Here is a 55,507-nt window from a genome sequence, read left to right on the forward strand (position 1 = left end):
TGCGGCCGTGCTCGTCGAGATACCACGACGCGCAGCCGCCCTCGGACCAGACGGTGTTGTCCATCTTGCGCTGGAGATCGTCGTTCCAGGCGGAGGTGGCGTCCTCGGTGGGTTCGACGGTCGCGTAGGAGTTGGTGCGCATGGTGCGGATCGCGTCGCGGATGTACGCCACCTGCGACTCGATCATGTAGACCATCGAGGAGTGGCCCAGGCCGGTGTTGGGGCCGACCACGAAGAAGAGGTTGGGGAACTCCGGAACCGTGGTGCCCTTGTAGGCGCTCATCCCGGTCTCCACGAACCGCTCGGCCATGGTGCGGCCCTTGCTGCCGGTGATCGCGTGGGCGATCGGGAGGTCGGTGGTGTAGAAGCCGGTGGCCACGACGAGGACGTCGATGTCGCGGCTGGTGCCATCCTTGGCGACGATCGCGTTCTCGCTCACCCGGGCGATGCCGTCGGTGATCAGGTCGACGTTGTCGGCGGCCAGCGCCGGGTAGTAGGCGTTGGAGATCAGCGTGCGCTTGCAGCCGAGGGTGTAGTCGGGAGTGACCTTGCGGCGCAGCTCGGGGTCCTTGATGCCGCGGCGGATGTTGTTCTTCGCCATCAGCTCGTGGGCCAGGGTCAGCTTGGGCTGCACGGCGAGGCCGAGGACGCGGACCTCGAGGCCCCAGTAGACCGCCGCGCGGGCGAGCCGCTGGACGCCCGGGACGTGGCGGAAGGCGGCCTTCTCGAGCTTGGAGTAGCGGTGCTCGTTGCGGGGGAGGACCCACGGCGCGGTGCGCTGGTAGACGTCGAGGCGGGCGGCCTTCTTCTGGATCTCCGGGACGATCTGGATCGCGCTGGCGCCGGTGCCGATCACCGCGACGCGCTTGCCAGTGAGGTCGACGTCGTGGTTCCACTGCGCGGAGTGGAAGATCTCGCCCTGGAAGGTGTCGATGCCCGCGATGTCCGGGAGCTTCGGCTCGGAGAGCGCGCCGGGGCCGGCGATGACGGTGGTCGCTGCGTACGTCTTCTTCCCGGCCTTGCCCTCGGTCTCGACGAGCCAGCGCTGCCGGCTCTCGTCCCAGGTCGCGGCGGTCATCGCGGTGTCGAAGACGAAGCGGTCCAGCGTGCCGGACTGCTCGGCGACCTTCTTGATGTACGCCTCGATCTCCGGCTGGGGCGAGAAGCTCATCGACCAGTCGGGGTTGAGCGCGAAGGAGTAGCTGTAGAGCTGGCTGGGGACGTCGCAGGCGGCGCCGGGGTAGGTGTTGTCGCGCCAGGTGCCGCCGACGCCGGAGCCCTTCTCGATGACGACGAAGTCGCGCTCGCCGTCCTCCTCGAGCTTGATCGCCGCGCACAGGCCTCCGAAGCCGGCACCGACGATCAGGTGGTCGACATGGGTGAGGTCAGCAGTGGTCATACTTCGAGTATGGCTTGCCTATTGAACAGGTGTCAATAGAATGGTGGGCATGAGCCAACGGACGAGACTGACGCCCGAGCAACGCCGCGAGCAACTGCTCGACCTGGGCATTCGCCTCTTCGCGAACCACTCCCTCGACGAGATCTCCATCGACGTGGTCGCGCGTGAGGCCGGCATCTCGCGCGGGCTGCTCTACCACTACTTCGGCGACAAGATGGCCTTCCGTGAGGCGGTCGTGCGCCGCGCCGCCGACGCGCTCGTCGCCCAGACCGCCCCGCCCGAGACGGGGGAGCCGGTCGAGCGCCTGCTGGCGTCGATGACGGCCTACGTGGACTTCGTCGACGCCAACTACGAGGGGTACGTCTCGATGGTCCGCGGCGCCGCCAGCGACCCCGTCCTGCGCCAGATCTACGACGACGCCTTCGGTGCCCTCGGGGCCCGGATCTTCAAGGCCGACGTCGACTTCGTCGTCGACACTCCCGCCGCCCGCTTGGTCGTCCGGGGCTGGCAGGCGATGTCGGAGGAGCTGGTGCTCTCCTGGAAGGCCGATCCCGCCGGACTGTCGCGCGAGGATCTGCTGGGGATGCTGGCAGGGTCGTTGCCGGTGCTGCTGGAGATGCTGCCCGGGGCGGGTCCGGGCGAGCTGTAACACGTCGTTCGTAGCACTATCCGGTCGTTCCAATAGGGCGAGTAGTACTGCGAACAACGTGTTACATGGCGGATGGCAGCCCGCGAACAGCACGCCACTATCCTCGACGCTCTTCCCTGATTCGCTCAGGCTGCGAAGCCCGCGGTGGCCTTCGCGGCGGCGCGGAGAAGTCGGTCGGCCGTCGGTCGGCCGGAGGCCGAGGGTGCCATCCCGACGGCGAGTGCGGCGCCGAAGGCCGCGCCGACCATCGCGTGCGCTGTCTCCTCATCCAGGCTGTCGGCGTACGAGGTCGAGAGGGCGTCGGCCAGGGCATGCTGGGTGGTGAGCGCCCTCCCGACGAAGGTCGCCCGTAGGGAAGGGACTGTCGTCACGAGTGCGAGGCGGGTCGCCTCCAGCGAGGTGCCCGGCTCGCGGGTCGTGCCCGCGGCTGCGTCGATCATCGCTCGCAGTGCCCGGGAGAGGCATTCCGTGGGCGGCTCGCCGGGTGGCCGATCGCGTACGGCCCGCACGCCGACCTCGGCGATCGCCGGCCCGTCGGTGAAGACGAGCGAGTCCTTCGTCGGGAAGTAGTTGAAGAAGGTGGCCGGGGAGACTTCGGCCGCCGCCGCGATCTGGCTGGTGGTGGTCTCCTCGTAGCCCTGTTCGGTGAAGAGTTCGTAGGCGATCTCGACGAGTCGGCGTCGAGTCCGTTCCTTCTTGGTGCCGCGGAGTCCCATGGCGGCTCATTCTAGACTGACAATAATTTTAGAGTTACTCTAAAAATATGATCGACGCCTTCCTCGACCGACTCGGAGAAACGCGGCCAGTCCGGCCGGACCTGGCCTGCCTGCGGAACCTGCATCGTGCGTGGCGCGAGCGCGTGCCGTACGAGAACCTCGACGTCCAACTGGGCCGGCCGGTCAGTCTCGATCCGGAGGCGCTGATCGACAAGATCGTCGTGCGTGGCCGGGGTGGCTACTGCTACGAGCAGAATGGCGCCCTCGCCCTGTTGCTCGAAGCAGTCGGGTTCGAGGTGACGATGGTCGAGGCCGGCGTCATGCGCGAACAGCGCGGTGATGGGCAGTGGGGCAATCACAACGCGCTACTGGTGACGATCGGTGGTGAGACGTGGCTGGCCGACGTGGGGATCGGGGACGGGTTCCTCGAGCCGTTGCCGCTGCGCGAGCTGGCCTGCGACCAGGACGGTCTCGTCTACCGCATCGAGCGACTGGACCGGACGACCTGGCGAGTTCATCACCATCCAGGCGGCACGATCAGCAGCTACGACCTGCGAACCGAGGCGCGTGAGCTGGGCGACTTCGCCGCGCGGTCCCGGGAGCTCACGACCTCCCCGTCCTCGCCGTACGTGACCACCCTGATGGCCGCACGGCCCGCCGGCGGCGCGACCGCACTGCTGCTGTCACGGACCGTACGCCACCTCGGGGCCACCCGCGGCGAGCCACGAATCCTGGCCGGCCGCGATGAGTTCGCGGACGTCCTGGCGCGAGACTTCCTCGTACCCCTCGACGATCTCGGCGAGAGCGGGGTGGACGAGCTGTGGGAGGCAGCCGGTCGCCAAGACGATCTGTGGCGCACGAGGATCCGGGGTTGAGGGGCCCGGTGTCATTGCTCGCAATCCAGCCCATCACCTCGTTCAGGCCCCAACCGATCCGGTGCCGGCTACGTCAGTAGAGCGTCGGGGGTTGGAACCGGAGGAGGAGAGACGTTGAGCAGGGACGAGGAGTTCACCGCCTACGTCAGGGACAGACGCGCGCATCTGTACCGCGCGGCGTACCTGTTGTGCGGTGACGAGCATCGCGCCGAGGACATCGTGCAGCTGACGCTGTCGAAGGTGTACGCGGCATGGCGAAAGGTGCGGAAGGCCGACAGCGTCGATGCCTACGTACGCAGGGTGCTGGTCAACAGCCACCTGGACGAGGGCCGTCGTCCGTGGCGGCGTGAGCGGGCCGGCGAGATCGTCGACCGGCCGGCGCCGAGCGGCCCGGACACCGAGGACCTCGACGAGCTCTGGACCGCGCTGCGTGCGCTTCCCGCAGGTCAGCGGCGAGTCGTCGTGCTCCGTCACTACTGGGGTCTGTCGGTCGAGGAGACCGCCGCCGACCTCAGCATCAGCACCGGGACGGTCAAGAGCCAGACCTCGGCCGCTCTGGCCAGCCTGCGCCGCGCCCTCCGTCCCGGCCTCGCGGTCCCCGACGTTGCCCCCGATGCTGCCCCAGGAGGCCGGCGATGAACACCTTCGACGACGACACCCTGCTGCGCGAGCGCCTCTACCGCATCGGCGCCACGGTTCCGGTCCCCCTCCTGGACCCCTCCGAGGACGTACGCCGCGGCCGCCGCCGCGTGCGCTCGGCGCGACTGCTCACCGCCGCCGGGACCATCATGGCGGCCGGGATCATCGCCATCGCCGGGGTCGCACTGCGACCTCTCGTTGCGGATCGGGCCACCGACCCGGCCGTTTCCCCCACGTCGACATCTTCCTCGTCGGTGCGCCGGGCCGAGTCGGTCGCGCAGGCACTGCCCAGCACGTTCGGCCTGGCGATCAACCTGATCTTCGAGCGCGACGCCGTCCTCGCGGGCGCCCCTGACGTGGTGATGAAGCCGATGCAGGAGCAGACCGACGAGGCCGTCGTGACCTGGACCGCGAAGGCGGAGCAGATCGACGGCGGGGACCAGGAGCTCGCTGACCTCGTCTCCGAGATCCAGCAGTCGTTGGCCGCCCTACCGGAGACGCGATCCATGATGCGTACGGAGGAGACTCGGCTGCAGGGGGCGCTGGCCTTGTCGACGCTCTCCAACGGCCTCCTCGCGATCTCGACGCTCGTGCCGTATGTCGGTGACGCCGAGATCGACGACGAGATCGAGGCGCTCGGCCACCTGGGCCCGGCCTTCCAGTCCTTCGGTACGCAGAAGAGCCTCATGGCGAAGGCACTCGCCAAGCGCGAGGTCATGCGGGGTACGGGCACTGCGGGCGCGGATGCTCTCAGCAAGCAGGAGTTCGCCGAGCTTGCTCGGGCCGAGGCTGAGTGGCGCCTGTCGCTCTCGGCGCTCTACACGTCGAGCTCGGAACCTCAGCGCGACTCCCTCGACGAGATCACCAAGAACACTGCCAGCAACGGGGCCGTCGGTGTTCCCGCGCAACGGGCGGTCAACCAGGTCCTGACCACCGGCAGTCTGGACCGGGTCACGATGACGCCGGATCAGCACACGGCGTCCAGCACCGAGCTGATCCGCGGGCTACAGAACGTGGCTTTCGCTGCGGCGGACGAGCTCATCGACGACCTCGCCGAGGTCGACTGAGCCCGGCACGGCGAAACGGCCGAGATGGTAGTTGTGGGCGACGAAAGTAGAGTTTCGTCGCCCACAACTACAGATTCGGCCTGCCAGAACTGCAGGCTCGCTGGGGTCAGGCCGAGACAGCAGCCTCGAGCTGGTCGAGGGCCCAGTGGAGGTCCTCCTCGGCGATCACCAGAGGCGGCGCGAGGCGGATGGTGGAGCCGTGGGTGTCCTTGGCGAGTACGCCGCGGGCGAGCAGGCGCTCGCAGATCTCGCGACCGCTGGCGATCGCCGGGTCGATGTCGACGCCGGCCCACAGACCGCGGGAGCGGAAGCCGACGATGCCCTTGCCGACCATCGCCAGGAGGCGGTCGCGCAGGACCTGGCCGAGCGCCTCGGCGCGGGCCTGGAACTCGCCGGTCTCCAGCAGGTCGATGACGGCGGTGCCGACGGCGCAGGCGAGCGGGTTGCCACCGAAGGTGGAGCCGTGCTGGCCGGGGCCGATGACGCCGAGCACGTCGCGGTCGGCGACGACGGCCGAGACGGGGACGATGCCGCCGCCGAGGGCCTTGCCGAGGATGTACATGTCCGGCTTCACGCCGGCGTGGTCGCAGGCGAAGGTGTAACCGGTGCGGCCGAGCCCGGCCTGGATCTCGTCGGCGGCGAAGAGCACGTTCTCGCGGGTGCAGACCTCGCGCAGCCCGATCAGGAAGTCGTCGCCGGGGATGACGACGCCGGACTCGCCCTGGATCGGCTCGACCAGCACGGCCACCGTGTTGGGGGTGATGGCGGCCTCGATCGCGGCGAGGTCGGCGTAGGGGACCATCACGAAGCCGGGGGCGAACGGGCCGAAGCCGTCGCGTGCGTCCGCGTCGTCGGACAAGCCGACGATCGTGGTGGTGCGGCCGTGGAAGTTGCCCGCCATCACGATGATCTCGGCCTGGTCGGCCGGGACGCCCTTGACGTCGTAGCCCCACTTGCGGGCGACCTTGATCGCGGTCTCGACGGCCTCGGCGCCGGTGTTCATCGGCAGCACCATGTCCTTGCCGCACATCGCGGCCAGGCGGGCGGTGAACTCGGCGAACTGGTCGTGCACGAACGCACGGGAGGTCAGCGTGACCTTGTCGAGCTGCTCACGGGCCGCGGACAGCAGAGCGGGGTGGCCGTGACCGAAGTTCAGCGCGCTGTAGCCGGCCAGCATGTCGAGGCAGCGGCGGCCGTCGACGTCGGTCACCCAGGCGCCCTCGGCGTGGCTGATCACCACCTCGAGGGGGTGGTAGTTGTGCGCGGAGTGCGCCTCGGCGGCAGCGAAAGCGGCGGGGGTCAAGCTGGTCGCAGCGGTGGCCTGAGCCTCGTTGAGCAGGGTCATCGCACTCCTCCATCTGTGGGGCGTTCTCGGTGATCTGAACCAGGATCATCTGATTGTCAGACAATCCTACGATCAGGCTACGCCAGATGTCTCATCGCTGTCGCCCGGTCTTCTGCTCCGGCCGGAAATACGGATGCCGGCGTTGCGCCCGGGGGTATAGGTTCCCTCAGCCATCTCGGCCCGCCTCGCGTTCTCTGGCAGCGGAGCGACCCAAGACATCATCTCGGGCAAGAGACTCGGAGGAACCACAGATGCGCATCCGCGCCCTGGTGGCGGCTGCTGCCGCCGCCCTGATCGTGCCGGCGGTGCCGGCATTCGCGACGGAGACCCCGTCGCCCACGACGGACCCGTCGGAGACGGCCGCCGTCGAGCCGACGTCGGCCCCGGACGGGACCGAGGAGACGGACGAGCAGCCGCCCGCCGAGACCCAGCCCGAGAGTCAGCCCGAGACCCAGCCCGAGGCTCAGCCTGACACCGAGCAGCAGCTCGAGCCCCGCGCGGAGACCCTGGTGGAGGAGCCGACCGAGCCCGTACGGACCGGTCTGGTCATCACCGTCCCGACCCCGACGCCAGCCCCTGGCGCGACGTTCACGGTGACGTACGACGTCGAGGACCCGACCGTCCTCGGGACCACCATCAACGCCACCTGGTGGATCCTCGCCTCGGACAACACCGCGCCGGACGGGCCGCAGACCACGCCGATCACCCTCGACGCCGACGGCGTCGGGACGATCCAGGCCACGATGCCGGCCAAGATCGGGGCGTACCGCTTCTGGGGCTACATCGAGGGCGACGCCGGCGCGACCGAGTCCTACTCGGCCGATCTGGGCTCCAACGACGTCACCAAGCCGGGGGTCACCCTGAGCCGCAGCCTCTCGACGTTCTACCCCTACCCCGACGGCTACCGCGACACCATGTCGGTGAAGATGACGTTCAACGAGGTCGTCAGCTACACCGCCAAGGTGGTCACCGAGGGCGGCACGCTGGTGCGCACCCTCGGTTCCTCCTCGAGCTTCCAGGGCGCCAAGTCCTACACCTGGAACGGCTACAACAACGCCGGCAACCGGGTCTCCGGCATCTACTACATCCGGGTCGACGCCAAGGACCCGGCCGGCAACGCCACCACTGCCCGGATCTCTGTCGGCGCGTCGGCCAAGAAGCTGACCTGGAAGACCTACACCAAGACCGTCACCGCCAGGGACGCCCTCAACTACAAGTACGTCGGCTCCTGCTCGACCCTCAAGGCGCCCGCCCGCAGCGACTGGGCCGGATCGCGCGGCCTGCGCTCGAACGTGCGCTGCAAGGCCCCCGCCACCAGCGCCAGGGCGACCGTCCACACCGAGAACGTCAAGTGCCTGCCGAAGTCGGTCGACGGCAACTACCGCAACCTGTCCCTCAAGCACTACGGCGGCCGTCCGAAGGGCTACACGAAGGACGTCTACATGGTCTCCCACGTCCTGCGTCCGTCCGACTGGTCGTCGCGCCAGCGTCACCAGTTCGGCAACTCGATCAAGTGGAAGACGATGGCGTCGGTCGCCTCGCCCAACAGCCTGATCCAGAGCCGTTTCTCGACGCAGTACTGCCCCGCCGTGTGGTGGACCGCCGGGCTCAACTCGAGCTCGCGCTACGACGTCTGGAAGTACTCCGTCGGCATCCAGTACCGCGTGCTGGCGTGACCGTGTCGAGCAAGCTGATCCTGGCCGCCGCGGCGGTCCTGGTGGCCGGCGGCGCTGTCGGCGGCGCCGTCGCGCTCACCGGGGACGACGAGCCGAAGCGACCGGTGGTCGAGAAGAAGCAGTCCACCCCGCCCGGGCCCGAGAAGCACCCGGACCCGGAGGAGGTCACCGACCTGTACGCCCCCGAGGGTGAGGTCGGCGTCGACCACTAGCCGACAACCAGCAGCAGAAGACGTACGCCGCCGGGCACGGTCCCGGCGGCGTACGTCTGTGTTTTTCAGGAGAGCAGAAGGTCCGTCACAGCCTCGTCACAGGAACCCGACGGACACTGGAGCCGGGGTCGGCCGAGCCGACCCGCCCCAAGATCGCGTACGCCGCCCGGCTCCCCGACCGGCGGCGTACGTCTTGATTTGGCTCCGCCGTGCGGGGGCTCGTAACCTTGTGAGTCGTGACTCCTGCCGCGTCCTGATCCCTGGTTCGATAAGAACTGCGCACGGTCAGGGACGCAGATCCGGATGACTGCCGCTGGGACACCCAGAGGACAGGGCAAGCCGGGCCGTGTTCGTCAGAAGCCACGCAGCACCATCCCGGTGCGCATCCGTGCGCCGGGTCCAACGAACTAAGAAGGCACACGTGCGTACTTACGCTCCCAAGCCGGGCGACATCGAGCGCGCCTGGCTCGTGATCGACGCGACCGACGTCCGTCTCGGCCGCCTCGCGGTCCAGGCCGCTGAGCTCCTCCGCGGCAAGCACAAGGCGATCTTCGCGCCCAACGCGGACACCGGCGACTTCGTCATCGTCATCAACGCCGAGAAGGTCTCCCTCTCCGGCAACAAGGCCAAGACCAAGCTGGCTTACCGCCACTCCGGCTACCCGGGTGGTCTGACCGCGACCCCGATCGGCGAGATCCTCGAGAAGGACGCTCGCAAGGCGATCGAGACCGCTGTGTGGGGCATGCTGCCGAAGAACAAGCTCGGCCGCCAGATGCTCAAGAAGCTCAAGGTCTACTCCGGTCCGACGCACCCGCACGCCGCGCAGCAGGCCGTTCCGTTCGAGATCAAGCAGATCGCCCAGTGAGCCAGGACCAGGACATGACTGAGAACACCGTAGAGGTCGAGGAGACCTTCGAGACCGACGAGCAGGGCCTCGCGTACACCTCCGAGAGCGCCCCGTCCGCCGACACCCCCGAGCGCCCGGCGACCATCGCCCCGGCTGCCGCCACCGGCCGCCGCAAGGAGTCCGTCGCCCGCGTCCGGATCGTCCCGGGCACCGGCGAGTGGACCATCAACGGTCGCACCATCGAGGACTACTTCCCCAACAAGCTGCACCAGCAGATCGCGAACGAGCCGTTCGCCGCGCTGCAGCTCGAGGGTCGCTTCGACGTGATCGCCCGTATCGACGGCGGCGGCATCGCCGGTCAGGCCGGCGCGCTGCGTCTCGGCGTGGCCCGTGCGCTGAACGACGTCGACGTCGAGGCCAACCGCCCGACCCTGAAGAAGGCCGGTCTGCTGACCCGCGACGCCCGCGTCGTGGAGCGGAAGAAGGCCGGTCTCAAGAAGGCCCGCAAGGCCTCGCAGTTCAGCAAGCGCTGATCGCCCTCGCGATCGCCTAGCATTGTTGGGGTGCCTCGGCTCGCCGAGGCACCCCAACTCATTTTTCGGGCGGGGGCCGACGTACGAAAGAAGGTCACACGGACGTGGCACGCCTTTTCGGCACTGACGGAGTTCGCGGTCTCGCGAACGGCGAGATCCTCACCGCCTCGCTCGCCCAGAACCTGGCGACCTCGGCGGCACTGGTCCTGACCGAGGAGCTGCGTGGCTCCGGCAGCGGACGCAAGCCGCTGGCGGTGGTCGGCAACGACTCGCGCGTCTCCGGACAGTTCCTGCAGGCCACGGTGGCCGGCGGTCTGGCCTCGGCCGGCTGCGACGTGATCGACGTCGGCGTACTGCCGACGCCCGGGGTCGCCTATCTCACCGCGGCCCTCCAGGCCGACCTCGGTGTGGTCATCTCGGCCTCGCACAACCCGATGCCCGACAACGGCATCAAGTTCCTCCAGCGCGGCGGGCACAAGCTCGACGACGTGCTCGAGGACCGGATCGAGGCACACCTCGACGAGCCCTGGGACCGACCCACCGGCGCGTCGGTGGGTCGGATCTCCACCCATGAGAACCCCGTGGAGACGTACGCAGCCCACCTGATCTCCACGCTCGAGCGCCGCCTCGACGGGCTGACCGTCGTCGTCGACTGCGCCAACGGAGCGGCCGCGGCCGCGGGTCCGCTGGCTTTGGACCAGGCCGGGGCGAAGGTGATCGCGATCAACGACGTCAACGACGGCCTCTCGATCAACGACGGCGTCGGTTCGACCCACCCGGAGATGCTCCAGAAGGCGGTCGTCGAGCACGGCGCCGACGTCGGGTTCGCCTGGGACGGCGACGCCGACCGCTGCCTGGCCGTCGACGGTGAGGGCAACCTCGTCGACGGCGACCAGCTCATCGCGATCCTCGCCCTCGGGCTCCACGACGCCGGCCGGCTCCCGGACGACACCGTGGTCGTCACCGTGATGAGCAACCTCGGGTTCGTCAAGGCGATGGACGCTGCCGGCGTCCACGTGAAGCAGACCGCAGTGGGCGACCGCTACGTGCTCGAGGAGATGCGCCGGGGCGGCTACGCCATCGGTGGCGAGCAGTCCGGCCACATCATCATGAGCGAGCACGCCACCACCGGCGACGGCATCCTCACCGCGCTGCACGTCCTGCAGCGGATGACCCTCACCGGGCGTAGCCTCGCCGACCTCGCCTCCGTCGTCACCCGCCTCCCGCAGGTCCTGCTCAACGTCAAGGGCGTCGACAAGGCCCGCTGCAAGACCGACGACGGCCTTCTCGACGCCGTCGCCGCCGAGGAGAAGGCCCTCGCCGGCTCCGGGCGGATCCTGCTGCGCCCGTCGGGCACCGAGAACCTCGTACGCGTCATGGTCGAGGCCCCCACCCATCACGAGGCCGAGGCCTGTGCCGAGCGGCTCGCGGACGTCGTGCGGGCGCGGCTCGCTCTCTGATCAGCCCCCGTCGGTCGAGCCGGGAGGCCGCCTGCGGCCGAGCGTGTCGAGACCAACACGGTCCCATCGGGCGCTGACGGGACCGTGTTGGTCTCGACACGGATTCGTTCGTTCCTCACGAATCCGGCTCGACCAGCGATGTAGCTAGATCTTCCGCAACCTCACATACCGCACCGAGTGGTCGCGGTCCTTGCGGAGGACGAGGGTGGCGCGGGAGCGGGTGGGGAGGACGTTCTCACGGAGGTTGGGGCCGTTGATCTCGTTCCAGATCTCGGTGGCGCGGGTGATGGCCTCGTCGTGGCTCAGGGCCGCATATTTCGTGAAGTAGGACGACGGGTCGCGGAAGGCGGTCTCGCGCAGCCGGAGGAACCGCTCGACGTACCACTGCTTGATGTCGCGGGAGTCGGCGTCGACGAAGACGGAGAAGTCGAAGAAGTCCGAGAGGGCGAGGGAGATGGTGCCGTCGGCGCGGACCCGGGAGGGCTGCAGGACGTTGAGGCCCTCGAGGATGACGATGTCGGGCTTCTTGACCAGCACGGTCTGGTCGGTGACGTCGTAGGTCAGGTGCGAGTAGATCGGCGCACGCACCTCGTCCTCGCCCGACTTGAGGTCGACGAGGAAGCGGAGCAGGGCCTTGCGGTCGTACGACTCCGGGAAGCCCTTGCGCTCCATCAGGCCGCGACGCTCGAGCTCGGCGTTGGGGTAGAGGAACCCGTCGGTGGTGACCAGAGCGACGTTGGGGTGCTCGGGCCAGTGGGCGAGCATCTGCTGGAGGACACGAGCCGTGGTCGACTTGCCGACGGCGACGGACCCGGCGACCCCGATGACGAACGGCGTACGTTCCGGCATCGTCTTGCCGAGGAACAGCTCCTGCTGGTCATGGAGCTTGTCCGAGGCGCTCACGTAGAGGCTCAGCAGGCGGCTCAGCGGTAGGAAGACCTCCTCGACCTCGTTGAGGTCGATCTGGTCGCCCAGGCCCCGCAGCGACTCGATCTCGGCCTCGGTCAGCGGACTCTCGGTCTCGGTCGCGAGCTCGGCCCACGCGCTACGGTCGAGCTCGACGTAGGGCGAGGAGCCGCGGTCATCGCCGTGTGGCCCGGGGTGTGACATGGCAACGATTGTTACGCACATGCGCCGCCGCTTCCTGCTGGGGTCCACGAGAGCCGTAGGATCATCCGCCATGTGCGGCATCGTTGGGTACGTCGGAGACCGGTCGGCGCAGGACGTCGTGATCGATGGGCTGCGGCGGTTGGAGTACCGCGGCTATGACTCGGCGGGGATCGCTCTGATCACCGCCGACGGGCTGGCGGTGGACAAGAGGGCCGGCAAGCTCGCCAACCTGGAGAAGGCGATCGCGGACACGCCGCTGCCGGCGTCGACGACCGGGATCGGCCACACCCGCTGGGCGACCCACGGCGGCCCGACCGACGGCAACGCCCACCCGCACGTCGGCCGCACCGGCCGCGTCGCGGTCGTGCACAACGGCATCATCGAGAACTTCGCCGAGCTGCGCGCCTCGCTGGAGACCGACGGGCACGAGTTCACCTCGCAGACCGACACCGAGGTCGCCGCCCACCTGCTCGAGCGCGAGGTCATCGGCGGAGCCGACCTGACCATCGCGATGCAGAAGGTCTGCTCGATCCTCGAAGGTGCGTTCACCTTCGTCGCGATCGACGCCCAGGACCCGTCCCGGGTCGTCGCCGCCCGGCGCAACAGCCCGCTCGTGGTCGGTCTCGGCGAGGGCGAGTCGTTCCTCGGCTCCGACGTCGCCGCCTTCATCGAGCACACCCGCGAGGCGATGGAGCTCGACCAGGACCAGGTCGTCACCATCACCCGCGACGGCGCGACCGTCACCAACTTCGACGGCACTCCCGCCGAGGGGCGCCGCTTCCACGTCGACTGGGACCTCGCCGCCGCCGAGAAGGACGGCCACGACTGGTTCATGCGCAAGGAGATCCTCGAGCAGCCCCGTGCGGTCGCCGACTCGCTGCTGGGGCGGCGTACGCCTTCGGGGTCGCTGCACCTCGACGAGATGCGGCTCGACGACGACGAGCTGCGCGAGGTCACCAAGATCATCATCATCGCCGCGGGGACCTCGTTCTATGCCGGCATGGTCGCGAAGTACGCCATCGAGCACTGGTGCCGGATCTCGGTCGAGGTCGAGCTGGCCTCCGAGTTCCGCTACCGCGACCCGATCCTGGACAACTCCACCCTGGTCGTGGCGATCTCGCAGTCCGGCGAGACCGCCGACACGCTGCAGGCGATCCGGCACGCGCGCTCGCAGCGCTCCAAGGTGCTGGCGATCTGCAACACCAACGGCTCCACGATCCCGCGCGAGTCCGACGCGGTCATCTACACCCACGCCGGCCCGGAGATCGGCGTCGCCTCGACCAAGGGGTACGTCACCCAGCTGGTCGCCTGCTACCTGCTCGCGCTCTACCTGGCCCAGGTCAAGGGCACCATGTACGGCGACGAGATCGACGGCGTGATGACCCAGCTCGAGGAGATGCCCGCGGCGGTCGAGAAGGTGCTGGAGACGGCGCCGCAGGTCTACGACCTCGCGCGTGAGTACGCGGACCGCCGGGCCTTCCTGTTCCTGGGGCGCCACGCCGGCTACCCGGTGGCGCTGGAGGGCGCGCTCAAGCTCAAGGAGCTCGCCTATCTCCACGCCGAGGGGTTCGCCGCCGGCGAGCTCAAGCACGGTCCGATCGCGCTGGTCGAGGAGGGCCTGCCGATCTGGTGCATCGTGCCCCCGCGCGGCCGCGACTTCCTGCACGACAAGATGCGCTCCGGGATCATGGAGGTGCGTGCCCGAGGCGCCCGCACCATCGCCCTGGTCGAGGAGGGCGACGACTCGGTCGACTCGGTCTCCGACACGATCATCCGGCTGCCCAAGGTGCCGGTGCTCCTGCAGCCGCTCGTCGCGGTCGTACCGCTGCAGCTCTTCGCCTGCCAGCTCGCGACCGAGCTCGGCTACGACGTCGACCAGCCGCGCAACCTCGCCAAGTCCGTCACGGTCGAGTGATGGCGGTCCTCTGATGGCTGTCCTCGGAGTCGGGATCGACGTCTGCGACCTGGAGCGCTTCGAGGAGTCGCTGGAGCGTACGCCGCGGCTGCGCGAGCGCCTGTTCACGCCTGCCGAGGCGGCGAAGCCGATGGCCTCGCTGGCCGCCAGGTTCGCCGCCAAGGAGGCGCTCGCCAAGGCGCTCGGTGCGCCGCAGGGGATGGAGTGGCACGACGCCGAGGTGATCTCGGAGTCCTCCGGCCAGCCCCGGTTCGAGCTCCGCGGCACCGTGCTGGCGCAGGCCACCAAGCTCGGCGTCGCCACCGTCCACCTCTCGCTCTCCCACGACGCCGGCATCGCCTCGGCGATGGTCGTCCTGGAGGACTGACGGGCTTGTTCGAGCCCTTCGGCCCAGGCCCGCCAGTGCGTGGGCGCGTAGGCTGTGACCATGCGGCGTGCGCACTCGGTTGAGCAGGTCAGAGCGGCAGAGAGAGCCCTGATGGCGAGCCTGCCAGAAGGTGCCCTGATGCAGCGCGCGGCGGCCGGGCTGGCCTACGCGGTCATCGGTCACCTTCGCGGGCGGGGTCTCGGCGGGGCGTACGGGAAACGCATCGTCCTGCTCGTCGGGAGCGGGGACAACGGCGGAGACGCGTTGTACGCCGGGGCGCTGCTCGCGCGTCGAGGGGCGCGGGTCGAGGCGTGGCTGCTGTCGGACCGGGCGCACGCGGGTGGGGTCGCTGCCCTGAGGGCGGCCGGGGGGACGGTGTCCTCGGGCGTCTTCTCGCCGAGCTCGACCACCGGTGCCTTCGATGTAGTGATCGACGGGATCGTCGGGATCGGGGGCAAGCCCGGGCTGAGGCCGGACGCGGAGGCGGCACTGGCCCTGCTCCCCGGGATCCCGGTCGTCTCCGTCGACACGCCGAGCGGGGTCTGCGTCGACACCGGTGAGGTCGACGGCGCCCACGTGACCGCTGACCTGACGGTCACCTTCGGAACCCACAAGCCCTGTCACCTGCTCGACCCGGCCGCTTCGGCGTGCGGGACGGTGCAGCTGGTGGACATCGGCCTCCGGCTGCCGAGGCCGGCCATCGAGAGCCTCGAGGCCGCCGATGTGGCGGACCTGGTGCCGCGGCCCGCGCCGGACGGGCACAAGTACTCCCGCGGGGTGGTGGGGCTGAGGGTCGGCAGCGCCACCTACCCCGGGGCCGCGCTGCTGGCCGTCTCCGGCGCCAACACCGGACTGGCCGGGATGGTCCGCTACGTCGGCACCGCCTCGGAGTGGGTCAAGCGACACAACCCGGAGGTCGTCGGCGACGGCCAGGCACAGGCCTGGGTGGTCGGCTCCGGCAGTGCCGACGGCGCCAACAGCGCGCTCGCGTTCGCCCGGGCGAGCGGCGTACCTCTGGTCATCGACGCCGACAGCCTGCGCGCCCTGAACGGGCCGCTCGGGGTGCCCGCGATCCTGACTCCGCACGCCGGCGAGCTCGCGGCGCTGATCCGGGAGGACCGCGGCGAGATCGAGGCTCGTCCGCTGCACTACGCGCGGCTCGCGGCCAAGCGGTTCGATGCGGTGGTGCTGCTCAAGGGGCGGCGTACCACGATCGCCTCACCGGACCCCGGCACACCGGTACGGGTCAACACCACTGGCACCTCCTGGCTGGCCACCGCCGGTTCGGGGGACGTGCTCGGCGGACTGATCGGCTCGTTGCTGGCCGCCGGTCTCGCCCCCATCGACGCCGCCTCGGCGGGCGCCTGGCTGCACGGCGCGGCGGCGAGCCTCGCGAGCGCGGGTGGGCCGGTCACCGCGAGCGGGGTGGCCGCGGCGATACCCGCCGTTATCCGGTCCCTTCCTGCTGTCTCCCCCCTACGCAATTGAGCACTGCGCAGGAACTATCCTTGACACCATGTCACCGAGCCCAGCGCCTCGGGCTCCGCTTCGGCGAGCCGAGATCGTCATCGACCTCGCCGCGATCCGACACAACGTCTCGCGGCTGCGGGAGCACCTGCGTACGCCGATCATGACGGTGGTCAAGGCCGACGGCTACGGGCACGGCCTGGTCGAGGCCGGGCGGGCCGCTCGTGAGGGCGGTGCGGACTGGCTCGGCGTGGCCTCGGCCGACGAGGCGCTCGCGCTGCGCGCGGCGGGCGACGAGGGCCGGCTGCTGGCCTGGCTGATCATGCCCAGCGAGCCCGCCGAGGAGCTCGTGGCAGCGGACATCGACGTCACCGCCTACACGATCGCCGACCTGGAGAAGTTCGCCGCGGCCGGCGACACCCTGGGCATGACGCCGCGGGTGCAGCTCAAGGTCGACACCGGACTCAGCCGGGGCGGCGCGCCCTTCGGCGACTGGCCGAAGCTGGTCGGGCTGGCGCGCATCCTGGAGGCCGAGGGAGCGATCCGGGTCACCGGGATCTGGTCGCACTTCAGCGCCAGCGAGAACACCGCCGACCCGGCCAGCGCCCTCCAGGAGAAGGTCTTCGCCGAGGCGCTCGCGGTCGCCGAGGAGGCCGGCCTCCGGCCCGAGGTACGTCACCTGGCCAACTCCGCGGGGGCGCTGCTGCGCCCCAGCGCACGGCTCGACCTGGTGCGGGTCGGGATCGCGACGTACGGCATCGACCCGGCGCCCGGCGTCGAGGGATCGCCGTGGGCCGAGCTCGGACTCGTCCCGGCGATGACCGTGCGGGCCGAGCTGGCCCTGGTGAAGCCGATCGAGGCCGGTGCGGGCGTCTCCTACAACCACACCTGGGTGGCAGAGGAGCCGACGACGGTGGGGCTGATCCCGGTCGGCTACGCCGAGGGCATCCAGCGTCGTGCCGGGAATCGCGCCGAGGTGTGGATCGACGGAGCTCGATACCCCGTGCGTGGCACCATCTGCATGGACCAGATCGTCGTCGATCTCGGGGACGCTTCGGTCGAACGCGGTGCCGAGGTGCTCCTGTGGGGCACCGGTGCCGATGGCGAGCCGACCGCCCAGGACTGGGCCGAGGCGAGCGAGACCATCGCCTACGAGGTCGTCACCAGGATCGGAGGACGGATGAAGCGCCGTTATGTTGACACGGACGTCGACACCGAGCAGGGAGACGACACATGAGCAGCATCGCAGCACGGATCGGCCAGATCGCAGCGGGCACTCTGGGAGCGGCGGCGGTCGCTGCCGCGGCCCGCGGCGCAGTGGTGGTCAGGAAGCACCGCCGTGCGATCGAGGAACGCCCCGAGGACCGGACCCCGCTCGGTACGCTGCGGTCCTGCCCGGTCACGGTGGTGACCTCCGATGGCGTACCTCTTCATGTCGAGGTCGATGAGGTCGACCCGGCTCACTCGCACCCCGGCGGGGCGAGCGGGGTGACGCTCGTCTTCGTGCACGGCTACTGCCTCAACCTCGACTGCTGGCACTTCCAGCGCGCCGCCTACCGCGGCCTGGTGCGGTCGGTCTTCTACGATCAGCGCAGCCACGGCCGCAGCGGCCGCTCCTCGCTCGGCAACGCCACCATCGACCAGCTCGGCGACGACCTGCTCCGGGTGCTGGACGCGGTCGTGCCGGAGGGGCCGGTGATCCTGGTCGGCCACTCGATGGGCGGGATGACGATCGCCGCGCTCGCCGAGGACCACCCCGAGCTGTTCGCGCCGTATGCCGAGGGTGGCCGCATCATCGGCACCGCCCTGATCTCGACGACCGCCGGTGGTCTCGACCCGAGCCGGCTGCTGATCCCGGTGCTCCCGGCCAAGCTGTCCGGCGGGATCGCCAACAGCACCATGCGCACGCTGGCAAGGGGGCACGGGATCGTCGACCGGTTCCGCGCCATGGGGTCCTCGGTGGCGACCGTCTTCACCGACGTGTTCGCCTTCGGGGACGAGGTGCCGGAGGCGTACGTCGACTTCGTCGACGGACTGCTCTCGCAGACGCCGTTCGAGGTGGTGGCGGAGTTCTTCCCGAGCTTCCGGGCCCTGGACAAGTTCGCGTCGATCACCATGCTCGGCCGGGTGCCGACCACGATCATCTGCGGCACCGCCGACCGGCTCACTTCGATCGGCCACAGCCGCAAGCTGCACTCCTACATCCCGGGCTCCCGGCTGGTCGAGTGCGAGAAGGCCGGACACATGGTCATCCTCGAGCGGCACGGTCAGGTCAACGCCGAGCTCGACCAGCTGCTCGCCTCGGCCACCCGGGATGCGGCCTCGGCATGACGCTCGTCTTCGAGCGGGTCGGGCCGGAGGCCGCGACCGAGGTGCTCGGTATCGTCCGGGCGGCATTCTCCGCCCGCCCGCCGCTGGACCCGCCCGCGGATGCGCTCGGTGAGACCGAGGCGTCGATGAAGGACCGCTTGGCTGGCTTCGGCGGGGTGGTGGCGCGGTTGGACGGGGTTGGCGTCGGAGCCGTCGTCATGGATCCCGCGGACTCGACCCTGTGGCTGCGTCGTTTCGCTGTTCTGCCTGATCAGCAGGGTCATGGGGTGGCGCACAAGATGGTGACGTACGCCGCCGGGGTCGCGGTCTCGGAGGGGTTCGAGGATCTCGCAGTGATCGCGCGCGAGGAGCTTCCGGAGACGTTGCGGTTCTGGGTGCGGCAAGGCTTTCGTGAGGTTTCCCGTGAGGCGCCCGCGGTACGGCTCCATCGTCCGTTGAACGAGTATGTCGTCGAGGCGCTCGATCCCGACGCCATGTTCGAGCTCGGGCGACGGGTGGCCGGCCTGGTCGCCGCCGGTGACGTACTCGTCCTCTCCGGCGGCCTCGGCGCCGGTAAGACCACTTTCACCAAGGGTCTGGGGGCCGGGCTCGGGGTCCGCGGCGAGATCACCTCGCCGACCTTCGTCATCGCCCGGGTGCACCCTTCGACCGTCGGCGGCCCGGAGCTCGTCCACGTCGACGCCTATCGGCTCGGCGGTATCGAGGAGCTCGACGACCTCGACCTGGACACGGATCTCGACGACGCGGTGACGGTCGTGGAGTGGGGCGAGGGACTGGCCGAGGCGCTCTCCGAGTCGCGGTTGGAGATCCGGATCGTACGCGCCGAGGCCGACGAGGCTCCGTTGGATCTGGTCGAGGCACCCGACGGTGCGGATCCTCGGCGCGTGGAGATCCTCCCGGTCGGGGCCCGCTGGCGCGGCGTGGACCTCAGTGCGCTCTAGGGTGTGAGTTGTGCTTCTCGCCTTTGACACCGCCACGCCCCAGGTGACTGTGGCGCTCCACGATGGCGACGACGTCGTCGCCGAGGTCGTCTCCGACCGCACCATGAAGCATGGTGAGCAGCTCGCGCCGCTGATCTCCGACGTCCTCGCGGCGGCCGGGATCGTACGCCAGGATCTGACCGCCATCGCCGTCGGCGCTGGCCCCGGGCCGTTCACCGGCCTGCGGGTCGGGCTGGTCACCGCGCGGACGCTCGGGTTCGCGCTGGAGATCCCGGTCTATGCGGCCTGCACGCTGGATGTGCTGGCGGTGGAGGCCGTTGCCTCCGGTATCGGCGGCCCGTTCTTCGTCGCCACGGACGCGCGGCGCAAGGAGGTCTACCTGGCCTCCTACGACCCCGACGGCGTACGTCTCGAGGGTCCTGTCGTCGCCCGCCCCGCCGAGGTCGCCACCTCGGCGCCGGTCGTCGGCGAGGGGGCGTTGCTCTATCCCGACGCGTTCCAGACACCGCTCGGCCCCGTGCGGCCCTCCGCCGGCTGGTTGGCCCAGGCGGTGGCCGAGGAGCGGGTCGAGCTGATGGATCCCGAGCCGCTCTACCTGCGTCGGCCGGATGCGGTGGAGCAGGCTGCCCAGAAGAAGGTCCAGAAGAAGGTCCAGAAGAAGGTTTCCCAGTGACTGTGCGTCCGGCCGGCCCGGACGACGTCGACGTGATCGCCGCCCTCGAGCTCGAGGCGTTCCCCGACGACGCCTGGACGCCCGAGTACCTGCAGGTGGCGATCGACGGGAAGATGCCGACGGTCCGGATCCTCGTTGCCGTGGATGATGCGGGAACGGTCATCGGCCATGCGCTGGTGAGCGTCGTCTACGAGATCGCCGAGCTCCAGCGGATCGCGACCGCCGAGGCGCAGCGCCGCCGCGGGATCGGCGGCTCGCTCCTCGCCGCGTCGATCGACCTCGCACGGAGCGAGGGAGCTGAGCGACTTCTCCTCGAGGTACGCGAGGGCAACGTCGGGGCCATCGAGTTCTACCACCAAGCCGGATTCGTCGAGATCGACCGCCGGGAGCGCTACTACCGCGATGGGGCGACGGGGATCGTTCTTGCCATGGAGCTCGGCTGAGTCCCGGTCGGTCGGCTATGGGCGGCTGTGGATAACTTTCGACGCAGGTTTCTGATCCATGGTTTTCTGCCGCCATGGTTCAGTTCGCTAGAGATTCGAACGCACGGGAGGCTGGCCTGGGGCTGGCACGTGCCATCGCCCTGCACGGGCTGCGGACGCCATCTCTGAAGCAGATCGGTGAGACGATGGGCGCCAGCGTCCCGACAGTCCATCGATGGCTCGGAGGTGGCAAAGGGAGGCTCGCGTGGGCAGCGGGAGCGTATCTGGGCGTAATCCTGGACGTCATGCGTGACCGCTCGGGTGCCAGGGGCGCGGCAGGTTTCATGCCGTGCAGGGACAGTGAGGTGCTCCCGATCAGGACCCTCTTGGCATTCGAGGAGATCGGCCGTTCCGACGACTCCGTTGCCGAGCAGGTTGCCGAGGCCTGGCGGGAGCTGCGCTTGATCCTCGGCCACGCGATCCGGCGATCGGACGTCGTGCGCGAGGCAGTCGTCCTTCGAGGTCTCTGGGTCAGCATCTGCGACGGTCACACCCCCATGGACCTCGATGAAGCTTCTCGGATGTGGGCCGAAGCTGTTGCGTCCGGTAAGCAACCTGGCCGCGGGTGAAAGAAATCTTTCTTTCACGGCGGGGAAGGGCCCTTGCGGTCGACGTGATGACGGACTGCTGCGTTCCCTCGGGTGCGTGACTTTCCCGGTGAAAGAGAATTTTCTTTCACCGGAGAGACCTGTGCCTCGACCGGACCGATTCAAAGAGACCCGACGCTGACACGGCAGAATGCACCTATGGTCGATGAACCGCTAGTGCTCGGGATCGAGACGTCGTGCGACGAGACGGGGATCGGGGTGGTGCGCGGGCACACGCTGCTGGCCGACGCGGTGGCGAGCAGCGTCGAGGAGCATGCCCGGTTCGGCGGGGTCGTGCCAGAGGTTGCCAGCCGGGCGCACCTGGAGGCGATGGTGCCGACGATCGAGCGTGCCTGCGAGGAGTCGGGCATCAAGCTCCACGACGTAGACGCGATCGCCGTCACCTCGGGACCGGGCCTCGCGGGTGCCCTGCTGGTCGGGGTGGCGGCGGCCAAGGCGCTCGCCCTCGGGCTCGACAAGCCGATCTACGGGGTCAACCACCTCGCTTCACACGTCGCGGTCGACCAGCTGCAGCACGGGCCGCTTCCCGAGCCGTGCGTTGCCATGCTCGTCTCCGGCGGCCACTCCAGCCTGCTCAAGGTCACCGACATCACCGAGGGTGTCGACCCGATGGGCGCGACCATCGACGACGCCGCGGGCGAGGCCTTCGACAAGGTCGCCCGCCTGCTCGGCCTCGGCTTCCCCGGCGGCCCGGTGATCGACCGGACAGCCACGTCGGGCAGCTCGATCGCGATCGACTTCCCCCGCGGGCTCACCGGCCGCCGCGACCTGGAGCGTCACCGCTTCGACTTCTCCTTCTCCGGCCTCAAGACCGCGGTCGCCCGCTGGATCGAGGCCAAGGAGCGCAGCGGCGAACCCGTCCCGGTTGCCGATGTGGCCGCCAGCTTCCAGGAGGCCGTGGTCGACGTCCTGGTGCGAAAGGCCCTCGACGCAGCCTCCTCCGAAGGCATCGAGGACATCATCATCGGCGGTGGGGTCGCGGCAAACAGCCGGCTCCGGGTGCTCGCCGAGGAGCGCGCCACCAAGCTCGGCATCCGCGTCCGAGTTCCGCGCCCGGGCCTGTGCACCGACAACGGTGCGATGGTGGCGGCTCTGGGGGCGGAGATGGTGGCCAGGGGACGTACGCCTTCGGCGCTTGACCTCCCGGCGGACTCCTCCCAGCCGATCACGACCGTCCTGGTCTGACCTCCATTTCAGAACGGCCGCACCAACAGGCACGTTCCCTCGCCGGCGACCCGGGTGAGCACGATCGTGGCCTCCTCGGAGCCGGACAGCGCGAGCCGCTTGCGGAGCTGCTCGGGGACGACCTGTACGCCGCGTTTCTTGATGGTCAGCTTCCCGATCCCGCGCTCGCGCAGCGCCGCCTTGAGCTGCTTGTCCCGGTAGGGGAGTTCCTCGAGCACCTGATACCCGCGGGCGAACGGCGTCTCGAAGGAGGCGGAGGAGGCGACGTATGCGATGTGCTCATCGATCAGGTGGCCCTGCACCCCGGCGGCGACGGCGGTGACCAGCCCCGCGCGGATCACGGCCCCATCGGGCTCGTAGAGGAACTCGGCGACCGCGCCGACCTCAGCACCGGGATCGTCCTCGGAGGTGAGCGTCGCCAAGCCGCGCTCGCCGATCACGGTGGCCCGGCGGTGGGTGCTGGCCAGCGAGCCTGACCACAGCGCGGCCTCCTTGACCTCGCCGCGGTCGCTGACCCATTCGGCCTCCACCTTGTCGGGTACGAGGTCGTGCGGGATACCCGGGGCGACCTTCACGCACGCGTCGCGCGCGAAGAGCGTCTCGACCCACGACCACGGCGGCGTCCACCCCTCCGCGGAGAAGACCCGGCCTTTGGCGCCGCGGCGCGCCGGATCGGCGTACGCGACGTCGAAGGGGGAATGGTCGACACCTGTCGCGTCGGCGACGGTGACAGCACCTGGCAGCCCGAGGGCGTCGAGGTTCGCCTGAGCGACGGCGACCCGCTCCGGATCGTTGTCGACCCCGGCGGCGGTGAGCCCAGCACGGGAGGAGGCGATCAGGTCACCGCCGATCCCGCAGCCCAGGTCGATGACGCTCGTCGCATCGAAGGCACGCAGCCGCGCCGCCCGGTGATGGGCCACGGCGAGGCGGGTCGCCTGCTCGAGGCCGTCCGGGGTGAAGTACATCCGCGGCGCCAGGTCGCCGAACTTGGCGGCCGCCTTCCGGCGCAGGTCGACCTGGGTCATCGCCACGGCCACGCGCTCGGCCGCCTCGTCCTTGCGCAGGGCGGTCTGCACCGCCAGTGCCGAGTCCTTGCCGTCTCCCTTGCCGTCGGTCGGCGCCGACGCCGTCATCTCGGTGGCCCGCGCCAGCAGCCGCTGCCCGTCATCGGTCAGCAACCAGGAGAAGGCGTCGAGATCCATACGGCCGATCCTCTCAGGCCGGTTTCCGGTCCGGGCAAAACTCCATTACCCCACTGGGTGTTTGTGATCTAGGATCCGCCGAGTGCGTAGATCCCCCCGCATGACCTCTCTGACCTCCTCGGTGGCCGCGGCGGTCATCACGTTGCTGTCACTGTTGCTCGCCGCGCCGGCTTCGGCAGACACCGCGACTCCGGTGGGCCAGTGTTCATCCGGGGATCGCACCTACTCCTCGGTCGGCACCGCCTCTGTCACCGCGACGGCGCCCGAGGGCTACCGGATCGCGTCCTTCTGCGTGGTCGGCCGCGGCAACGCGGGGGCGGAGACGCACACCCTGTCCACGCCGCAGAGGAGCACGGTCGTCGCGCACAGCTCCGGCAAGCAGCTGGAGAGCTACTCGGTGACGTACGTGCAGATCCCGGCCGCGAGCGCGCCCGAAGCGGCCGAGGAGACGACGGCGGAGAAGGACGAGGCGAAGGCCGAACGTACGCCGTCAGCGGAGGAGTCGGAGCCGGAACCGCGCCGCTCGGCCCCCGCCGAGAAGTCGGCCGCCCCGGAGGAGTCCACGCTGCTGCCGTCCCAGCTGAGCGATGGGGAGGAGCTCCAGATCACCACTTTCGAGGAAAAGGACGACAGCGAGGATCGCTGGTCGTTCCTGGTGGTCGGCGGGATCATCGTCGTCGGTCTTCTCGCCGGTGCGATCGCGCTGATGGTGCGGATCCCCGGGCAGCGATAGACCGGCCTTGCTGGCACTCATTGCAGTCGAGTGCTAACGTCTGCACTGGCACTCTCCCCCTGAGTGTGCCAGCGCTTGCGAGCCGGGTGCGACCCCCGCGACGGCGTACGTGGCAGATCGCAAGCACAGACGTAGCAACACCCACCGAAGTCTGACTCCGTAGAAAAGAAATGGGGAGGTCGACACAGTGTCGGTCAACATCAAGCCTCTTGAGGACCGGATCGTCGTCAAGGCCGTCGAGGCCGAGCAGACCACCGCCTCCGGTCTGGTCATCCCGGACACCGCCAAGGAGAAGCCCCAGGAGGGCGAGGTCCTGGCGCTCGGCCCGGGTCGCATCGACGACAAGGGCAACCGCGTCCCGCTCGACGTCGCCGTCGGCGACAAGGTCATCTACAGCAAGTACGGCGGCACCGAGGTGAAGTACGCCGGCGAGGAGTACCTCATCCTCTCGGCTCGCGACATCCTCGCGGTCATCGCCTGACGTCATCCGTCTCGCACATCTGACGCGGCCGGGCCAGCCGGCCCGGCCGCGTCCGTGCGTACAAGGGAGTATGTGAAATGCCGAAGATCCTGGAGTTCGACGAGAACGCCCGCCGCGCCCTCGAGCGTGGCGTCGACGCCCTCGCCAACGCCGTCAAGGTGACGCTGGGCCCCAAGGGCCGCTACGTCGTCCTCGACAAGAAGTGGGGCGCTCCGACCATCACCAACGACGGTGTCACCGTCGCGCGTGAGATCGAGCTGGACGACCCGTTCGAGAACCTTGGTGCCCAGCTCACCAAGGAGGTTGCGACCAAGACCAACGACATCGCTGGTGACGGTACGACCACCGCGACCGTCCTCGCCCAGGCGATGGTCCACGAGGGTCTGCGCGCGGTTGCCGCCGGCGCGAACCCGATGAGCCTCAAGCGCGGTATGGACGCCGCCGCGGCCGCCGTCGGCGACGCCCTGCGTGCCGCTGCCCGTGAGGTCGTCGACGAGTCCGACATGGCCTCGGTCGCCACCATCTCCTCCCGCGACGCGAAGATCGGCGAGATCCTCGCCGAGGCCTTCGCGAAGGTGGGCAAGGACGGTGTCATCACCGTCGAGGAGTCCAACACCACGGGCACCGAGCTCGAGTTCACCGAGGGTATGCAGTTCGACAAGGGCTACATCTCTCAGTACTTCGTGACCGACCAGGAGCGGATGGAGGCCGTCATCGACGACCCGCTGATCCTGCTCGTCCAGGGCAAGATCAGCTCCATCCAGGAGCTCCTGCCGCTGCTGGAGAAGGTCATCGCCGCCGGCAAGCCGCTGTTCATCATCGCCGAGGACGTCGAGGGCGAAGCCCTCTCGACCCTGGTCGTGAACAAGATCAAGGGCACCTTCAACGCGACCGCCGTCAAGGCGCCCGCGTTCGGTGACCGCCGCAAGGCCATGCTGCAGGACATCGCGATCCTCACCGGCGCGCAGGTCGTCGCCGAGGAGGTCGGCCTCAAGCTCGACCAGGTCGGCCTCGAGGTGCTCGGCACCGCTCGCCGGATCACGGTCACGAAGGACAACACCACGATCGTCGAAGGCGGCGGCGACGCTGCTGCGGTCGAGGGTCGCGTCAACGAGATCAAGTCCGAGATCGAGCGCACCGACTCCGACTGGGACCGCGAGAAGCTCCAGGAGCGCCTCGCCAAGCTCGCCGGTGGCGTCTGCGTGATCAAGGTCGGCGCTCACACCGAGGTGGAGCTCAAGGAGAAGAAGCACCGCATCGAGGACGCTGTCTCCGCGACCCGCGCCGCCATCGAGGAGGGCATCGTCGCCGGCGGTGGCTCCGCGCTGATCCACGCCGTCTCCGTCCTGGAGAAGGACCTCGGCCTCGAGGGCGACGAGGCGGTCGGCGTACGCGTCGTTCGCAAGGCCGCCGACGAGCCGCTGCGCTGGATCGCCGAGAACGGTGGCGACAACGGCTACGTCATCACCACCAAGGTCCGCGACCTCGGTGTCGGGCAGGGCTTCAACGCCGCCACGGGTGAGTACGGCGACCTGGTCGCCCAGGGCGTCATCGACCCCGTCAAGGTCACCCGCTCCGCGCTGATCAACGCCACCTCGATCGCGGGCATGCTGCTCACGACCGAGACCCTGGTCGTCGACAAGCCGGAAGAGGAAGAGGCCCCCGCAGCCGGTCACGGCCACGGTCACGGCCACTGAGGCATAGTCGAGTCGGCGCATCTTGCCCCGTGCTTCGCGAAGCGAAGCGAGAGAAAGGGGCGGGATGCGCCGACTCGGCGATTTCAGCGAAGGGTGAGCTCGTCGAGGTCCGCGTCGTCGGAGAGCACATTCATATCCACGTACGCCTCGTCCTCGCTGCCCACGCCGTCGAGCCGGTCCCGGTTGGAGTACTGCCAGACGGTCCAGTCACGTCCGTCGGGGACCCGGGGCGGCCAGGCGACGGAGCGGAACCAGATGGGATTGTCGGGGTACAGGTCGACCAGGTAGGCGCGGTAGGCCGACGGGGTGGTGTAGATGACCGGCGCGATGCCGTAGTGCGCCTCGAGCTTGGCGAGCAGCGGGTCCAGGATGGCGCGGACCTCGGTGGCGGGCGGCAGGTTCCCCTTGAAGGAGCCATAGGGCTCCAGGTCGACGACCGGGGCGAGAGTGCCGGGCACGCGGGGCACGGTGCCGATCATGTTGTGCGCCTGGTCGGCGCCCGGGCTCTCGAAGCTCATGAAGTGGTACGCGCCGGTCGCGATCCCGGCGCGCTGGGCCTCGGCCCAGTTGGCGGCGAAGCGCGTGTCCACGTGCGCTGAGCCCTCGGTCGCCTTGATCCAGGCGAAGTCGATGTCCTGCTCGGCGACCCGTGGCCAGTCGACGGTGCCGTTGTGGTGGGAGACGTCGATGCCGCGTACGTCGTACTTGGCCGCGAACAGACGGGTCGGCATCACGACGCCGGTGTAGACCAGCGCGGTCATGATCAGGGCGAGGCAGACGACGACGGCGGAGCCGATCAGCACGCGTCGACGGCGGGCGGGAGCGAGGGGCACCGCGGAACCGTACCGGTTCTCACAGCTCTTCGAGCAGCTTCTCCATGATGTCGATCTCGACCGACTGGGTGGCCTCGATGTCCGTCGCCATCTCGAGCGCCACCGCGTCGCTGCCTTGGGAGGCCATCGGCTTCGCCATCTCCAGGGCGCCGTGGTGGTGCTGGATCATCCCGGTCAGGAAGAGCCGGTCGAACGCCGCGCCGCGGGCCTTGCCGAGCTCGCTCATCTGGTCCGGCGTGAGCATGCCGGCCATGGTGTGCGCCGGGTCCGAGGCACGCGGCACCCGCAGCCCGCGGGCGTTGAGCCATCCGCTCATCGCCACGATCTCGGGGCCCTGGGCCGACTCGATGCGCTTGGCCAGGGAGACGACCTCGGGGTGGACGCCGTGCTCGCGCGCCAGCCGGGTCATCTCCAGCGCCTGGGCGTGGTGCGGGATCATCATCGTCACGAAGTCGGCATCGCTCTGGCTCCACGGGTCCGTGGCAGCGGCCGAGGGCGAGATCGTCGCCGCGGCCTCGCCCGGCGCTCCGCCCTGGACCACGGGAGCCGACTGCGCGGCCGTCTCCGGGCTGGGCGCGTGCCCCGCGTGCTCGTCCGAGGAACCTCCGCACCCGCCGAGCGAGATCGCTGCGAACACGATCCCCGATGTGATGACACCCAACCGCCTACCGCGCACGTGTCTCCTTCCGAGATCCCGCAGAGGTGAACAATTTATTCATATTCCATGCCTGCTGTGTACGACTTTTACTAAAGTTGAGAGGTCCTGCCCGTGCCACCCCACGGCGGCCGACTCGGAAGGCTTGCGAACATGAGGCTTAGACGACCCACCCAATACCTGGCCCCCATCGCGGTGGTCCTGGTTGTCGCAGGAGGGCTGGCCGTCGCCGCCCCGTCCTCCGCAGACGAGTCCCACACCCACGGCAACGAGACCACCGAGGCTCCCGAGGCCCAGACGAGCTGCACGGCCGAAGAGAAGCAGGCGATCACCAAGCTCGGTGACAACTTCGCCTCCGCCTGCGTCGCCGGCAACGACCTCGCCCAGCTGGGCGCCAACAATCCGGTCGTGCCCGCCGGCGAGTCCGACGGCACACCCAACATGCACCTGATCGCCAACATCCCCAAGTCGGGTGCCTTCACGCCCACCAACGCGCTCAACAGCGACCTCGCCTTCCAGGGCAACTACGCCTTCGCGGGCAACTACAACGGGTTCAACGTCATCGACATCCGAAACCCGGCCCGCCCGCGACTCGTGAAGCAGTACGTCTGCCCCGGGTCCCAGAACGACATCTCCGTCTATGACGACCTGCTGGTCCTCTCCGTCGACTCCAGCCGCAGCAACAACACCTGCGACAACGTGGCGCAGTCGGCCGCGATCAAGGAGTCGTGGGAAGGCATCCGCGTCTTCGACATCAGCAACCCGAGAGACCCCGAGTACGTCGCGGCGGTCGAGACCAAGTGCGGCTCGCACACCCACTCGCTGGCCCCGAGCAAGGACGGGCGAGCGGTCTATGCGTACGTCTCCTCCTACGGTCCGCGCGCGGAGTACCCCGACTGCCAGCCCCCGCACGACAAGATCAGCATCGTGAAGATCCCGAAGCGGGCTCCCGAGCGCGCTGCGGTGGTCAACGAGCCGGTGCTGTTCCCCGACGGCGGCTACACCAACACCGCCGGCTGCCACGACATCACCACCTACCCGTCCAAGGACATCGCCGCCGGCGCCTGCATGGGTGACGGCATCCTGATGGACATCTCCGACCGCGAGAACCCGGTGGTGACCGAGCAGGTCACCGACACCGCGAACTTCGCGTTCTGGCACTCGGCCACCTTCAACAACACCGGCACCAAGGTCGTCTTCACCGACGAGCTCGGCGGCGGCGGCGCGCCGACCTGCAACCCGGAGACCGGGATGGAGAAGGGCGCCAACGGCATCTACGACATCGAGGGCGGCCAGCTCGTCTTCAAGTCCTACTACAAGATCCCGCGCACCCAGTCCAACACCGAGAACTGCGTCGCCCACAACGGCTCGCTGATCCCGGTCAAGGGCAAGGACATCATGGTGCAGGCCTGGTACCAGGGCGGTGTGTCGGTCTACGACTTCACCGACTCGGCCAACCCGAAGGAGATCGCCTGGTTCGACCGTGGTCCGTTCGAGGACACCACGACCATCGCCGGACCCTGGTCGACCTACTACTACAACGGCTACATCTACTCCAACGAGATCCAGCGCGGCTTCGACGTCTTCGACCTGCGCGACCCCCGCGTCGCCTCGGCGAAGCGGGTCAGGTTCGATGAGCTGAACGTCCAGGCTCAGCCGTCCTACTGAGGCAAAGCCGAGCCGGCGCATCTGCCCCCGTGTCTCGCGAAGCGAAGCGAGCGAGAGGGGGCGGATGCGCCGACTCGGCGATTTCAGTGAATGACCAGCTGTCCGCAACCCGCTGGTCATCGTGGGACGAGATGGTTCTCCGTCGTGACCGAAACGGCTGCCAACGACGAAGTCGAGACAAACCCAGTCAATTGGGTGATCGCAGCCCTCCTGGCCGTCGTTCTCGCAAGGCTCCTGTGGAGCCTGATGAGGAACGAGAACCTCCTCCCGGGTGCTGTGGTCGGCTATCTGCTCCATCCGGACGTCCTCGCCGGGGTCTGGCTCACGATCCGGCTGACCGTGCTGGTCTTCGCGGCGGCCTGGGCGATCGGACTCGTCACGATCTGGATGGAGAGGTCCGGCAACCCGCTGCTGGGCGGGATCGCGGCGGCGTACGTCTGGGTCTTCGGCAGCATCCCGGTGCTCGTCCAGCTGCTGCTGTGGAGCAACGTCGCGCTGATCTTTCCCGACATCACCTTCGGGATCCCGGGGGTGCACATCGACGCGGTCCGGCTGGTCACGCCGGTCTACGCGGCGATCGCGGGGCTGGGGCTGGCGATGGGAGCGTACGCGGCGAAGGCTCACCCGGGTGGCGACCGGCTGACCGCGCTGGGCGATCTCCTGGTGACGACGCTCCAGATGACGAGCCTGGTCTCGGTGCTCTCGATCACCGACCTGCTCGGGGTCGTCCAAGCGCTCGAGGAGCGCAACCACCTGATCATCCCGCTGCTGGTCGTGGCCGCGATCTGGTACCTCGTCCTGGTCACCACGGCCCGCGGTGCGATCCGTCTGGCGCGGTTCGCTCGCATGAAGGGTTAGACGCCCCGACGGTGAACCCGAGGGTAAAAGTCAGCGACCATTGCAAGACCTGGCAACGCAAGTCTTTGTAGAGTGCAGCGCGTGACTTTCGAGCAGGCCTGGCAACGCTGGCGCGATGAGCGGGAAGCCGGGCTGAGAAGTCCCGACGGTTTCCTGGCGATCACCGGCCTGCACTGGCTGGGCCGCAGGGCGGTGCGGTTCCCCGGCATCCCAGGTGTCTGGTCGACCGGCCCGGAGGGCGCTGTCGTCGAGCTCGGCGATGGCGAGTGGCTCGAGCTCGGCGGCGCAAAGCTCGCCGGGCGGCACGTCTTCGGTCACGTGGATCCGGTCGGCGTGATCGCGACCTTCGACGGCGGCACGGTCGAGGTCGCCGACCGCTTCGGCACCCCGGTGCTGCGGCCGCGGCAGCCCGACGGACCGTTCCTGCGCGACTACACCGGCACGCCGACGTACGCTCCGGACCCGGCGTGGCGGGTCAGGGCAACCTTCACCGCCTACGAGACGAACCGCCCGATCTCGGTCGGTTCCGTGGTCGAGGGCCGTTCGAGCGTCATCGACGCCGTGGGGGAGGTCGCGTTCGAGGTGAGTGGCCGCCCGCAGCGGCTGATCGCGTTCGACGGTGGTGATGGCGAGCTGTGGCTGCTCTTCACCGACGAGACCAGCGGCGTGACGACGTACGCCGCCTGCCGCCAGCTCGCCGTCGATCCGCCGGTCGACGGCACCGTCGTCCTCGACTTCAACCGCGCAGCCAACATGCCCTGCGCCTACACGATCCACGCCACCTGCCCGCTCCCGCCCGCGACCAACCACATCGACGTGCTCGTCGAAGCGGGCGAGCAGACCCCGCCGCGACCACCCGCGGACTGACCGGGTCGAAGGTTTAACCGTGAGTAACGGACCAGAAACAGCGAAACAGGCAGACTAGGGCTCATGGCGGGGACGATGTTGTGGAGAGTACGTACGACGCTGCCGGACCGGCCCGGCACGCTGGCGGCGCTGGCGCAGCGCTGTGGTGAGGCCGGGGTCAACATCCTGGGGATGCAGATCTTCCCCGGGCTGGAAGAGGTGACCGACGAGTTCGTGCTGCGTACGCCACCGGGCTGGGACGACCTGCGCGTGGCTGAGCTGCTGGCCTCGGCCGGCGGTTGCGACATGGTGATCCAGACCGCCAACGAGGCTGCGCTCGCCGACCAGCCGACGCGCTACGTGCAGGCGGCTCGACACGTCCTGGAGCGGCCGATGGCGTTCCCGGAGGTGGTCGCCCAGCTCTTCGACGCCGAGGCCGAGGCCCCGCCCGGGGTCGTCCACGACACCATGGAGCTGCGGGTCGCCGACGTCGACGTCCAGCTGCACCGCACGGCCCCGTTCACCGCGACCGAGCACGCCCGCGGGTCCGCGATGGCCGACCTGGTCAACGACGTCCTCGACCGCAGCCGCGAGTCGGCGGCGATCGGCACCACCCCGCCCGTACGCCGCCTGGGCACCGGAAGCACCCCCGACCTCGTCGTCGCCGGGGAGACCGTCACCGCCCTGATCGACGGTGTCGCCGTCGGCATCGGCGAGGTCCTGGCCCCGACCGAGGACGACGAGAACGTACGCATCGTCAACCTGCGTGTCGACCCGGCTTGGCAGCGCCGCGGCATCGGCACCCGGCTGCTGGTCGACACCGCCAGGCTCGCGCACATGCTCGGCGCCGACGAGATCCTGCTCACCACCCAGTCCGACAACCAGGCCGTGCTGCCCATGGTTCTCGCCGCCGGGATGCGCGGACGGATCCGGATGGCCGGCGACCTGCTGACCGTCAAGGTGCCGGTGCGGGACCTCAAACCGCTGCAGACCTGATTTCTCCGGGATGTCTTCTGGCGTTTTCGGCCACACGGGAGCCGGACCGTAGAATCTCTTCATGGAGATCCCGGAGAAGTTCGCGACGCTCGGCCTCACCTACGACGACGTACTCCTGATGCCTGGATACTCGGATCTGGCGCCGTCCGACATCGATACGACCTCCCGGCTGACCCGCGAGATCAACCTGCGGGTCCCGCTGATCTCCGCGGCGATGGACACCGTCACCGAGTCCCGGATGGCGATCGCGATGGCGCGCCAGGGCGGCATCGGCGTGCTCCACCGCAACCTGAGCATCGAGGATCAGGCCTACCAGGTCGACCTGGTCAAGCGCACCCAGACCGGGATCATCTCCAACCCGGTCACCATCGGTCCCGACGCGACCCTGGAGCAGCTCGACAAGCTCGCCGGTGAATACCGGATCTCCGGGTTCCCCGTGGTCGACGTCGACCAGAAGCTGATCGGCATCATCACCAACCGCGACCTCCGGTTCACCCCGGTCGCGGAGTGGGCGACCACGAAGGTCAACGAGGTGATGACCTCCAAGGACCTGATCACCGGCCCCGCCGAGATCTCGCGCGAAGAGGCCACCAAGCTGCTGCGTCAGCACAAACTCGAGCGGCTCCCGCTGGTCGACACCGACGGCCGCATCACCGGCCTCATCACCGTCAAGGACTTCGTGAAGTCCGAGCAGTTCCCCGACGCCTCCAAGGACGCCCAGGGCCGGCTGCTCGTCGGCGCCGCGATCGGCTACTTCGGTGACGCCTGGGAGCGTGCCACCACGCTCATCGAGGCCGGTGTCGACGTGCTCGTCGCGGACACGGCCCACGGCAACGTACGCATGCTGATCGACATGGTCCGCCGCCTCAAGACCGACCCGGCGACCAAGCACGTCCAGGTGATCGGCGGCAACGTCGCCACCAAGGAGGGCGCGCAGAGCTTCGTCGACGCGGGCGCCGACGCGGTCAAGGTCGGCGTCGGCCCGGGCTCGATCTGCACCACCCGCGTCGTCACCGGCGTCGGCGTGCCGCAGATCTCCGCGGTCTACGAGGCCTCCCTGGCCTGCAAGCCCGCCGGCGTCCCGGTGATCGCCGACGGCGGTCTGCGCTACTCCGGCGAGATCGGCAAGGCCATCGTCGCCGGCGCCGACACGGTGATGCTCGGCTCGATGCTCGCCGGCACCGAGGAGACCCCCGGTGACACGGTCCTGATCAACGGCAAGCAGTTCAAGGCCTACCGCGGCATGGGCTCCATGGGCGCGATGTCGAGCCGCGGCAAGAAGTCCTTCTCCAAGGACCGCTACTTCCAGGCCGAGGTCACCGACGACGACATGATCGTGCCGGAGGGTGTCGAGGGCCAGGTCGCCTACAAGGGCTCGCTGGCCACCGTCGCCCACCAGCTCACGGGCGGCCTGCACCAGACCATGTTCTACGTCGGCGCGCGCACCATCCCCGAGTTGCAGGCCCAGGGCCGCTTCATGCGGATCACCTCCGCCTCGCTCAAGGAGTCGCACCCCCACGACGTCCAGGTCACCGCCGAGGCGCCGAACTACCACGTCTGAGGCAGCGACCGCGAGCTTGCTCGCGGTCGCGTCGCCGAAGAGATCGAGCAGCGGCGCGGCTGAGCCTGCGAAGCCGCGACCCGCGTGTCGAGATCTACGGCCTCTCGCGCGAACGACTTCATCACGAAGTGGTCTCTTCGGGCACGGATCAGAGCCGGTCGGAGTTCAATCCCAGAGTTGGATTCTGGGGCTTGCATTCTGAACCTTCCGGGAGGACCCATGACTGTCATCGACACCGAGACCTTCGCCCAGGAGTGGGCGGCCTGGCACGACGAGCACGAGAAGAGGCGGGCCTCGGCCCACGGCTTCCTCGCGGTCACCTCGATCCGCTGGCTCGCCGAGGAGCCGGAGACGTACGACGACGTGCCGGGTGCCTGGTCGAGCGGTCCCGAGGGCATCGTGGTCTCGTTGGCGGCGGGTGAGTCGCTGATCGTCGACGGCGTCGAGGTCACCGGCCGGCACTCCTTCGGCGTCATCGACGAGCGCGGTGGGATCACCGCCGAGTTCGGCGATGCGGTCGTCGAGATCGCCAGGCGCGGCGACAGCGACATCATCCGCCCCCGCCACCCCGACAACCCGCTCCTGACCGGCTACCAGGGAACGGAGGCGTACCCGCCGGACCCGCGCTGGGCCGTGCCCGGGCGGTTCCTCGCGTACGAGACACCCGTGCCGACGACCGTCGGCTCGGTCGTCGACGGCCTGGAGCACGTCTACGAGGCCGTCGGCGAGATCGAGTTCGAGGTGGGCGGCGCGGTGCACAGCCTCGTCGCGTTCCCCGGCTCCGCGCCCGGCTCGCTGCACGTGCTCTTCGTCGACGAGACCTCGGGCAGGACGACGTACGCCGCCAACCGCACCCTCTCGGTGGAGGCGCCGGACGAGGAGGGCAACGTGGTGATCGACTTCAACCGCGCCACCAATCTGCCGTGCGCCTACACCGACCACGCCACCTGCCCGCTCCCGCCGGCCGGCAACCGACTCCCGATCGCGGTCGAGGCGGGGGAGAAGATCCCCGTCTGACCGCAGTCAGGAACGGTGACGCAGCCCGACGGCCACGAGCAGCGCCGCGGCCAGGACCAGGACCGCGTTGACCGCGATCGCCACCTGGAGTGCGCCGAGCGAGGCGACTCCGCCGGCGGCGGTGGCGATGGTGGACATGATCGGGATGCCGAGCGCGATCGCGACCTGCTGGGTCATCATCGCCAGCCCGGTGGCCAGGCCCTGCTCGTGGTCGGGAAGTCCGGAGGTCGCCGCGACCATGAACCCGACGATCGCGGCGACGTGCCCGATGGCGCCGACGAAGTTCATCAGGCCGATGAACCACAGCCAGCCGACCGAGGGCCCGATCAGGACGAGTGCGCCGGTGGTGACCGCCTGGATCGCGAGTCCGCCGGCCACGGTGTTGCGTACGCCGAAGGCCTCGATGACCCGCGAACCGACGGAGCCGCCGATGATCGCCCCTGCCCCCATCGCGACGAGCATCAGCCCGGTCTGCAGAGCGTTCAGGCCGAGGACGTGCTGCAGGTACATCGTCAGCACGAAGACCAGCGACGACTCGAAGGCGAAGGTCGCGAAGCCGGCGATGTTGCCGAAGCCGATGGTGCGGCGGGTGAGGATGTGCAGCGGCACCAGCGGGTGCGGGTGCGTGGACTCGGCCCGCCAGAACGCGACCAGCAGCACCACCGCGGCTGCGATCGCCGCCAGCCCCCACATGTCGGCGATGCCCGCCTCGCCCAGCCGGGTCGCGCCGTAGACCAGCGCGAGCAGCCCGGACGTCACCAGCACAGCACCCGGGAGGTCGAGCCGCGACCGCTCCCGGTCGGCGGAGTCACGCAGCACGAACGGCGCGACGGCGACCACCAGCAACGCGATCGGCACGTTGACCAGGAACGCCCAGCGCCACGACAGCAGATCGGTGAGTACGCCGCCCAGCACCGCCCCGGCGGTGAACCCGGTCGACATCACCACGCTGTTCAGCCCTAGGGCGCGTTGACGCAGCGGACCCTCCGGGAAGGAGACGGTGAGCAGGGAGAGCGCCGCCGGGGTGACTGCGGCGGTCGCGAGACCCTGGGCGACCCGGGCCGTGAGGAGCAGCTCGGGTGAGGTGGCGACCCCGCCGAGCAAGGAGGCCGCACCCAGCGCGACCATGCCGATCAGGAAGACCCGCCGCCGGCCGACGTAGTCGCCGATCCGGCCGAAGAGCAGCGTGAACCCGGCCGCGCACAGCGCGAACGCGGTCGCGATCCATTGCACATCTGCCTCGGCGAAGCCGAGGCTGGCGCCGACGGTCGGCAGCGCCACGTTGAGGATCGAGAAGTCGACGGTGAGGGTGAACTGGGACGCGAGCAGCATCAGGAGCACCAGCAGCTGTCCGCGGGTCATGGCGGCCGGGCGTACGGGTTCGGCCTGGGTGGTGATGGTCATGACATCAACGCTCTGGCAGATGACGTACGCCAGCCAGACACCTGTTCTGCCACCCACCCGCCTGCCTGGCACTGACAGGGTCAGGAAGAAAACGCCGCGCGGCCGCACTATAGGAACCATGACGACCGAGCTCGGAGAGTTCCTGCGCAGCCGCCGGGCGGCGATCAGTCCCCAGGACGCCGGGCTGGTGTCCTACGGCGCCCGTCGCGTACCCGGGCTCAGGCGTGAGGAGCTGGCGATACTGGCCGGCGTCTCGCCGACCTACTACACCCGGCTCGAGCAGGCGGCCCACCACAACGCCTCCGATGCGGTGATCGACTCGCTCGCCCGGGCGCTGCGGCTGAGCGCCGAGGAGCACGACCACCTGCGTCGGCTGGCGCGGCCCGTAGAGACGGTCTCGGGTGGCCGCGACGTGGAGCCGCGCCCGTCCGCAGTGGCGATGGTGATGGACTACCCCGGTCCGGCGCTCATCGTCGACCACGCCAACTACGTGCTCGCCTGGAACGATCTCGGTCACCGCCTCTACGGCCACGGGCTGGACTTCGACGCGCCTTATGCCGGCCGTCCGCACCGCCCGAACCTCATTCGCCGGTTCTTCCTCGAGCCGGACGGGCCGGAGCTGTTCGTCGACCCCGAGGGCACCGGGCTGCAGATGGTCGGCTTCCTGCGCTACTCATCGGGCCTGCACCCCGACGACCACATCCTCAGCTGCCTGGTCGGCGAGCTCGTCCAGCGCAGCGACCTGTTCGCCGAGCTGTGGGCCGAGCATCCGGTGATGGACTGCGGCTACGGGATCAAGCGGCTGCGGCATCCGGTGGCGGGGCGGATGGACCTGGCGTACGAGGCGATGGTGCTGCCCGAGACCAGCCAGCGCATCGTGCTCTACCGAGCCGAGCCCGGCTCGCCGTCGGCAGACGCGCTGGCCACGCTGGCTGCGACGTCTTCGGTCGATCAGCTCGGCGGCAGCAGCGGCCGCGGCGGCAACGGGGACGAGTAGACGACGCTGGTGGTGACGCTGCCCAGGGTGCCGATCCTGCCGCTGACCTGCTCCAGGTGCTTCATGCTGGTGGCCACGACCTTCATGATGAAGCAGTCGTCGCCGGTGACGTGATGGGCCTCGATGACCTCGGGCTGGTCGGCGAGCAGCTTGTGAAGCGGGTCGTAGTTGCTGCTGGGGTAGCGCAGGCGCAGATAGGCCAGGATCGTGAAGCCGAGCCTCTCGGGATCGACCTGTGCCCCGTAGCCGGCGATCACACCGGACTCCTCGAGCCGTCGCACCCGCTCGGCGGCCGCGCTGTGGCTCATGTTGATGTGTCGGGCCAGGTCGGCGATGCTCTGCCGACCGTTGGTCTGCAGCGACTTCAGGATGGCGGTGTCGACCTTGTCGGGCTCGAACGGGATATTCACGGGCACCGCGCAAGAATGCCATGAAATCGAAGGCCATCGGCTCTGGATGCCGGGGAACGCACCTTCAGATCGCGTTCTGGCGTCAGTACGGTTCTGGCATGAATTTCCCCGCCGCACCCGCCGATGCCGTCGCCCACTTCGCGAGCAAGCTCGCCTTCGAGACCGACGCCTCCGACGTGTACGCCGACCAGTCAGCGAGCGCCCGGTTCGTGCTGGTCGACTCCCGTGGTGAGGCCGCCTGGACCCAGGGCCGCGTCGTCGGCGCCGTCCACATGCCGACCGCCGAGATCGCCACCCGGGCGCCCGCGGAGATCCCCGTGGACCTGCCGGTCGTGACGTACTGCTGGGGACCGGGCTGCAACGGTGCGACTCGGGCCGCCCTCGAGTTCGCGAAGCTCGGCTACCAGGTCAAGGAGATGATCGGCGGCTTCGAGTACTGGGCCCGCGAGGGCTATCCCGTCGAGGACGAACGCGGCCCTGTCCTGCGTGCCAAGGACCCGCTGACCGCGCCGTTGGACACGATCTCCTGTGCTTGCTGACCCCAGGATCCGCCTGACCCGCAGCGTCTCGATCCGTCCCGTCGGGGTCGACGATCTGCCCGAGCTGGTCGAGCTGATCCGGGAGCACGCCCGCTACGAGCGAGCCGGTGAGCCGCGGCCGGACCTGGAGACCGCCTTGGCGGCGTGGTTGTTCGTCCCTCGGCCGCGGGTGCGTGTGCTCGTCGCGGTCCAGAACGACGCGTTGATCGGCTATGCGAGCTGGAGCCTGGAGGCCTCGACCTGGCAGGCGGCCGAGTACGCCCATCTCGACTGTCTCTACCTGCGGGAGGCCACTCGGGGTCGAGGGGCCGGCCGCCTGCTGATGAGTGCGGTGGAGGCCGAGGCGCGCGCGGCCGGCGCCGGCGAGCTGCAGTGGCAGACGCCGGAGTGGAACGAGGGCGCGATCCGCTTCTACCGGCGCACCGGCGCCAGGGATGACGCCAAGGCGCGGTTCACGCTGCCGCTCACAGATCCTTCGCGTACGTAGCCGGAGGAGCGCCGACGACGTCGCGGAACGTACGCACCAGGTGGGCCTGGTCGCTGAAATCCAGCTCCGCGGCGACCGCGGCCCAGTCGACCTCACCGGAGTGGGCGCGGGCGGCGACCTCCAGCACGCGGAACCGCTGCACGACCCACTTCGGGCCGATCCCGACGTACTCGCTGAACAGGCGCTGCAGCGACCGCAGGCTCACGCCGGCATGGTCGGCGAGCTGCTCGGCCCGGGTGATCGAGCGATCCTCCTCGGCCAGGGCCGCCCAGCGGCGTACGTCCTCGGCGACCGGGTCGGTGGGGAGGCCCACCTTCAGGAGGTAGGACTCCATCGCGGCTGCCATCTCCGCGGGATCGGCGACGGAGAGGATGCGCTCCGCGGCCGGCCGGTCGTCGACGCCGAGGAGATCCTGCGCCGGGACCACCTGGTCGGCGATCGCGCTGACCCGGCTGCCGAGCACCGGGCGGAAGAGGCCGGGCAGGAACGATACGCCGAGCGTGTGGCCGCGGCCGGTGAGATGCCGGACGAACGGGCGCCGGCCGATCCCGTGCACCAGCAGCCGGCCGTCCTCGGCGGCGACGTGGATCCGGGGCTGCGGGATGACCTGCTGGTCGTGCGGGTGCTCGAGCTCCCAGCCGACGTACCAGTGGTAGTCCACGTGGCCTGCCAGGGCCTTTGAGACCGCGAACCGCTCGGTGGTGATCGTCCGGGCCGCCGTCACCGGGCGCACGATCGCGTCGGGATAGCCCCTGCCTTCCGTGTCGTCGGCCATGCCGCCAACGATATGGCGCGTTCCTTCAATCCTCGGTCCTGGTGTCCGCAGCAGGCTGGACCCATGACCGAGAAGAGCTACAGCAACAAGGCAAGCACCACCATGACCGTCGCGCGCTGGCACGAGGCGGCCTACGTCGACATCGACGGCGAGGGCACCACGATGGGCGACGACGTCTACATCCCCCACCGCGGCCTGACCACCGCCGAGACCGACTACACCTACGCCGGCGAGATCCAGGGCACGGGTGTCGCGCGGATGATCGGCGCCTACGGCAACCCCGCCGGCGGCGCGGTCTTCGAGGCGTACGAGCAGTTCACCGGCTCCATCGCCGGCCAGGAGGGCTCGTGCGTGTGGCGGATCAGCGGTGCGTACGCCGACAAAACTGTCCGCTCCCACCTCACCATCATCCCCGGGCTCGGCACCGGCGGCCTCGAGGGTCTCGTCGGCGAGGCCGACCTGGTCCTCTCCGAGGAGGGCGGCGGCGAGGCGTACGGCTTCGTTCTGTCCTACGACTGGAGCTGAGGGCGCGGGACGTGGGCCGCGGAGGACTGGCCGAGCCAGGCCGGGACGGCGCGGCGTACGTCCTCGGCGGCACTGATGGCGACCATCTCGGCGCGCAGCGCCGTCGGCCAGGCGAGGTCGCCGCGCCAGATCTCGGTGAGCGTACGCAGACTGCCGGTCAGCCGCGCGTCGACCTCGAACCCGGGGTCGAAGTCGCAGACCTCGGCCTGGTCGGCCGAGACCACGAGCCACCAGCGAGCGACCTTCGGCTCGACGTCGGTGAGCCGGAACTCGACCACGGTGCGCCGTCGCGGCCACACGTCGATCGGGATGGTGCGGCGCATGTCCCAGAAGAGCAGGTGCGGGTCGAGGTCGGCCTGGCCGAGCTCGCCGACCCAGCGGATGCCCCACTGGTGGAGCGCGGTGACGACCGTGGCGAGCTCCTGGCCGCTGGCGGTGAGGTGGTAGGACGTGCGCTGCTTCTCGCCGCGGCGCTGGATGATGCCGGCGCGCTCCAGCGTCCGCAGGCGCTTGGAGAGCAGGGCTGGCGACATCTTGGGCACACCCCGGCGCAGCTCGTTGAAGTGCGTGCTGCCGAGCAGCAGCTCGCGTACGACGAGCAGCGTCCACCGCTCGTCGAGCACCTCCATGGCCTTCGCCATCGGACAGAACTGGCCGTATCCCGCCACCGGACCGCCTCCTTTGCAGCCCGAGATCCTGCCATCAGTAGACCGCTGACGAGGGCGGACAGCAAGTACAGATCCTGAACTTCGATGAGTTCAGATCCGGCACTATCCGCCGGCGGCGGCACCGGGTGAGGCTGGAACCTCCAGATCAAGTCTCGGGTCAACGTCTTGGAGGAAGACATGACCGCAACACCAGCTTCACCCGACCTGAAGGCCAAGCACCGCACGATGTGGGGGCTGGGAGACTACGCCCGGGTCGCCGACGAGCTCATCCCCGAGCTCGGTCAGGTGATCGTCGAGGCGTGCGAGATCGGGCCGGGTGACCGTGTGCTCGACATCGCCGCCGGCACCGGGAACGCTGCCGTCCCTGCTGCCCTCGCGGGGGCGGACGTGATCGCGAGCGACCTGACGCCGGAGCTGCTCGAGATCGGGCAGGCTCATGCCGAAGAGGCAGGAGCCGACTCCGTCACCTGGCGCGTCGCCGACGCCGAGGCGCTGCCGTTCGACGACGCCGCGTTCGACGTGGTCATGTCCACGGTCGGCATCATGTTCGCGCCGTTCCACGAGAAGGCCGCGTCCGAGCTGCTCCGGGTCGTCCGGCCGGGTGGCCGGATCGGCCTGGTCAGCTGGACGCCGGAGGGCTTTATCGGTCAGATGTTCGCCACGATGAAACCGTTCATGGCGCCGCCGCCCCCGGGGGCGCAGCCGCCGCCGCGGTGGGGCGACGAGACCCACGTACGCGGCCTGCTGGGCGACCAGGTGACCTCCGTCCGGGCCGAGAAGCGGATGGTCGCCATCGACTCGTTCGAGACCGGCGCGGAGTTCCGTGACTTCTTCAAGGCCTGCTACGGACCGACGATCGTCGCCTATCGCGGCATCGCCGAGGACGCCGAGCGGACGGCGGAGCTCGACGCCGCGCTTGCCGAGCTGGGGGACCGCTACATCACGGCCGGGGTGATGAACTGGGAGTACCTGCTGCTGACCGCGGTGCGTAGCTAGCCCGGTCGTGCTCGCTCGGTGCGTGTGGCCTTTCCGATCTCGATCCGGTCCCGTGGAACAATCCGTCATGTGACTGAGATCGAGATCGGCCGGGCCAAGCGAGCACGACGGGCGTACGCCTTCGACGACGTGGCGATCGTGCCGTCCCGGCGCACCCGTGACACCACCGAGGTGAGCACCGACTGGCAGATCGACGCCTACCGCTTCGACATCCCGCTGATCGCGGCGCCGATGGACTCGGTGATGTCGCCGTCGACCGCGATCGCGATGGGCAAGCTCGGCGGCCTCGGGGTGCTCAACCTCGAGGGCGTGTGGACCCGTTACGACGACCCGCAGCCGCTGCTCGACGAGCTGGCCGAGCTGAGCGGTGTCGACGCGACCCGGCGCCTGCAGGAGATCTACGAGGCCCCGATCCGGGCCGAGCTGATCACCGAGCGGCTGCGCGAGGTGCGGGCCTCCGGCGTCACCGTGGCCGGGGCGCTGTCCCCGCAGCGTACGAAGGAGTTCGCCAAGGCCGTCGTCGACGCCGGCGTCGACCTCTTCGTCATCCGCGGCACCACGGTCTCGGCCGAGCACGTCTCCTCGCAGGCCGAGCCGCTCAACCTCAAGGAGTTCATCTACGAGCTCGACGTCCCGGTGATCGTGGGCGGCTGCGCGACCTACCAGGCCGCGCTCCACCTGATGCGCACCGGTGCTGCCGGCGTCCTGGTCGGCTTCGGCGGCGGTGCGGCGCACACGACCCGCACCGTGCTCGGCGTGGCCGTGCCAATGGCCTCCGCGGTGGCCGACGTCGCCGCCGCGCGCCGCGACTACCTGGACGAGTCCGGCGGCCGCTACGTACACGTCATCGCCGACGGCGCCGTCGGCCGCTCCGGCGACATCGCCAAGGCGATCGCCTGCGGCGCCGACGCGGTCATGGTCGGGAGCCCGTTCGCGCGGGCGACGGATGCCCCCGGCAAGGGATTCCACTGGGGCAACGAGGCCCACCACGCCGACCTGCCCCGCGGCGAGCGCGTCGCCTTCGAGCCCGTCGGCACCTTCGAGGAGGTCCTCTTCGGGCCTTCGCACGTCGCCAACGGCACCATGAACCTCGTCGGCGCCCTCAAGCGCGCCATGGCCACCACCGGCTACACCGACCTCAAGGAGTTCCAGCGGATCGAGGTTGTCGTCGGCTAGCAGATCCCGAGCGAAGCGAGGGAACTGCGCCGGCGACAAGATCGAGCAAGCGCGCGGCGGGCAAGCGAAGCGCGCCCGGCGCGACCGCGCGTCGAGATCTACGCATCGGCTGACGACCCTCGGCCGAATCCGCACTTCTGGCGGGCCGAATCTGTAGGTGTGGGCGACGAAACTCTGGTTTCGTCGCCCACAACTGCGTTTTCGACCGGTGCTGCCGAGGCGTCACTCCCGCAGGTCGAGGCGTCGCGTACGTCGGCCGAGACGTCAGCAGGTGACGCTTCGGCCGACCGGAGCGACCCTTCGGCCGACGGGGGTGACTTCTCGGCATTGGTTGGACGCCGACCTTCCATGTTCTTGGGCTACCCCGTAGAGTGACCGCTGTCACCACCTAAGCAAGCGCTTAGATTAGCCGAGCACACGAGGGAATGAGCATGTCGAGGTTCGAGGGACGTACGGCGATCATCACCGGGGCCAGCCGGGGCATCGGTCTGGGCATCGCCCAGCGGCTGGTGGACGAGGGGGCGAAGGTCGTCATCACGGCGCGCAAGCCCGAGGCGCTCGCGGAGGCGGTCGAGGGGCTCGGGGGCAAAGAGGTCGCCCTCGGCGTCGCCGGCAAGGCCGACGACCCCGCGCACCAGGAGGAGGTCGTCAAGGCTGCGATCGACACCTTCGGCAGCGCCGATCTGCTGGTCAACAACGCCGGCATCAACCCGAAGGCCGGCGGCCTGATCGACATGGACCGCGAGTCGGCCCGCAAGACCGTCGAGGTCAACTGCCTCTCGCCGATCGGCTGGACCCAGCAGGTCTGGCGGGCGTGGATGTCCGAGCACGGCGGCGCGATCGTCAACATCTCCTCGGTGGCCGGTCTGGCCCCGACCCCGCTGATCGCGACGTACGGCGCGAGCAAGGCGATGCTCAGCTACATCACCCAGGAGCTCTCGGTCGAGCTCGGCCCGAAGGTGCGGGTCAACGCGATCCTCCCGGCCGTGGTGAAGACCAAGTTCGCGGAGCTCCTCTACGAGGGCCGCGAGCAGGAGGTCTCGGCGGCGTACCCGCTCAAGCGCCTCGGCACCCCCGAGGACATCGCCGGGGTCGCCTCGTTCCTCCTCTCCGAGGACGCCGGCTGGATGACCGGCCAGCTCGTCACCGTCGACGGCGGCCTCACCCTCGCCGGCGGACGCGTCTGATGGCCCCGGCCCCAGGCAGCACCGCCGTCGTCACCGGAGCCGCGGGCGGAATCGGCCGTGCCCTCGCCGCCCGCCTCGTCGCCGAGGGCGTCCGCGTCGTGGTCAACGACATCGACGACGTACGCCTGACCGAGACGGCCAAGGAGATCGGCGCGCACCCGGTGGCCGGTGACGCGGCCTCGGTCGAGGGCGTGGCCCGCCTCGTCGACGCTGCGAAGGACCACCTCGGCCAGATCGACGCGTGGTACGGAAACGCCGGCATCGACCGCGGCATCGGCCTGGACTGTCCCGAGGAGGACTGGCAGGCCTCGCACGAGGTCAACGTGATGGCCCACGTCCGGGCCGCGCGTCTCCTCGTCCCCGACTGGGTCGAGCGGAAGAGTGGTCGCTTCGTGGTGACGGCGAGTGCGGCGGGGCTGCTGATGATGGTCGGTACGCCGACCTACTCGGTCACCAAGCACGCCGCGGTCGCCTTCGCGGAGTGGCTCTCGGCGACCTACCGCCACCACGGAATCGTCGTGCAGGCGATCTGCCCGCAGGGCGTACAGACCGGGATGCTCGAGCGATCGGGACCGATGGCGGGCCTGCTCAGCCGCGACGGAGCGCTGACGCCCGAGCAGGTCGCCGATGCGGCATGGGAGGCGACGACCGATGACCGCTTCCTGGTGCTGCCGCACCCGGAGGTGGGCGACTACTACGCCGCGCGGGCGACGCAGACCGACAAGTGGCTCGGCGGGATGAATCGACTCTGGCAGCACGTGGAAGGACAGGTATGAAGGCGTGGCGGATCGGCTCGCTCGGCGAGCCCAAGGACGTGATGCGGCTCGAGGAGGTGCCCGACCCGACCCCCGGAGCCGGACAGCTCGTCGTGAAGGTGCTGGCCAGCCCGGCCAACTTCCCCGACGTACTCATGTGCCGGGGCCTCTACCAGGTCAAGCCCGAGCTGCCGTTCACCGCCGGCGTCGAGCTGTGCGGTGAGGTCGTCGCGCTCGGCGACGGCGTCGAGGGGTTCCAGGTCGGAGATCGCGTCATCGGCGGCGGGTCGCTGCCGTACGGCGGCTTCGGCGAGCTCGCGCTGATGGACGCCGCGACCACGTTCCCGGCTCCGGAGGCACTCACCGACGCCGAGGCGTCGAGCCTCTACATCGGCTACCAGACCGGCTGGTTCGCGCTCCACCGCCGCGCCCACATCCAGCCCGGCGAGACGCTGCTCGTGCACGCCGCCGCGGGCGGGGTCGGCAGCGCCGCGATCCAGCTCGGCAAGGCCGCCGGCGCGACCGTGATCGGTGTCGTCGGCGGGCCGGAGAAGGCCGCGGTCGCCAAGCAGCTCGGCGCGGATGTCGTGATCGACCGTCACACCGAGGACTTCGTCAAGGTCGTCAAGGAGGTCACCGGCGGCAAGGGCGCCGACGTGATCTACGACCCGGTCGGCGGCGACACCTACGACCGCTCCACCAAGTGCATCGCCTTCGAGGGCCGGATCCTGATCATCGGCTTCGCCGGCGGCCGCATCCAGGAGGCCGCGCTCAACCACTCGCTGATCAAGAACTACTCGATCGTCGGACTCCACTGGGGCCTCTACAACGCGCTCGCGCCCGACCTGGTCGCCGAGTGCCACCGCGAGCTCACCCGGATGGCGGCCGAGGGCTCGATCAAGCCGCTGGTCAGCGAGGAGCTGCCACTGGACGAGGTGGCCGACGGCGTACAGCGCCTTGCCGACGGCACCACCGTCGGACGGGTCGTGTACGTCGCATGAAGGCTGTCATCTTCGACTACGGCGGGGTGCTGACCACGCCCATCGGCGACTCGATCCGGGCCTGGCTGGAGGCTGACGGCATCAAGCCGGAGAGCTTCACGAAGGTGCTCAAGGAGTGGCTGGGCCGCTACGCCGACGCCGGCACCCCGATCCACCGCCTCGAGCTCGGCGAGCTCTCGGTCAAGGAGTTCGACAAGCTCCTGGCCGCTCGGTTGGAGACGTACGACGGCAAGCCGGTCGATCCCGAGGGCGTCCTGTCCCGGCTCTTCGCCGGGATGCGGCCCAACCCGGAGATGTTCGCGCTGGCCGAGGAGCTCCGCGACGCCGGCATCCGGCTCGCCCTGCTCTCCAACAGCTGGGGCAACTTCTACCCGCGCAAGCAGGTCGACGCGCTGTTCGAGGTGGTGGTGATCTCCGAGGAGGTCGCCATGCGGAAGCCGGAGGCGCCGATCTTCGACCGCACCCTGAGCAGGCTCGGTCTCCCGGCCGAGGAGTGCGTCTTCATCGACGACGCAGAGCCCAACGTCCTCGGCGCCCGGGCGGTCGGTCTCGACGCCCTGCTGCACACAGACCCGGCGAGCACCCGCGCGGCGCTCGCCCGCATGATTCCCACCCTCGGAGGTGCCGCGTGACGACCGAATCGCTGCCCGGACTCGACCTGGACCGGCTCGGTCCCTGGCTGGCCAAGAACCTCGGCGGCGCCGGCGCCGACCTGAGCGCCACCCACATCTCCGGAGGCAAGTCCAACCTGACGTACGCCGTCTCCGACGGCACCCACGAGTGGATCGTCCGCCGTCCGCCGCTGGGGCACGTCCTCGCCACCGCGCACGACATGAAGCGTGAGCACACGGTGATCACCGCGCTGCGCGACACCGACGTGCCGGTGCCGCACACCTACGCGTTCTGTGACGACGAGGAGGTGCTCGGGGCGCCGTTCTACGTCATGGAGAAGGTCGACGGCCGGCCCTACCGCTACGCCCGCGAGCTCGAGCCGCTCGGTGCGGACCGCACGAAGGCGATCTCGGAGCAGCTCATCGACGTGATGGCCGCGCTGCACGCGGTCGACCCGGCCGAGGTCGGGCTGAGCGAGTTCGGCCGCCCCGAGGGCTTCCTGAGCAGGCAGGTCCGGCGCTGGAAGAAGCAGCTCGAGGCGTCGTACTCCCGCGATCTCCCCGCAGCCGACGAGCTCCACGCGCTGCTGGAGGCGCGGGTGGGTGCTGCCGAGGCCGCCTCGACCGGGCCGGGGATCGTGCACGGTGACTACCGCCTCGACAACGTGCTCACCGACGAGGCCGACCAGATCAGGGCCGTCGTCGACTGGGAGATGGCCACGCTCGGCGACCCGGTCACCGACCTGGCGATCCTGCTCACGTATCAGCGGATGGCCTCGGTCTCCGGTGACGGCACCGTGACCGACGTCAGCAACGCCCCCGGATGGCTCTCCGAGGACGAGATCATCGCCCGCTACGACGCGGCCAGCCCGCGTGACCTGAGCGAGTTCGGCTTCTACCGCGGGCTCGCCGCCTACAAGCTCGCCGCGATCCTCGAGGGGATCCACTACCGCTACCTCAAGGGCCAGACCGTGGGGCCCGGCTTCGACACGATCGGGGACGGGATCCACCCGCTCCTGGACATGGGACTGTCTGCAATGAAGGAGAAGTGACGCATGGATTTCGCACCCGACGCCAGGACCGAGGAGCTCGTCGCCTCGGTATGGGACTTCCAGAAGACGTACGTCGAGCCGAACGAGGCCGTCTTCGAGGAGCAGCTCGCGGCGCTGCCGGACAGGTGGGCCTGGGACAGCGTGCCGATCCTCGGCGAGATCCGCGCCGAGGCCCGCAAGCGCGGCCTGTGGAACCTCTTCCTGCCCGGTGAGGGCGGGGCGGGCCTGACCAACCTGCAGTACGCCCCGCTGGCCGAGATCACCGGCCGCAGCCACCTCGCGCCGGCCGCGTTCAACTGCGCCGCGCCCGACACCGGCAACATGGAGGTGCTGCACGACTTCGGCAACGAGGCGCAGCAGAAGGAGTGGCTGGAGCCGCTCCTGGACGGGCAGATCCGCAGCGCCTTCGCGATGACCGAGCCGGCCGTCGCCTCCTCCGACGCGACCAACATCGAGACCTCGATCGTGCTCGACGGCGACGAGTACGTCATCAACGGCCGCAAGTGGTGGATCACCGGCGCGATGAACCCGAACGCCAAGATCTTCATCGTGATGGGCAAGACCGACCCGTCCGCCGAGCGCCACAAGCAGCAGTCGATGATCCTGGTGCCCCGCGATACCCCGGGCCTCACGATCAAGCGCGGCATGGAGGTCTTCGGCTACGACGACCACGACCACGGCGGCCACGCGGAGCTGATCTTCTCCGACGTACGTGTCCCAGCGGGCAATCTCATCGGCACCGAGGGCATGGGGTTCGCGATCGCGCAGGCGCGCCTGGGCCCCGGCCGCATCCACCACTGCATGCGCTCCATCGGCCTGGCCGAGCGGGCGATCGAGCTGATGTGTGCCCGGGTCGAGGAGCGGGTCGCCTTCGGCAAGCCGCTCTCCGAGCAGGGCGTGATCCGCGACTGGATCGCCGAGTCGCGGGTGCGGATCGAGCAGCTGCGACTCCTGGTCCTCAAGACCGCCTGGCTGATGGACACGGTCGGCAACAAGGGCGCCCACACCGAGATCCAGGCGATCAAGATCGCCACGCCGGCGACCGTCCAGTGGATCCTCGACAAGGCGATCCAGGCCCACGGGGCCGGTGGTCTCTCCCAGGACTTCCCGCTGGCCAAGTCCTACGCCGGCATCCGTACGCTGCGGTTCGCCGACGGCCCCGACGAGGTGCACAAGAACGCCCTGGCCAAGGCCGAGCTGCGCAAGCAGGCCGCGCGGCGGGAGGGACGGCAGTGACTCCCGAGGAGCTGCAGGGCCGGGTCGAGGCGTTCCTGGCCGAGCACCCGGTCGCGACGACCGAGCCGAGTGCCTTCCTGCACGCCCGCTACCAGGCGGGCCTGGCGTGGGTCGCGTTCCCCGAGGGCCACGGCGGTCTCGGCGCCTCCCGCGCCCTGCAGCCGCTGGTCTCCGACCTCTTCGAGGCGGCCGGCGCCCCCGACAACAACCCGCGACGCAACGGGATCGGGCTCGGCATGGCCGCGCCGACGATCCTGGCCTACGGCACCCCGGAGCAGAAGTCTCGCTTCCTGGAGCCGCTGTGGTGCGGCGAGGAGATCTGGTGTCAGCTCTTCTCCGAGCCCGGCGCCGGCTCCGACCTCGCCGGCCTGGCGACCCGGGCCGTTCTCGACGGTGACGAGTGGGTCGTCAACGGGCAGAAGGTGTGGACCTCGGGCGCCCACAACGCCGACTTCGCGATCCTCGTCGCCCGCACGGATCCGGACGTCCCGAAGCACCGCGGTCTGACCTACTTCTTGTGCGATATGCACGATCCGGGCGTCGAGGTGCGGCCGCTGCGCCAGATCACCGGCGAGGCGGAGTTCAACGAGGTCTTCCTGACCGATGTGCGGATCCCCGACGCCCACCGCCTCGGCGCGGTCGGGCAGGGATGGGAGGTCGCCAACGCCACTCTCAACAACGAGCGGGTCGCCATCGGCGGCGCCGCGATGCCCCGCGAGGGCGGGATGCTCGGCGTGGTCGCCGAGTCGTGGCGTACGCATCCAGAGAACCACACCCCGGAGTTGCGCGACCGGCTGCTGAGGCTGTGGGTCGAGTCGGAGGTGGCCCGACTGACCGGAGCACGGCTGCGGCAGAAGCTGGCCGTCGGCCAGCCCGGCCCCGAGGGGTCGGCGATGAAGCTGACCTTCGCCAAGATCAACCAGCAGCTCACCGGACTCGATCTGGAGCTGCGCGGCGACGAGGGCCTCCGCTACGAGGACGGCGACGGCTGGGCGATGGTCCGGCCCGAGCACGTCGACTTCGGCGGCCGCGACGCGGTCTATCGCTACCTGCGTGCCAAGGGCAACTCCATCGAGGGCGGCACCTCGGAGATCCTGCGCAACATCGTGGCCGAGCGAGTCCTCGGTCTCCCCGGGGAGCACCGGGTCGACAAGGACGTTTCCTGGAAGGAGATCCCGCGATGAGCACTGCGCCCACCCCTGATGTCGAACTGCTCGACAACGAGCTCGACGCCGACCTGCGGTCCACGGTCAGGTCGTTCCTGGCCGAGCACTGCTCGCCGGGCGACGTGGTCAAGGCGTACGACGGGGACAGCTCGCTCACCCCGGTCCTGTGGAAGGGGCTCGCCAGCGAGCTCGGGCTCGCGGGGCTGCTGATCCCGGAGTCCTACGGCGGTGCTGGGGCATCCGCCCGTGAGGCCGCCGTGGTTCTGGAGGAGCTGGGCCGGGCGGTTGCCCCGGTGCCGTTCCTGACCAGCTCCGTCGTCGCCACCTCGGTCCTGCTGGCCGGGCCCACCGAGGCCGGTGCGGAGCTGCTGGCCGGACTGGCGTCGGGGGACCGCACCGCAGCCCTGGCCGTGTCGCTCGCGACCACGACGGTCCAGCCCCTGGAGCCGGTCGAGACCGAGATCCGGTCGGTTGCCGGCGCGCTGGAGGCGGACACGCTCCTGGTGCCCGTGACGACTCCCGACGGCATCGAGATCCGAGCCGTCCCCGCGGACCGGGCGACGATCGCCCCGGTGAGCTCGCTCGACATGACCCGCCAGCTCGCCGATGTCACCCTCGACCCGGCCGCCGGCGAGGTGGTCGTGGCCGCTGAGCACGGTGCCGAGGGCGTACGCTCCGGTCTGCTGGCCGGGGCCGCGCTGATGGCCTCCGAGCAGGTCGGCGTGGCGCAGTGGTGCCTGACCACGACGGTGGAGTATCTCAAGGTCCGGCGGCAGTTCGGCCGGATCGTCGGTGGCTACCAGGCGCTCAAGCACCGGCTCGCCGACCTCTACACCAACGTCGAGAGTGCCGGCGCGGCCGCGCGCTACGCCGCCGGGGCGCTGGCTCTCGGAGACGCGAAGGAGACCGAGATCGCGACCCATGTCGCCGCCGCGTACTGCGGTGATCTGGCCGTCACGGCGGCCGAGGAGGCGGTGCAGCTGCACGGCGGCATCGGCATGACGTGGGAGCACCCCGCCCACCTCTATCTCAAGCGGGCCAAGGCCGACCAGGTCGCGTACGGCCTCCCCGGCCTCCATCGCGACCGTCTGGGGGCCCTCGTCGACATCTAGACCGCTGGTCGAGCCGCCGGAGCCGCTAGGCGGAGGCGTGTCGAGACCAACACGGTCCGATCGAGCGCCGAGGGGACCGTGTTGGTCTCGACACGCTCGCTGGCGCGAGGGTCTGAACGAAGTGGCCCTCGACCAGCGGGGGCGAGGCTACTTCTCCAGTGCCATCAGGGCGAGAGCGAACAGGAGCCGGTCGCGCGGGTCGGAGATGCTCTTCGCGGTCAGGTCCTGGATCTGCTTGATGCGGTAGATGACCGTGTTGCGGTGGCAGATCAGGTCCTCGGCGGCGTGGGTGGGGGAGCCGCCGTGCGCGATGAGGGCTCGGAGCGTCGCCAGCAGTACGTCGGACTGGTGGGTCGGCTGCGCCAGGATCGGGCCGAGGGTTCGGCGTACGAGCAGGTGGGAGACGGCGGGTGAGGCGGTCAGCAGCACCTGCGGCAGACGGTCGTCGACGACCGCGATGTCCGTACGCCCTCGGGGCACCGTCTCCACCGTGTGGGTGGCCAGCTGGAAGGCGGTGCCGAAGCCGCTGAGGTCATCGGCGGTGGCGATCCCGACCCGGCCCGAGTTGCAGCAGGCGAGCTGGTCGACCAGATCGGCGACGGCCTCCGCGACCGGGCGCGACCCCAACGGGACCAGCCCGAAGTGGTGGTCGCCGCGTACGTGCCAGAACGACACCAGACCGGCCTTCTCCAACCGATCGTCGGGGTTGCGCAGCGGCGAGTCGCGGTTGCCGTCGAAGGCCGCGACCACGCAGGCCATCCGCGCGTCGGCGGCGACCCCGAGGATGTCCTGCACCTCGGCGGCGAACGCGGGGTCGCCGCCGCGACCCTCGGCGAGCCCGTCGAGGAGCCGGCCCTGGAGCTGCAGGTCGCGGCGCTGCAGCAGCGCCGCCTCCTTCCGGTAGGCCCCCGACATGACCGAGTTCTGCACGTCCAGGTCGGTCCACACCTGGCGCCCGGCCAGCACCATCACCCGGTCGTCGATCCCGAGCTCCTCCTGCTGGTGGACCATCGCCTCCCACAGCATCCGGGTGCCGACGGTGTAGGCGTTGAGGCAGTACTCCAGAGGTACGCCCTGCCGCGCCCGCCGCCGGCCGGTCTCGCGCCACAGGTCGACGGGATTGGCTCCCGGGGTCATTCCGGCCATGGCCCGGATGCCGCGGCGTACGTGCTCCCGCGTGCTCGAGCGCAGGTCGGCCCGCACCGACGGCTCGGCGTTCTGGTGCCACTCCGGCTGGATCGCGATCAGGGTCAGCGTGATGTCGTCGGCGATCGCGTCCGCCTGGCTCACCAGCGAGGCCCAGGCACGCTCGACCAGCGGGCGGAGTTCCGCGTCGGGAGCTGTGTCACTCGTCACACCCATGTGCGGAGCGTCCCATGCCCACTGCCGCATCCGCCAGTAAACCAGGGAATCTCGGTCGGAGCGCCCGAAAGATTTTGTGCTCACTGCCCATATCCCCAGTTGTGCGGAGAGTCCAAAGTGATAGCCGTCACAACGGGTGAAGGGAGCATGATGCAGATGCCTGGCGAAGACCCACCGCTGTTCGCGGTCGAGGGAGTCTCGGTCCGGTTCGGGGGCGTGCGCGCCCTCGAGGACGTCTCCTTGGAGGTCGCGCCCCATGAGGTGCTCGGCGTCATCGGCCCCAACGGTGCCGGCAAGACCACACTGTTCAACGTCGTGTGCGGCTTCGTCAGCCCCGCCGAGGGCGAGCTCCGGCTGCGCGGCGAGACGATCCACGACCTCCGCCCGCACCAGCTCGCCGGCCACGGCATCGCCCGGACCCTGCAGGGGCTCGGGCTCTTCGAGCGGATGACGGTGCTCGACAACGTGATGGTCGGCGCGGACCGACTCGCCCGCGCCGGCTTCGTGCGCGGGCTGCTCGGGCTCGGCCACCGCGACGACGCCCGGCTGGCCGCCAAGGCGCGCGAGGTCCTCGGCGAGCTCGGGATCGAGTCGTACGCCTCCCGCTACCCGGGCAGCCTGCCGTACCCGATCCGGAAGAAGGTCGCGCTCGCACGGGCCCTGGTGGCCGAGCCCGAGCTGCTGCTCCTCGACGAGCCCGCCAGCGGGCTGAGCGCCGAGGAGATGACCGAGCTCGGCGAGATCATCACCGGCCTGACCGAACGCACCGCCGTGATGCTCGTCGAGCACCACATGGACCTGGTGATGTCCGTCTGCCACCGGATCACGGTGCTCGACTTCGGCCGGGTCATCGCCGCCGGCTCGCCCGACGAGATCCGCAACGACCCGGCAGTCCTCGCCGCCTACCTGGGTGACCAGGTCGATCACGACGACGCCGCCGAGGTCCACGCACTGACCGTCGCCGAGGAGGCCTGATGTTCGCCGTCGAGGACCTGAGCGCTGCGTACGGACCCGTCAAGGCGCTCAACGGCGTCACCTTCACCGCCTCGAGAGGCCAGGTCACCGCCGTCCTGGGCGCCAACGGCGCCGGCAAGACCACGCTGCTGCGCACCGTGTCCGGCCTGGTGAAGTCCAGCAAGGGCACCGTGACGCTGAACGGCAAGGACATCACGCGCACCGCGACCGAGAAGCTGACCTCGTACGGCCTCTCCCACGTCCCGGAGGGACGCGGCGTGATCGCCGAGCTGACCGTCACCGAGAACCTCCGGCTCGGCGGCCTGCACCGCGCGACCGGCTCCGAGCCGATGCCGGTCGAGCGGGTCTTCGAGCTCTTCCCGCGCCTGGGCGAGCGCCGCGAGGCCACCGCTCACATGCTCTCGGGCGGTGAGCGGCAGATGCTCGTCATCGGGCGCGCGCTGATGGCGCGACCGACCGTGCTCCTGCTCGACGAGCCGTCCCTGGGGCTCGCGCCCCGGGTGGTGGCCCAGATCTTCGACCTGCTCCGCGGGCTGGTGCAGACCGAGGAGCTCACCGTCGTCCTGGTCGAGCAGAACGCCCGCAGTGCCCTGTCCATCGCTGACCACGGAGTCGTGCTCAACCTCGGCAAGGTCGTCGCCTCGGCGCCCGCTGCCGAGCTGGCCGCCGACGAGCAACTCCGCCACGCCTATCTCGGGTTCTGAGGAGCAGACATGCAGCAGTTTCTCGACACCACCCTCGGCGGGCTGGTCCTGGGCGCGGTCTACGCCGCGTTCGCGCTGGCCCTGTGCCTGATCTGGCGCTCCACCCGGATCGTCAACTTCGCCCAGGCGGCGATGGCCATGGTCACCACCTACATCGCGCTCTCGCTGATCAACGCCGACGTGCCCTACTGGGTCGCCTTCCTGGCCGCGATCGCCGCCGGGTTCGGGCTCGGCGCCGTGATCGAGCGGGTGATCATCCGCCCGGTCGAGGGCAAGGCCGAGCTCAACGCGGTGATCCTCACCCTCGGGCTGTTCATGGTGCTCCACGGCTTGACCGCGATCACCTTCGGCGTCCAGCACCGCGGCTTCCCGGCCCCGGTCAGCACCAACGCGATCAACGTCGGGGACACCTCGATCGGGATCACCCCGTTCGGCATCCTCACGATCGTCGTGGTCGCCGTCGTGATGGCCGGGCTCGTGGTCCTCTTCCGCTTCACCGACCTGGGGCTGCGGATGCGGGCGTCCGCGTTCAACGGCGAGGTGTCCCGGCTCCTGGGCGTACGCGTCGGCCGCATGCTCACCCTCGGCTGGGCGCTCGCCGCGGCCGTCGGCGCGGTGGCCGGGATGCTCATCGCCGGCGGCGACCTGGTGAACCCGGCCTTCATGGACCCGTTCGTGATCTACGGCTTCATCGCCGCCGTGCTGGGCGGCCTCGACTCGCCGCTCGGGTCGGTGATCGGCGGCCTGATCCTCGGCCTCTCGCTCTCCTACGTCACCGGCTACGTCGGTGAGCACCTGGCGCCGCTGGTCGCGCTCGGGATCTTGATGGTGGTGCTGCTGGTACGTCCCAGCGGCCTCTTCGCGGCGGCTGCGGCCAGGAGGGTCTGACCCATGGAACGTCTGCGCTCACTCGTCCGTCCGGTGACCTCGGTGCCGCTGGCACGTCACCTCGTCGCGGCCCTGGTCGCCTTCGTGGTGGCGATGGCGGTCATCGGCAGCTCCAGCCAGTACCTGCAGACCCGCTACGCCGAGATGGCCTACTTCGCCATCGCCGCCGGCGGGCTCACCCTCCTGACCGGTCTCTCCGGCCAGCTCTCGCTGGGCCACGGCGCACTCATGGCCGTCGGGGCGTACGCCGCCACCCAGGTGCTCGAGCGCACCGGCGGCGAGACCCTGGCCGACGTCTTCGTCGCCCTGCTCGTCGCGATCGCGGTCTGTGCTGTGGTCGGGGTGGTGGTCGGGGTCCCGGCGGCGCGGCTGCACGGGCCCTACATCGCCGGCGCGACCCTGACGCTGGCCGTGGCGGTGCCCCGGTTGGCCAACCA

Annotated in this window: 58 protein-coding genes (2 of these 58 only partly in view); 46 read left to right on the forward strand and 12 right to left on the reverse strand. The window is 69.7% G+C overall.

The features are described 5' to 3' along the window. Positions 1-1,399: the 5' portion of a flavin-containing monooxygenase gene (locus tag ABT304_RS16345; RefSeq protein ID WP_350716617.1), read on the reverse strand. 116 nt of this gene lie to the left of the window's left edge; the window shows 1,399 of its 1,515 coding nt (coding positions 1-1,399); it begins with the start codon at positions 1,397-1,399; the stop codon falls past the left edge of the window. Positions 1,400-1,448: 49 nt separating this feature from the next. Between ABT304_RS16345 and ABT304_RS16350 the strand changes: the two genes are divergently transcribed. Next, positions 1,449-2,048 (forward strand): TetR/AcrR family transcriptional regulator, encoded by a 600-nt coding sequence (locus tag ABT304_RS16350; protein ID WP_350716619.1) that lies wholly within the window; start codon positions 1,449-1,451, stop codon positions 2,046-2,048. A gap of 125 nt (positions 2,049-2,173) precedes the next feature. Here the strand turns inward: ABT304_RS16350 and ABT304_RS16355 are convergent, their stop codons facing one another. Beyond that, the gene (locus tag ABT304_RS16355; RefSeq protein ID WP_350716621.1) at positions 2,174-2,764 is read right to left on the reverse strand and encodes a TetR/AcrR family transcriptional regulator; all 591 of its coding nucleotides are present in this window, start codon (positions 2,762-2,764) and stop codon (positions 2,174-2,176) included. Between the two features lie 47 nt (positions 2,765-2,811). Here ABT304_RS16355 and ABT304_RS16360 point away from each other — a divergent pair, with 47 nt between their 5' ends. The 3 genes from ABT304_RS16360 to ABT304_RS16370 all read left to right on the forward strand — a co-directional run bounded on the left by ABT304_RS16360 (position 2,812) and on the right by ABT304_RS16370 (position 5,345). Then, the gene (locus tag ABT304_RS16360) at positions 2,812-3,639 is read left to right on the forward strand and encodes an arylamine N-acetyltransferase family protein (protein ID WP_350716623.1); all 828 of its coding nucleotides are present in this window, start codon (positions 2,812-2,814) and stop codon (positions 3,637-3,639) included. 114 nt (positions 3,640-3,753) lie between these two features. After that, positions 3,754-4,278 (forward strand): SigE family RNA polymerase sigma factor, encoded by a 525-nt coding sequence (locus tag ABT304_RS16365; RefSeq protein ID WP_350716625.1) that lies wholly within the window; start codon positions 3,754-3,756, stop codon positions 4,276-4,278. Beyond that, a complete protein-coding gene (locus ABT304_RS16370; RefSeq protein WP_350716627.1) occupies positions 4,275-5,345 on the forward strand; it encodes a nitrate- and nitrite sensing domain-containing protein in 1,071 nt (356 codons plus the stop codon). Before ABT304_RS16365 ends, ABT304_RS16370 begins: the two co-directional genes overlap by 4 nt. A gap of 106 nt (positions 5,346-5,451) precedes the next feature. On the opposite strand, the gene rocD is transcribed toward ABT304_RS16370, so the two are convergent. Next, complete coding sequence (gene rocD / locus ABT304_RS16375; RefSeq protein WP_350716629.1) at positions 5,452-6,690, reverse strand: ornithine--oxo-acid transaminase; 1,239 nt, start codon at positions 6,688-6,690, stop codon at positions 5,452-5,454. A gap of 251 nt (positions 6,691-6,941) precedes the next feature. On the opposite strand from rocD, the gene ABT304_RS16380 reads away from it, so the two are divergent. The 5 genes from ABT304_RS16380 (at position 6,942) to glmM (ending at position 11,418) form a co-directional block, all read left to right on the forward strand. Continuing rightward, positions 6,942-8,366 (forward strand): FlgD immunoglobulin-like domain containing protein, encoded by a 1,425-nt coding sequence (locus ABT304_RS16380; protein ID WP_350716631.1) that lies wholly within the window; start codon positions 6,942-6,944, stop codon positions 8,364-8,366. Further along, positions 8,363-8,578: a hypothetical protein gene (locus ABT304_RS16385; protein ID WP_350716633.1), complete on the forward strand. Its 216-nt coding sequence runs from the start codon at positions 8,363-8,365 to the stop codon at positions 8,576-8,578. The genes ABT304_RS16380 and ABT304_RS16385 overlap by 4 nt, the downstream gene beginning before the upstream one ends. A gap of 421 nt (positions 8,579-8,999) precedes the next feature. Then, a complete protein-coding gene (rplM, locus tag ABT304_RS16390; RefSeq protein ID WP_141791781.1) occupies positions 9,000-9,443 on the forward strand; it encodes a 50S ribosomal protein L13 in 444 nt (147 codons plus the stop codon). Between the two features lie 14 nt (positions 9,444-9,457). Continuing rightward, positions 9,458-9,958, forward strand: a complete 501-nt coding sequence (gene rpsI, locus ABT304_RS16395; protein WP_160025356.1) for a 30S ribosomal protein S9 — start codon at positions 9,458-9,460, stop codon at positions 9,956-9,958. 104 nt (positions 9,959-10,062) lie between these two features. After that, on the forward strand, positions 10,063-11,418 hold the full coding sequence (glmM, locus tag ABT304_RS16400) for a phosphoglucosamine mutase (protein ID WP_350716635.1): 1,356 nt from the start codon (positions 10,063-10,065) through the stop codon (positions 11,416-11,418). Positions 11,419-11,562: 144 nt separating this feature from the next. Here the strand turns inward: glmM and coaA are convergent, their stop codons facing one another. Then, positions 11,563-12,528, reverse strand: coding sequence for a type I pantothenate kinase (gene coaA, locus ABT304_RS16405; protein WP_160025354.1), 966 nt, complete (start codon positions 12,526-12,528; stop codon positions 11,563-11,565). Between the two features lie 70 nt (positions 12,529-12,598). On the opposite strand from coaA, the gene glmS reads away from it, so the two are divergent. From glmS to tsaD, 10 genes are all read left to right on the forward strand, one after another. Next, positions 12,599-14,443, forward strand: a complete 1,845-nt coding sequence (gene glmS, locus ABT304_RS16410; RefSeq protein ID WP_350716637.1) for a glutamine--fructose-6-phosphate transaminase (isomerizing) — start codon at positions 12,599-12,601, stop codon at positions 14,441-14,443. Between the two features lie 13 nt (positions 14,444-14,456). Continuing rightward, on the forward strand, positions 14,457-14,810 hold the full coding sequence (locus tag ABT304_RS16415) for a holo-ACP synthase (protein ID WP_160025352.1): 354 nt from the start codon (positions 14,457-14,459) through the stop codon (positions 14,808-14,810). 111 nt (positions 14,811-14,921) lie between these two features. After that, complete coding sequence (locus ABT304_RS16420; RefSeq protein ID WP_350716639.1) at positions 14,922-16,298, forward strand: bifunctional ADP-dependent NAD(P)H-hydrate dehydratase/NAD(P)H-hydrate epimerase; 1,377 nt, start codon at positions 14,922-14,924, stop codon at positions 16,296-16,298. Positions 16,299-16,326: 28 nt separating this feature from the next. Next, the gene (gene alr, locus ABT304_RS16425; RefSeq protein WP_350716641.1) at positions 16,327-17,514 is read left to right on the forward strand and encodes an alanine racemase; all 1,188 of its coding nucleotides are present in this window, start codon (positions 16,327-16,329) and stop codon (positions 17,512-17,514) included. Further along, positions 17,511-18,608, forward strand: coding sequence for an alpha/beta fold hydrolase (locus ABT304_RS16430; RefSeq protein ID WP_350716643.1), 1,098 nt, complete (start codon positions 17,511-17,513; stop codon positions 18,606-18,608). Before alr ends, ABT304_RS16430 begins: the two co-directional genes overlap by 4 nt. Then, entirely contained in the window at positions 18,605-19,549 is a 945-nt protein-coding gene (gene tsaE, locus ABT304_RS16435) for a tRNA (adenosine(37)-N6)-threonylcarbamoyltransferase complex ATPase subunit type 1 TsaE (protein WP_350716645.1), read from the forward strand. The genes ABT304_RS16430 and tsaE overlap by 4 nt, the downstream gene beginning before the upstream one ends. A gap of 10 nt (positions 19,550-19,559) precedes the next feature. Continuing rightward, the gene (gene tsaB / locus ABT304_RS16440; protein WP_350716647.1) at positions 19,560-20,222 is read left to right on the forward strand and encodes a tRNA (adenosine(37)-N6)-threonylcarbamoyltransferase complex dimerization subunit type 1 TsaB; all 663 of its coding nucleotides are present in this window, start codon (positions 19,560-19,562) and stop codon (positions 20,220-20,222) included. After that, positions 20,219-20,665, forward strand: a complete 447-nt coding sequence (rimI, locus tag ABT304_RS16445) for a ribosomal protein S18-alanine N-acetyltransferase (protein ID WP_350716649.1) — start codon at positions 20,219-20,221, stop codon at positions 20,663-20,665. The genes tsaB and rimI overlap by 4 nt, the downstream gene beginning before the upstream one ends. 284 nt (positions 20,666-20,949) lie before the next feature. Beyond that, positions 20,950-21,273, forward strand: a complete 324-nt coding sequence (locus tag ABT304_RS16450) for a hypothetical protein (RefSeq protein ID WP_350716651.1) — start codon at positions 20,950-20,952, stop codon at positions 21,271-21,273. A gap of 177 nt (positions 21,274-21,450) precedes the next feature. After that, complete coding sequence (gene tsaD, locus ABT304_RS16455; RefSeq protein ID WP_350716653.1) at positions 21,451-22,497, forward strand: tRNA (adenosine(37)-N6)-threonylcarbamoyltransferase complex transferase subunit TsaD; 1,047 nt, start codon at positions 21,451-21,453, stop codon at positions 22,495-22,497. Positions 22,498-22,505: 8 nt separating this feature from the next. Here tsaD and ABT304_RS16460 read toward each other — a convergent pair whose 3' ends face one another. Then, positions 22,506-23,699, reverse strand: a complete 1,194-nt coding sequence (locus ABT304_RS16460) for a THUMP-like domain-containing protein (protein WP_350716655.1) — start codon at positions 23,697-23,699, stop codon at positions 22,506-22,508. A gap of 100 nt (positions 23,700-23,799) precedes the next feature. Between ABT304_RS16460 and ABT304_RS16465 the strand changes: the two genes are divergently transcribed. The 3 genes from ABT304_RS16465 to groL all read left to right on the forward strand — a co-directional run bounded on the left by ABT304_RS16465 (position 23,800) and on the right by groL (position 26,610). After that, positions 23,800-24,432: a hypothetical protein gene (locus ABT304_RS16465; protein WP_350716657.1), complete on the forward strand. Its 633-nt coding sequence runs from the start codon at positions 23,800-23,802 to the stop codon at positions 24,430-24,432. 187 nt (positions 24,433-24,619) lie between these two features. Continuing rightward, positions 24,620-24,913, forward strand: coding sequence for a co-chaperone GroES (groES, locus tag ABT304_RS16470; protein WP_008362423.1), 294 nt, complete (start codon positions 24,620-24,622; stop codon positions 24,911-24,913). Between the two features lie 77 nt (positions 24,914-24,990). Beyond that, positions 24,991-26,610: a chaperonin GroEL gene (groL, locus tag ABT304_RS16475; RefSeq protein ID WP_091051800.1), complete on the forward strand. Its 1,620-nt coding sequence runs from the start codon at positions 24,991-24,993 to the stop codon at positions 26,608-26,610. Positions 26,611-26,693: 83 nt separating this feature from the next. Here groL and ABT304_RS16480 read toward each other — a convergent pair whose 3' ends face one another. Together ABT304_RS16480 and ABT304_RS16485 are read right to left on the reverse strand one after the other, a co-directional pair. Beyond that, on the reverse strand, positions 26,694-27,443 hold the full coding sequence (locus ABT304_RS16480; protein WP_350716659.1) for a glycoside hydrolase family 25 protein: 750 nt from the start codon (positions 27,441-27,443) through the stop codon (positions 26,694-26,696). Positions 27,444-27,462: 19 nt separating this feature from the next. Next, positions 27,463-28,080, reverse strand: a complete 618-nt coding sequence (locus tag ABT304_RS16485) for a DUF305 domain-containing protein (RefSeq protein ID WP_350716661.1) — start codon at positions 28,078-28,080, stop codon at positions 27,463-27,465. Positions 28,081-28,251: 171 nt separating this feature from the next. On the opposite strand from ABT304_RS16485, the gene ABT304_RS16490 reads away from it, so the two are divergent. The 6 genes from ABT304_RS16490 to ABT304_RS16515 all read left to right on the forward strand — a co-directional run bounded on the left by ABT304_RS16490 (position 28,252) and on the right by ABT304_RS16515 (position 35,044). Continuing rightward, the gene (locus ABT304_RS16490; protein WP_350716663.1) at positions 28,252-29,766 is read left to right on the forward strand and encodes an LVIVD repeat-containing protein; all 1,515 of its coding nucleotides are present in this window, start codon (positions 28,252-28,254) and stop codon (positions 29,764-29,766) included. A gap of 246 nt (positions 29,767-30,012) precedes the next feature. After that, positions 30,013-30,624, forward strand: a complete 612-nt coding sequence (locus ABT304_RS16495) for an ABC transporter permease family protein (protein ID WP_350716665.1) — start codon at positions 30,013-30,015, stop codon at positions 30,622-30,624. Between the two features lie 81 nt (positions 30,625-30,705). Then, on the forward strand, positions 30,706-31,491 hold the full coding sequence (locus ABT304_RS16500) for a DUF1684 domain-containing protein (protein WP_350716667.1): 786 nt from the start codon (positions 30,706-30,708) through the stop codon (positions 31,489-31,491). A 75-nt stretch (positions 31,492-31,566) separates the two neighbouring features. Further along, on the forward strand, positions 31,567-32,466 hold the full coding sequence (locus tag ABT304_RS16505; protein WP_350716669.1) for a GNAT family N-acetyltransferase: 900 nt from the start codon (positions 31,567-31,569) through the stop codon (positions 32,464-32,466). Positions 32,467-32,527: 61 nt separating this feature from the next. Beyond that, positions 32,528-34,027 carry an IMP dehydrogenase gene (gene guaB, locus ABT304_RS16510; protein ID WP_350716671.1) on the forward strand — a complete coding sequence of 500 codons (1,500 nt, stop codon included), beginning with the start codon at positions 32,528-32,530 and terminating at the stop codon, positions 34,025-34,027. 219 nt (positions 34,028-34,246) lie between these two features. Beyond that, positions 34,247-35,044, forward strand: coding sequence for a DUF1684 domain-containing protein (locus tag ABT304_RS16515; protein WP_350716673.1), 798 nt, complete (start codon positions 34,247-34,249; stop codon positions 35,042-35,044). Positions 35,045-35,050: 6 nt separating this feature from the next. On the opposite strand, the gene ABT304_RS16520 is transcribed toward ABT304_RS16515, so the two are convergent. Next, entirely contained in the window at positions 35,051-36,448 is a 1,398-nt protein-coding gene (locus ABT304_RS16520; RefSeq protein ID WP_350716675.1) for an MFS transporter, read from the reverse strand. A 118-nt stretch (positions 36,449-36,566) separates the two neighbouring features. On the opposite strand from ABT304_RS16520, the gene ABT304_RS16525 reads away from it, so the two are divergent. Continuing rightward, the gene (locus tag ABT304_RS16525) at positions 36,567-37,445 is read left to right on the forward strand and encodes a helix-turn-helix transcriptional regulator (protein WP_350716677.1); all 879 of its coding nucleotides are present in this window, start codon (positions 36,567-36,569) and stop codon (positions 37,443-37,445) included. Here the strand turns inward: ABT304_RS16525 and ABT304_RS16530 are convergent. After that, the gene (locus ABT304_RS16530) at positions 37,400-37,861 is read right to left on the reverse strand and encodes an Lrp/AsnC family transcriptional regulator (RefSeq protein WP_350716679.1); all 462 of its coding nucleotides are present in this window, start codon (positions 37,859-37,861) and stop codon (positions 37,400-37,402) included. The two genes, ABT304_RS16525 and ABT304_RS16530, sit on opposite strands and share 46 nt — an antisense overlap. Positions 37,862-37,953: 92 nt before the next feature. Between ABT304_RS16530 and ABT304_RS16535 the strand changes: the two genes are divergently transcribed. Then, a complete protein-coding gene (locus ABT304_RS16535; protein WP_350716681.1) occupies positions 37,954-38,394 on the forward strand; it encodes a rhodanese-like domain-containing protein in 441 nt (146 codons plus the stop codon). Continuing rightward, the gene (locus ABT304_RS16540) at positions 38,384-38,881 is read left to right on the forward strand and encodes a GNAT family N-acetyltransferase (protein ID WP_350716682.1); all 498 of its coding nucleotides are present in this window, start codon (positions 38,384-38,386) and stop codon (positions 38,879-38,881) included. Before ABT304_RS16535 ends, ABT304_RS16540 begins: the two co-directional genes overlap by 11 nt. On the opposite strand, the gene ABT304_RS16545 is transcribed toward ABT304_RS16540, so the two are convergent. Beyond that, positions 38,859-39,656: a helix-turn-helix domain-containing protein gene (locus tag ABT304_RS16545; protein WP_350716684.1), complete on the reverse strand. Its 798-nt coding sequence runs from the start codon at positions 39,654-39,656 to the stop codon at positions 38,859-38,861. The two genes, ABT304_RS16540 and ABT304_RS16545, sit on opposite strands and share 23 nt — an antisense overlap. Before the next feature lie 63 nt (positions 39,657-39,719). Between ABT304_RS16545 and ABT304_RS16550 the strand changes: the two genes are divergently transcribed. Then, the gene (locus ABT304_RS16550; protein ID WP_160025322.1) at positions 39,720-40,181 is read left to right on the forward strand and encodes a DUF3224 domain-containing protein; all 462 of its coding nucleotides are present in this window, start codon (positions 39,720-39,722) and stop codon (positions 40,179-40,181) included. Here ABT304_RS16550 and ABT304_RS16555 read toward each other — a convergent pair. Next, a complete protein-coding gene (locus tag ABT304_RS16555) occupies positions 40,166-40,849 on the reverse strand; it encodes a winged helix-turn-helix transcriptional regulator (protein ID WP_350716686.1) in 684 nt (227 codons plus the stop codon). The two genes, ABT304_RS16550 and ABT304_RS16555, sit on opposite strands and share 16 nt — an antisense overlap. A gap of 177 nt (positions 40,850-41,026) precedes the next feature. On the opposite strand from ABT304_RS16555, the gene ABT304_RS16560 reads away from it, so the two are divergent. The 10 genes from ABT304_RS16560 (at position 41,027) to ABT304_RS16605 (ending at position 51,141) form a co-directional block, all read left to right on the forward strand. Continuing rightward, positions 41,027-41,845, forward strand: a complete 819-nt coding sequence (locus ABT304_RS16560; protein WP_350716688.1) for a class I SAM-dependent methyltransferase — start codon at positions 41,027-41,029, stop codon at positions 41,843-41,845. Between the two features lie 69 nt (positions 41,846-41,914). After that, a complete protein-coding gene (locus ABT304_RS16565; RefSeq protein ID WP_091051839.1) occupies positions 41,915-43,021 on the forward strand; it encodes a GuaB3 family IMP dehydrogenase-related protein in 1,107 nt (368 codons plus the stop codon). A gap of 431 nt (positions 43,022-43,452) precedes the next feature. After that, positions 43,453-44,208: an SDR family oxidoreductase gene (locus ABT304_RS16570; protein ID WP_350716690.1), complete on the forward strand. Its 756-nt coding sequence runs from the start codon at positions 43,453-43,455 to the stop codon at positions 44,206-44,208. Further along, complete coding sequence (locus tag ABT304_RS16575; protein WP_350716692.1) at positions 44,208-44,984, forward strand: SDR family oxidoreductase; 777 nt, start codon at positions 44,208-44,210, stop codon at positions 44,982-44,984. Before ABT304_RS16570 ends, ABT304_RS16575 begins: the two co-directional genes overlap by 1 nt. Continuing rightward, a complete protein-coding gene (locus ABT304_RS16580) occupies positions 44,981-45,964 on the forward strand; it encodes an NADPH:quinone oxidoreductase family protein (protein WP_350716694.1) in 984 nt (327 codons plus the stop codon). The genes ABT304_RS16575 and ABT304_RS16580 overlap by 4 nt, the downstream gene beginning before the upstream one ends. Next, positions 45,961-46,596, forward strand: coding sequence for an HAD family hydrolase (locus ABT304_RS16585; RefSeq protein ID WP_350716696.1), 636 nt, complete (start codon positions 45,961-45,963; stop codon positions 46,594-46,596). The genes ABT304_RS16580 and ABT304_RS16585 overlap by 4 nt, the downstream gene beginning before the upstream one ends. Continuing rightward, positions 46,593-47,627, forward strand: coding sequence for a phosphotransferase family protein (locus ABT304_RS16590; RefSeq protein ID WP_350716698.1), 1,035 nt, complete (start codon positions 46,593-46,595; stop codon positions 47,625-47,627). The genes ABT304_RS16585 and ABT304_RS16590 overlap by 4 nt, the downstream gene beginning before the upstream one ends. A gap of 3 nt (positions 47,628-47,630) precedes the next feature. Further along, positions 47,631-48,863, forward strand: a complete 1,233-nt coding sequence (locus tag ABT304_RS16595) for an acyl-CoA dehydrogenase family protein (protein WP_350716700.1) — start codon at positions 47,631-47,633, stop codon at positions 48,861-48,863. Next, complete coding sequence (locus ABT304_RS16600) at positions 48,860-50,047, forward strand: acyl-CoA dehydrogenase family protein (RefSeq protein ID WP_350716702.1); 1,188 nt, start codon at positions 48,860-48,862, stop codon at positions 50,045-50,047. The genes ABT304_RS16595 and ABT304_RS16600 overlap by 4 nt, the downstream gene beginning before the upstream one ends. Then, complete coding sequence (locus ABT304_RS16605) at positions 50,044-51,141, forward strand: acyl-CoA dehydrogenase family protein (RefSeq protein WP_350716704.1); 1,098 nt, start codon at positions 50,044-50,046, stop codon at positions 51,139-51,141. Before ABT304_RS16600 ends, ABT304_RS16605 begins: the two co-directional genes overlap by 4 nt. Positions 51,142-51,288: 147 nt before the next feature. On the opposite strand, the gene ABT304_RS16610 is transcribed toward ABT304_RS16605, so the two are convergent. Next, positions 51,289-52,503 carry a PucR family transcriptional regulator gene (locus ABT304_RS16610; RefSeq protein ID WP_350716706.1) on the reverse strand — a complete coding sequence of 405 codons (1,215 nt, stop codon included), beginning with the start codon at positions 52,501-52,503 and terminating at the stop codon, positions 51,289-51,291. A gap of 156 nt (positions 52,504-52,659) precedes the next feature. On the opposite strand from ABT304_RS16610, the gene ABT304_RS16615 reads away from it, so the two are divergent. The 4 genes in view from ABT304_RS16615 to ABT304_RS16630 are tightly spaced (at most 9 nt apart) and all read left to right on the forward strand, a layout consistent with a single transcriptional unit that may run on beyond the window. After that, complete coding sequence (locus ABT304_RS16615) at positions 52,660-53,478, forward strand: ABC transporter ATP-binding protein (RefSeq protein WP_350716708.1); 819 nt, start codon at positions 52,660-52,662, stop codon at positions 53,476-53,478. Further along, positions 53,478-54,182, forward strand: a complete 705-nt coding sequence (locus ABT304_RS16620; RefSeq protein ID WP_160025311.1) for an ABC transporter ATP-binding protein — start codon at positions 53,478-53,480, stop codon at positions 54,180-54,182. Before ABT304_RS16615 ends, ABT304_RS16620 begins: the two co-directional genes overlap by 1 nt. Positions 54,183-54,191: 9 nt before the next feature. After that, positions 54,192-55,070: a branched-chain amino acid ABC transporter permease gene (locus ABT304_RS16625; RefSeq protein ID WP_160025310.1), complete on the forward strand. Its 879-nt coding sequence runs from the start codon at positions 54,192-54,194 to the stop codon at positions 55,068-55,070. A 3-nt stretch (positions 55,071-55,073) separates the two neighbouring features. Continuing rightward, positions 55,074-55,507 carry the start of a branched-chain amino acid ABC transporter permease gene (locus ABT304_RS16630; RefSeq protein WP_350716711.1) on the forward strand. Its footprint extends 649 nt past the window's final position, so 434 of the gene's 1,083 nt are visible here — the first part of the coding sequence; its start codon is at positions 55,074-55,076; its stop codon lies off the right edge, out of view.

Source organism: Nocardioides sp. NPDC000445 (assembly GCF_040300245.1).
Classification (GTDB): domain Bacteria; phylum Actinomycetota; class Actinomycetes; order Propionibacteriales; family Nocardioidaceae; genus Nocardioides.

Excerpts from the sequence above, each read along its gene's own strand:
- ABT304_RS16350 (WP_350716619.1), top strand. The coding sequence starts at position 1,449 with ATGAGCCAACGGACGAGACTGACGCCCGAGCAACGCCGCGAGCAACTG.
- ABT304_RS16355 (WP_350716621.1), bottom strand. The coding sequence starts at position 2,764 with ATGGGACTCCGCGGCACCAAGAAGGAACGGACTCGACGCCGACTCGTC.
- ABT304_RS16360 (WP_350716623.1), top strand. The coding sequence starts at position 2,812 with ATGATCGACGCCTTCCTCGACCGACTCGGAGAAACGCGGCCAGTCCGG.
- ABT304_RS16370 (WP_350716627.1), top strand. The coding sequence starts at position 4,275 with ATGAACACCTTCGACGACGACACCCTGCTGCGCGAGCGCCTCTACCGC.
- rocD (WP_350716629.1), bottom strand. The coding sequence starts at position 6,690 with ATGACCCTGCTCAACGAGGCTCAGGCCACCGCTGCGACCAGCTTGACC.
- ABT304_RS16380 (WP_350716631.1), top strand. The coding sequence starts at position 6,942 with ATGCGCATCCGCGCCCTGGTGGCGGCTGCTGCCGCCGCCCTGATCGTG.
- rpsI (WP_160025356.1), top strand. The coding sequence starts at position 9,458 with ATGACTGAGAACACCGTAGAGGTCGAGGAGACCTTCGAGACCGACGAG.
- coaA (WP_160025354.1), bottom strand. The coding sequence starts at position 12,528 with ATGTCACACCCCGGGCCACACGGCGATGACCGCGGCTCCTCGCCCTAC.
- glmS (WP_350716637.1), top strand. The coding sequence starts at position 12,599 with ATGTGCGGCATCGTTGGGTACGTCGGAGACCGGTCGGCGCAGGACGTC.
- ABT304_RS16415 (WP_160025352.1), top strand. The coding sequence starts at position 14,457 with ATGGCTGTCCTCGGAGTCGGGATCGACGTCTGCGACCTGGAGCGCTTC.
- ABT304_RS16420 (WP_350716639.1), top strand. The coding sequence starts at position 14,922 with ATGGCGAGCCTGCCAGAAGGTGCCCTGATGCAGCGCGCGGCGGCCGGG.
- alr (WP_350716641.1), top strand. The coding sequence starts at position 16,327 with ATGTCACCGAGCCCAGCGCCTCGGGCTCCGCTTCGGCGAGCCGAGATC.
- ABT304_RS16430 (WP_350716643.1), top strand. The coding sequence starts at position 17,511 with ATGAGCAGCATCGCAGCACGGATCGGCCAGATCGCAGCGGGCACTCTG.
- tsaE (WP_350716645.1), top strand. The coding sequence starts at position 18,605 with ATGACGCTCGTCTTCGAGCGGGTCGGGCCGGAGGCCGCGACCGAGGTG.
- ABT304_RS16450 (WP_350716651.1), top strand. The coding sequence starts at position 20,950 with ATGCGTGACCGCTCGGGTGCCAGGGGCGCGGCAGGTTTCATGCCGTGC.
- tsaD (WP_350716653.1), top strand. The coding sequence starts at position 21,451 with ATGGTCGATGAACCGCTAGTGCTCGGGATCGAGACGTCGTGCGACGAG.
- ABT304_RS16460 (WP_350716655.1), bottom strand. The coding sequence starts at position 23,699 with ATGGATCTCGACGCCTTCTCCTGGTTGCTGACCGATGACGGGCAGCGG.
- ABT304_RS16465 (WP_350716657.1), top strand. The coding sequence starts at position 23,800 with ATGACCTCTCTGACCTCCTCGGTGGCCGCGGCGGTCATCACGTTGCTG.
- groL (WP_091051800.1), top strand. The coding sequence starts at position 24,991 with ATGCCGAAGATCCTGGAGTTCGACGAGAACGCCCGCCGCGCCCTCGAG.
- ABT304_RS16490 (WP_350716663.1), top strand. The coding sequence starts at position 28,252 with ATGAGGCTTAGACGACCCACCCAATACCTGGCCCCCATCGCGGTGGTC.
- ABT304_RS16495 (WP_350716665.1), top strand. The coding sequence starts at position 30,013 with ATGAGGAACGAGAACCTCCTCCCGGGTGCTGTGGTCGGCTATCTGCTC.
- ABT304_RS16505 (WP_350716669.1), top strand. The coding sequence starts at position 31,567 with ATGTTGTGGAGAGTACGTACGACGCTGCCGGACCGGCCCGGCACGCTG.
- guaB (WP_350716671.1), top strand. The coding sequence starts at position 32,528 with ATGGAGATCCCGGAGAAGTTCGCGACGCTCGGCCTCACCTACGACGAC.
- ABT304_RS16515 (WP_350716673.1), top strand. The coding sequence starts at position 34,247 with ATGACTGTCATCGACACCGAGACCTTCGCCCAGGAGTGGGCGGCCTGG.
- ABT304_RS16520 (WP_350716675.1), bottom strand. The coding sequence starts at position 36,448 with ATGACCATCACCACCCAGGCCGAACCCGTACGCCCGGCCGCCATGACC.
- ABT304_RS16525 (WP_350716677.1), top strand. The coding sequence starts at position 36,567 with ATGACGACCGAGCTCGGAGAGTTCCTGCGCAGCCGCCGGGCGGCGATC.
- ABT304_RS16535 (WP_350716681.1), top strand. The coding sequence starts at position 37,954 with ATGAATTTCCCCGCCGCACCCGCCGATGCCGTCGCCCACTTCGCGAGC.
- ABT304_RS16545 (WP_350716684.1), bottom strand. The coding sequence starts at position 39,656 with ATGGCCGACGACACGGAAGGCAGGGGCTATCCCGACGCGATCGTGCGC.
- ABT304_RS16550 (WP_160025322.1), top strand. The coding sequence starts at position 39,720 with ATGACCGAGAAGAGCTACAGCAACAAGGCAAGCACCACCATGACCGTC.
- ABT304_RS16560 (WP_350716688.1), top strand. The coding sequence starts at position 41,027 with ATGACCGCAACACCAGCTTCACCCGACCTGAAGGCCAAGCACCGCACG.
- ABT304_RS16570 (WP_350716690.1), top strand. The coding sequence starts at position 43,453 with ATGTCGAGGTTCGAGGGACGTACGGCGATCATCACCGGGGCCAGCCGG.
- ABT304_RS16575 (WP_350716692.1), top strand. The coding sequence starts at position 44,208 with ATGGCCCCGGCCCCAGGCAGCACCGCCGTCGTCACCGGAGCCGCGGGC.
- ABT304_RS16580 (WP_350716694.1), top strand. The coding sequence starts at position 44,981 with ATGAAGGCGTGGCGGATCGGCTCGCTCGGCGAGCCCAAGGACGTGATG.
- ABT304_RS16585 (WP_350716696.1), top strand. The coding sequence starts at position 45,961 with ATGAAGGCTGTCATCTTCGACTACGGCGGGGTGCTGACCACGCCCATC.
- ABT304_RS16595 (WP_350716700.1), top strand. The coding sequence starts at position 47,631 with ATGGATTTCGCACCCGACGCCAGGACCGAGGAGCTCGTCGCCTCGGTA.
- ABT304_RS16605 (WP_350716704.1), top strand. The coding sequence starts at position 50,044 with ATGAGCACTGCGCCCACCCCTGATGTCGAACTGCTCGACAACGAGCTC.
- ABT304_RS16610 (WP_350716706.1), bottom strand. The coding sequence starts at position 52,503 with ATGGGTGTGACGAGTGACACAGCTCCCGACGCGGAACTCCGCCCGCTG.
- ABT304_RS16615 (WP_350716708.1), top strand. The coding sequence starts at position 52,660 with ATGCCTGGCGAAGACCCACCGCTGTTCGCGGTCGAGGGAGTCTCGGTC.
- ABT304_RS16620 (WP_160025311.1), top strand. The coding sequence starts at position 53,478 with ATGTTCGCCGTCGAGGACCTGAGCGCTGCGTACGGACCCGTCAAGGCG.
- ABT304_RS16625 (WP_160025310.1), top strand. The coding sequence starts at position 54,192 with ATGCAGCAGTTTCTCGACACCACCCTCGGCGGGCTGGTCCTGGGCGCG.